General features: G+C 52.1%; 51 protein-coding genes and 1 pseudogene (2 of these 52 only partly in view). 26 read left to right on the forward strand and 26 right to left on the reverse strand.

The genetic code is table 11. The annotated features are described in order from the left end of the window. From N7268_RS21720 to N7268_RS21730, 3 genes are all read left to right on the forward strand, one after another. Window positions 1-2,498, forward strand: the final stretch of a protein-coding gene (locus N7268_RS21720; RefSeq protein WP_260864434.1) for a hypothetical protein. It extends 7,246 nt beyond the left edge of the window; 2,498 of the gene's 9,744 nt are visible here — the last part of the coding sequence; the start codon falls outside the window, past its left edge; its stop codon occupies window positions 2,496-2,498. A 28-nt stretch (window positions 2,499-2,526) separates the two neighbouring features. Continuing rightward, window positions 2,527-9,207 carry a hypothetical protein gene (locus N7268_RS21725; RefSeq protein WP_260864435.1) on the forward strand — a complete coding sequence of 2,227 codons (6,681 nt, stop codon included), beginning with the start codon at window positions 2,527-2,529 and terminating at the stop codon, window positions 9,205-9,207. A 110-nt stretch (window positions 9,208-9,317) separates the two neighbouring features. Beyond that, window positions 9,318-9,611 (forward strand): hypothetical protein, encoded by a 294-nt coding sequence (locus N7268_RS21730; RefSeq protein WP_260864436.1) that lies wholly within the window; start codon window positions 9,318-9,320, stop codon window positions 9,609-9,611. Window positions 9,612-9,877: 266 nt separating this feature from the next. On the opposite strand, the gene N7268_RS21735 is transcribed toward N7268_RS21730, so the two are convergent. Continuing rightward, window positions 9,878-10,408 (reverse strand): GNAT family N-acetyltransferase, encoded by a 531-nt coding sequence (locus N7268_RS21735; protein ID WP_260864708.1) that lies wholly within the window; start codon window positions 10,406-10,408, stop codon window positions 9,878-9,880. Between the two features lie 106 nt (window positions 10,409-10,514). Here N7268_RS21735 and tam point away from each other — a divergent pair, with 106 nt between their 5' ends. Both tam and N7268_RS21745 read left to right on the forward strand, forming a co-directional pair. Further along, the gene (gene tam, locus N7268_RS21740; protein WP_260864437.1) at window positions 10,515-11,273 is read left to right on the forward strand and encodes a trans-aconitate 2-methyltransferase; all 759 of its coding nucleotides are present in this window, start codon (window positions 10,515-10,517) and stop codon (window positions 11,271-11,273) included. Between the two features lie 138 nt (window positions 11,274-11,411). Further along, window positions 11,412-11,789: a GFA family protein gene (locus N7268_RS21745; protein WP_260864438.1), complete on the forward strand. Its 378-nt coding sequence runs from the start codon at window positions 11,412-11,414 to the stop codon at window positions 11,787-11,789. A gap of 4 nt (window positions 11,790-11,793) precedes the next feature. Here N7268_RS21745 and N7268_RS21750 read toward each other — a convergent pair whose 3' ends face one another. From N7268_RS21750 to sad, 7 genes are all read right to left on the reverse strand, one after another. After that, window positions 11,794-12,234, reverse strand: coding sequence for a GNAT family N-acetyltransferase (locus tag N7268_RS21750; RefSeq protein ID WP_260864439.1), 441 nt, complete (start codon window positions 12,232-12,234; stop codon window positions 11,794-11,796). A gap of 13 nt (window positions 12,235-12,247) precedes the next feature. Then, window positions 12,248-13,162 carry a bestrophin family protein gene (locus tag N7268_RS21755; RefSeq protein ID WP_313958443.1) on the reverse strand — a complete coding sequence of 305 codons (915 nt, stop codon included), beginning with the start codon at window positions 13,160-13,162 and terminating at the stop codon, window positions 12,248-12,250. A 205-nt stretch (window positions 13,163-13,367) separates the two neighbouring features. Beyond that, window positions 13,368-14,819 (reverse strand): tagaturonate reductase, encoded by a 1,452-nt coding sequence (locus N7268_RS21760; RefSeq protein WP_260864441.1) that lies wholly within the window; start codon window positions 14,817-14,819, stop codon window positions 13,368-13,370. 106 nt (window positions 14,820-14,925) lie between these two features. After that, a complete protein-coding gene (locus N7268_RS21765; protein ID WP_260864442.1) occupies window positions 14,926-15,453 on the reverse strand; it encodes a GNAT family N-acetyltransferase in 528 nt (175 codons plus the stop codon). 80 nt (window positions 15,454-15,533) lie between these two features. Next, window positions 15,534-15,893, reverse strand: a complete 360-nt coding sequence (locus tag N7268_RS21770) for a DUF4186 domain-containing protein (RefSeq protein WP_260864443.1) — start codon at window positions 15,891-15,893, stop codon at window positions 15,534-15,536. Continuing rightward, entirely contained in the window at window positions 15,893-16,819 is a 927-nt protein-coding gene (gene glsB, locus N7268_RS21775) for a glutaminase B (RefSeq protein WP_260864444.1), read from the reverse strand. Before glsB ends, N7268_RS21770 begins: the two co-directional genes overlap by 1 nt. A gap of 106 nt (window positions 16,820-16,925) precedes the next feature. Further along, entirely contained in the window at window positions 16,926-18,314 is a 1,389-nt protein-coding gene (gene sad, locus N7268_RS21780) for a succinate-semialdehyde dehydrogenase (protein WP_260864445.1), read from the reverse strand. Between the two features lie 104 nt (window positions 18,315-18,418). On the opposite strand from sad, the gene ptrR reads away from it, so the two are divergent. Continuing rightward, entirely contained in the window at window positions 18,419-19,294 is an 876-nt protein-coding gene (gene ptrR / locus N7268_RS21785; RefSeq protein WP_260864446.1) for a putrescine utilization regulator PtrR, read from the forward strand. A 181-nt stretch (window positions 19,295-19,475) separates the two neighbouring features. Continuing rightward, window positions 19,476-20,666 (forward strand): sugar transporter, encoded by a 1,191-nt coding sequence (locus tag N7268_RS21790; protein WP_260864447.1) that lies wholly within the window; start codon window positions 19,476-19,478, stop codon window positions 20,664-20,666. A 45-nt stretch (window positions 20,667-20,711) separates the two neighbouring features. On the opposite strand, the gene N7268_RS21795 is transcribed toward N7268_RS21790, so the two are convergent. After that, window positions 20,712-21,377, reverse strand: a complete 666-nt coding sequence (locus tag N7268_RS21795; RefSeq protein ID WP_260864448.1) for a MarC family NAAT transporter — start codon at window positions 21,375-21,377, stop codon at window positions 20,712-20,714. Between the two features lie 258 nt (window positions 21,378-21,635). Between N7268_RS21795 and marR the strand changes: the two genes are divergently transcribed. Genes marR through marB form a run of 3 tightly spaced genes read left to right on the forward strand, consistent with a single transcriptional unit; the run spans window position 21,636 to window position 22,721 of the window. Continuing rightward, complete coding sequence (marR, locus tag N7268_RS21800; RefSeq protein ID WP_042308445.1) at window positions 21,636-22,070, forward strand: multiple antibiotic resistance transcriptional regulator MarR; 435 nt, start codon at window positions 21,636-21,638, stop codon at window positions 22,068-22,070. Window positions 22,071-22,088: 18 nt separating this feature from the next. Continuing rightward, window positions 22,089-22,472 carry an MDR efflux pump AcrAB transcriptional activator MarA gene (gene marA / locus N7268_RS21805; protein ID WP_198905401.1) on the forward strand — a complete coding sequence of 128 codons (384 nt, stop codon included), beginning with the start codon at window positions 22,089-22,091 and terminating at the stop codon, window positions 22,470-22,472. A 30-nt stretch (window positions 22,473-22,502) separates the two neighbouring features. Beyond that, window positions 22,503-22,721: a multiple antibiotic resistance protein MarB gene (marB, locus tag N7268_RS21810; RefSeq protein ID WP_198904229.1), complete on the forward strand. Its 219-nt coding sequence runs from the start codon at window positions 22,503-22,505 to the stop codon at window positions 22,719-22,721. Window positions 22,722-22,752: 31 nt separating this feature from the next. Here the strand turns inward: marB and eamA are convergent, their stop codons facing one another. Beyond that, window positions 22,753-23,652 (reverse strand): O-acetylserine/cysteine exporter, encoded by a 900-nt coding sequence (gene eamA / locus N7268_RS21815; protein WP_260864449.1) that lies wholly within the window; start codon window positions 23,650-23,652, stop codon window positions 22,753-22,755. A gap of 199 nt (window positions 23,653-23,851) precedes the next feature. Here eamA and ydeE point away from each other — a divergent pair, with 199 nt between their 5' ends. After that, window positions 23,852-25,039 (forward strand): efflux MFS transporter YdeE, encoded by a 1,188-nt coding sequence (gene ydeE, locus N7268_RS21820; protein ID WP_260864450.1) that lies wholly within the window; start codon window positions 23,852-23,854, stop codon window positions 25,037-25,039. 41 nt (window positions 25,040-25,080) lie between these two features. Here the strand turns inward: ydeE and urtE are convergent, their stop codons facing one another. The 5 genes from urtE to urtA are packed head-to-tail and all read right to left on the reverse strand — an operon-like array spanning window position 25,081 to window position 30,550. Beyond that, the gene (gene urtE / locus N7268_RS21825; RefSeq protein ID WP_260864451.1) at window positions 25,081-25,779 is read right to left on the reverse strand and encodes an urea ABC transporter ATP-binding subunit UrtE; all 699 of its coding nucleotides are present in this window, start codon (window positions 25,777-25,779) and stop codon (window positions 25,081-25,083) included. A 9-nt stretch (window positions 25,780-25,788) separates the two neighbouring features. Continuing rightward, a complete protein-coding gene (gene urtD, locus N7268_RS21830; RefSeq protein ID WP_260864452.1) occupies window positions 25,789-26,586 on the reverse strand; it encodes an urea ABC transporter ATP-binding protein UrtD in 798 nt (265 codons plus the stop codon). Continuing rightward, window positions 26,586-27,659: an urea ABC transporter permease subunit UrtC gene (urtC, locus tag N7268_RS21835; RefSeq protein ID WP_260864453.1), complete on the reverse strand. Its 1,074-nt coding sequence runs from the start codon at window positions 27,657-27,659 to the stop codon at window positions 26,586-26,588. Before urtC ends, urtD begins: the two co-directional genes overlap by 1 nt. Next, window positions 27,659-29,233 (reverse strand): urea ABC transporter permease subunit UrtB, encoded by a 1,575-nt coding sequence (gene urtB, locus N7268_RS21840; RefSeq protein ID WP_260864454.1) that lies wholly within the window; start codon window positions 29,231-29,233, stop codon window positions 27,659-27,661. The genes urtC and urtB overlap by 1 nt, the downstream gene beginning before the upstream one ends. A gap of 45 nt (window positions 29,234-29,278) precedes the next feature. Next, entirely contained in the window at window positions 29,279-30,550 is a 1,272-nt protein-coding gene (gene urtA / locus N7268_RS21845) for an urea ABC transporter substrate-binding protein (protein WP_260864455.1), read from the reverse strand. 480 nt (window positions 30,551-31,030) lie between these two features. Here urtA and mgtS point away from each other — a divergent pair, with 480 nt between their 5' ends. Then, a complete protein-coding gene (gene mgtS, locus N7268_RS21850; RefSeq protein WP_003032406.1) occupies window positions 31,031-31,126 on the forward strand; it encodes a protein MgtS in 96 nt (31 codons plus the stop codon). 281 nt (window positions 31,127-31,407) lie between these two features. Here mgtS and N7268_RS21855 read toward each other — a convergent pair whose 3' ends face one another. Further along, complete coding sequence (locus tag N7268_RS21855; RefSeq protein WP_260864456.1) at window positions 31,408-32,334, reverse strand: diguanylate cyclase; 927 nt, start codon at window positions 32,332-32,334, stop codon at window positions 31,408-31,410. 371 nt (window positions 32,335-32,705) lie between these two features. Between N7268_RS21855 and N7268_RS21860 the strand changes: the two genes are divergently transcribed. Further along, entirely contained in the window at window positions 32,706-33,020 is a 315-nt protein-coding gene (locus tag N7268_RS21860; protein ID WP_260864457.1) for a PTS sugar transporter subunit IIB, read from the forward strand. Between the two features lie 96 nt (window positions 33,021-33,116). On the opposite strand, the gene dcp is transcribed toward N7268_RS21860, so the two are convergent. After that, window positions 33,117-35,159: a peptidyl-dipeptidase Dcp gene (gene dcp / locus N7268_RS21865; RefSeq protein ID WP_260864458.1), complete on the reverse strand. Its 2,043-nt coding sequence runs from the start codon at window positions 35,157-35,159 to the stop codon at window positions 33,117-33,119. Between the two features lie 137 nt (window positions 35,160-35,296). Between dcp and ydfG the strand changes: the two genes are divergently transcribed. From ydfG to ydfZ, 3 genes are all read left to right on the forward strand, one after another. Further along, the gene (ydfG, locus tag N7268_RS21870; protein ID WP_260864459.1) at window positions 35,297-36,043 is read left to right on the forward strand and encodes a bifunctional NADP-dependent 3-hydroxy acid dehydrogenase/3-hydroxypropionate dehydrogenase YdfG; all 747 of its coding nucleotides are present in this window, start codon (window positions 35,297-35,299) and stop codon (window positions 36,041-36,043) included. A gap of 86 nt (window positions 36,044-36,129) precedes the next feature. Then, entirely contained in the window at window positions 36,130-36,816 is a 687-nt protein-coding gene (locus N7268_RS21875; protein ID WP_260864460.1) for a GntR family transcriptional regulator, read from the forward strand. Between the two features lie 192 nt (window positions 36,817-37,008). Continuing rightward, on the forward strand, window positions 37,009-37,212 hold the full coding sequence (gene ydfZ, locus N7268_RS21880; RefSeq protein WP_198904241.1) for a putative selenium delivery protein YdfZ: 204 nt from the start codon (window positions 37,009-37,011) through the stop codon (window positions 37,210-37,212). Window positions 37,213-37,287: 75 nt separating this feature from the next. Here the strand turns inward: ydfZ and N7268_RS21885 are convergent, their stop codons facing one another. The 5 genes from N7268_RS21885 to N7268_RS21905 all read right to left on the reverse strand — a co-directional run bounded on the left by N7268_RS21885 (window position 37,288) and on the right by N7268_RS21905 (window position 43,584). Next, window positions 37,288-38,754, reverse strand: coding sequence for a mannitol dehydrogenase family protein (locus N7268_RS21885; protein WP_260864461.1), 1,467 nt, complete (start codon window positions 38,752-38,754; stop codon window positions 37,288-37,290). 164 nt (window positions 38,755-38,918) lie between these two features. Further along, window positions 38,919-40,463: an MFS transporter gene (locus N7268_RS21890; protein WP_260864462.1), complete on the reverse strand. Its 1,545-nt coding sequence runs from the start codon at window positions 40,461-40,463 to the stop codon at window positions 38,919-38,921. 24 nt (window positions 40,464-40,487) lie between these two features. After that, window positions 40,488-41,894 carry a glucuronate isomerase gene (uxaC, locus tag N7268_RS21895; RefSeq protein WP_260864463.1) on the reverse strand — a complete coding sequence of 469 codons (1,407 nt, stop codon included), beginning with the start codon at window positions 41,892-41,894 and terminating at the stop codon, window positions 40,488-40,490. A 41-nt stretch (window positions 41,895-41,935) separates the two neighbouring features. Beyond that, on the reverse strand, window positions 41,936-43,150 hold the full coding sequence (gene rspA / locus N7268_RS21900) for a starvation-sensing protein RspA (RefSeq protein WP_260864464.1): 1,215 nt from the start codon (window positions 43,148-43,150) through the stop codon (window positions 41,936-41,938). 107 nt (window positions 43,151-43,257) lie between these two features. After that, window positions 43,258-43,584, reverse strand: a complete 327-nt coding sequence (locus tag N7268_RS21905; protein WP_260864465.1) for a YnfA family protein — start codon at window positions 43,582-43,584, stop codon at window positions 43,258-43,260. Window positions 43,585-43,739: 155 nt separating this feature from the next. Here N7268_RS21905 and N7268_RS21910 point away from each other — a divergent pair, with 155 nt between their 5' ends. Together N7268_RS21910 and speG are read left to right on the forward strand one after the other, a co-directional pair. Beyond that, a complete protein-coding gene (locus N7268_RS21910; protein ID WP_198904247.1) occupies window positions 43,740-44,081 on the forward strand; it encodes a DUF1283 family protein in 342 nt (113 codons plus the stop codon). Between the two features lie 36 nt (window positions 44,082-44,117). Further along, window positions 44,118-44,678, forward strand: coding sequence for a spermidine N1-acetyltransferase (speG, locus tag N7268_RS21915; protein ID WP_198904248.1), 561 nt, complete (start codon window positions 44,118-44,120; stop codon window positions 44,676-44,678). 6 nt (window positions 44,679-44,684) lie between these two features. On the opposite strand, the gene N7268_RS21920 is transcribed toward speG, so the two are convergent. After that, entirely contained in the window at window positions 44,685-45,395 is a 711-nt protein-coding gene (locus N7268_RS21920) for a YnfC family lipoprotein (RefSeq protein ID WP_260864466.1), read from the reverse strand. 102 nt (window positions 45,396-45,497) lie between these two features. On the opposite strand from N7268_RS21920, the gene N7268_RS21925 reads away from it, so the two are divergent. From N7268_RS21925 to clcB, 6 genes and pseudogenes are all read left to right on the forward strand, one after another. Further along, window positions 45,498-45,806: a DUF1161 domain-containing protein gene (locus N7268_RS21925; RefSeq protein WP_260864467.1), complete on the forward strand. Its 309-nt coding sequence runs from the start codon at window positions 45,498-45,500 to the stop codon at window positions 45,804-45,806. 151 nt (window positions 45,807-45,957) lie between these two features. Then, window positions 45,958-48,395, forward strand: a pseudogene (gene ynfE / locus N7268_RS21930) (selenate/tellurate reductase subunit YnfE). Window positions 48,396-48,405: 10 nt separating this feature from the next. Continuing rightward, window positions 48,406-49,023 (forward strand): DMSO/selenate family reductase complex B subunit, encoded by a 618-nt coding sequence (locus N7268_RS21935; RefSeq protein WP_260864468.1) that lies wholly within the window; start codon window positions 48,406-48,408, stop codon window positions 49,021-49,023. 1 nt (window position 49,024) lies between these two features. Next, window positions 49,025-49,879 (forward strand): dimethyl sulfoxide reductase anchor subunit family protein, encoded by an 855-nt coding sequence (locus tag N7268_RS21940; protein ID WP_260864469.1) that lies wholly within the window; start codon window positions 49,025-49,027, stop codon window positions 49,877-49,879. Window positions 49,880-49,921: 42 nt separating this feature from the next. Then, complete coding sequence (gene dmsD / locus N7268_RS21945) at window positions 49,922-50,536, forward strand: Tat proofreading chaperone DmsD (RefSeq protein WP_260864470.1); 615 nt, start codon at window positions 49,922-49,924, stop codon at window positions 50,534-50,536. Between the two features lie 120 nt (window positions 50,537-50,656). Continuing rightward, window positions 50,657-51,946: a voltage-gated ClC-type chloride channel ClcB gene (clcB, locus tag N7268_RS21950; protein ID WP_260864471.1), complete on the forward strand. Its 1,290-nt coding sequence runs from the start codon at window positions 50,657-50,659 to the stop codon at window positions 51,944-51,946. Here clcB and bioD read toward each other — a convergent pair. The 3 genes from bioD to N7268_RS21965 form a co-directional block, all read right to left on the reverse strand. Continuing rightward, window positions 51,902-52,597: a dethiobiotin synthase gene (gene bioD, locus N7268_RS21955; RefSeq protein WP_198904255.1), complete on the reverse strand. Its 696-nt coding sequence runs from the start codon at window positions 52,595-52,597 to the stop codon at window positions 51,902-51,904. The two genes, clcB and bioD, sit on opposite strands and share 45 nt — an antisense overlap. 125 nt (window positions 52,598-52,722) lie before the next feature. Next, on the reverse strand, window positions 52,723-53,943 hold the full coding sequence (gene mlc / locus N7268_RS21960) for a sugar metabolism global transcriptional regulator Mlc (protein ID WP_260864472.1): 1,221 nt from the start codon (window positions 53,941-53,943) through the stop codon (window positions 52,723-52,725). 128 nt (window positions 53,944-54,071) lie between these two features. Beyond that, window positions 54,072-54,971, reverse strand: coding sequence for a LysR family transcriptional regulator (locus N7268_RS21965; protein ID WP_260864473.1), 900 nt, complete (start codon window positions 54,969-54,971; stop codon window positions 54,072-54,074). A gap of 106 nt (window positions 54,972-55,077) precedes the next feature. On the opposite strand from N7268_RS21965, the gene N7268_RS21970 reads away from it, so the two are divergent. Next, complete coding sequence (locus N7268_RS21970) at window positions 55,078-56,331, forward strand: MFS transporter (RefSeq protein WP_198904258.1); 1,254 nt, start codon at window positions 55,078-55,080, stop codon at window positions 56,329-56,331. 92 nt (window positions 56,332-56,423) lie between these two features. Beyond that, on the forward strand, window positions 56,424-57,671 hold the 5' portion of the coding sequence (locus tag N7268_RS21975) for a carboxypeptidase M32 (protein ID WP_260864474.1). It continues 240 nt past the right edge of the window; only the first 1,248 of its 1,488 coding nucleotides appear in the window; the start codon lies at window positions 56,424-56,426; its stop codon lies off the right edge, out of view.

Genomic DNA, 57,671 nt, shown 5'->3' on the forward strand with positions numbered 1-57,671 from the left:
ATCCCGCACTCGAATACCTGTTGACGCAGATGCGCAGGCCTGAAGGTAAGGGGGCGCTTTTCGTGCTGGACAAACGTCCGGTACCGGTAGTGAATGCCGAACAGTTGGGCACTTTCCTGAGCGTCACGGGTGATGCCGCCGATCCCTACGGCTGGGCGGCACTTGACCGGTTGGGGTTGGGCGTCACGGTGCGTTTATTTGACAGTAATGAGAACCAGTTTCTCGCTCCTGAATATCTGTACAAACAGGTCAAACAGGGGCTGGAAGCCACCAAAAAGGTGTACCCGGAGTTTGCCAGAAACCTGTGCGTCGAACGCCTGCTGCAGCCGGGGACCATGACCCAATGCGTTCCGTTCACCCTGCGGGCGGATCGTACTGGCACCTTCAGCCACGAAGGCACCGATGCTACGCTGCTGCCCCCATCGCTGGTGATAGTGCGGCTCTCTGTTCGCCCGGCAATATCGTCCTCAGTGGGCCCCTGGCAACCTGCTCAGGTACCCTGGCGTGTATTCTGGGTTGCCTTCCGTAATGCCTTCCAGTTGCCACTGGTGGACAAAAAAGAGTCGCCAGCCGACCTGCAGAAAGAGGATTTCGAGAATTACGGTGAGCAATGGGCGAAGTGGAACAACCGCTATTTCACTTATTCGATCCTCAATAACCATTCGGGCGATCTCTTCGCGCTGGGAGCCATCGAGCAAACCCAGCCTGTACGCGTGGCTGCCGATCAGTGCGGCCGGATATCCGTCACCCTCCCGGAAGCCGATGGTTGGGCACATCAGCGGGCCTATGCCGTGGTGCCGCAGTGGCGCTATGCGGAGATGTTGGGGTTGATATCCGATGAAGCCCCGTCCCTGGGCGACATTCGCAATGTTGCCATTATCGAACGCACCGCGCCGGTGATGCCGCAGACGGTATACGCCCTGGAGCGAATCGGCGACAAGCAGTGGGGCCTTAAAGATGGCGTGCTGGTGAAACGAGAAGCGGGCGATAGTCTGATCCCGGTAGGGCGCATTCCCGGCAAAGACATGGCCTTTGTGCTGCCGCTGCATCCGGAGCAAATCCTCAATGAAGATAATGTTCCCCTGAAGCACACCCTGTCGCGCACCGGGCTTCTCTGGCAACTGGGGCTGCACAACGTCGATCCAGAATGGTGTGGGGAGTACCAGCATATGTCTGCTCGCACAGACATCACGTCCAGTGAGCTGAAAGAAGGTGAGCTGCTGGCGATGCTGAACGCGAAAGTGGCAGAAGGACACACTTTTGCCCGCAGCAAAATTCGTCTCGTCACGAATCTGCCACATTGGTATCGGCACACGGTCCACGCCGCAGCCAGCGCCGGGCTTTCTGTCTCCCCAGCCAGCGCCATCTATTTACCAGAGGCCTATGCAAGCCTGGTGACGGTCGACGATGATGGTCTGGCTGTGCTGACCCCTAATCATCCGTGGGAAAAATTGCTCAGTACCATGCCGCAGATAACACCGGAAGAGGGTCCGCTAAAAATGGCGCGGTATCGCGTTAGCTGGCCACTGCTGCGCTACCATGATACCACGGATGAGATCACTGCCAACCTGTGGGATGATCCGCTGTCTGAGCTTCCCGATCCACAGGTTTGTTACGATCTTGAACTGCGGACGGCAGCGAGCGGGCTTCACCCGCAGTCGACCGTCAGGCCGCTGGCGCGAATTTTCCGGGCGCCTGATTCCCGTCCGGACAACCGCCGATTCCAGCTGCTGTTACAGAACCGGCTCTGGGAGATGAACTGCGAAATTGTTGGGAAGGACCTGGAGGTCCTGTTTTCACCGCTCTCGGAACCGATCGCTCTGACAGACAGTCTCCGGTCCGCGCTGGGCGTCAGTGACAGCCTGTACCGAGTGCCGGGCGGCTGGAGCCTGGACTGGCTGGATGAGATCGTGCAGAAATTTACCGACGACGCCTCACGGCTGGCGCTGATGGCAGACCTGTGGAAAGCGCTGGCCGACGCCAGCCGGGGCTTACCCGAAGCGCCAGAGCTGGAGTACTTCCAGAAATATGAACTTCATACCCTGACCATCACCAGGCCCGCAACCGATGCTGACCGGCTACCGCTTAAACAGCGTATGGATCAGTGGTTGAGCAGACTGGCGGCCAACAGCGGCAAACTGGACGATCAGCTCGCAGCAGCACTGCGCCAGCAACTTGTGCCTATCTTCAAGGAACAGTGGCCGTGGGGGGAAGAGTACAGCATCACCGTGCCCTGGATATCCGGTTTTCCGTTGCCAGACGAACCTGAAACGCTGCAACGCGTACCGGGGTCACCGTCGCGGCATCTGGTCCCCGAACTGATGACCCAAACTCAGTACGAGGCTGCGATGAAAACCGCAGATAGCAACGGAAAAGCACGTCTTACCGCGTTAAGGCAGGCGCAGAAAACAAGGATATGGGGTGGGGGTGAGCTCATCATACGTGCCACCCGCGGGGATGCGATCCCACTGGAACTGGCCCCGGTTAAGCCGTTGTGAGCCGCTGAATCAACACAGGAGGCAGACGATGACCAAAATCAATTCGCAAGCAAGTGGGCTGGGTACGGTCACGGTTTTCGGCCCCCGTCGTCCTGACGAGCAACACCAGGATGAAGCCCTGTGGGTGCTCACGGGTTATACCCCCAGGGTGCAGCCTGAAACGGGTAAAACGCCAGGTTCACACGGTGTCCGTGTGCTGGCCGTGAGAAACGAGCCGCGCGAAATGAAGTTCACCTTTTCGGATCACAGTAAGCCTACCGCGCAATTCGCCGATCCGATGCTGCTAGACCTGTTACTGCAGCGGCAGGGGAATAAGGAAGGAAAGTATGCGCTGGAGATTTCTGGGCTCGCCATGAAAACCCTGCTGGTGGCGGATACCCGGGTAACCGTCAGCCCGATCTGGGAACATCCGGATACCGACAGCCACATCGCAGATATCAACGCCGCCAACTATGTTCCGGCTTATTTTCTGCAGGCGGGCGCGATCCCGCTCGACAGCAGCACGTTGATGGCCACTCTTTTGCCCAGTCTCGACAAGTCTCAGCCGGTCTTATTAACGGCAGAGGGTATTATTTACTCTGCTCTTGTCCCTCCGCCGGATGGGGGGCAAGCCATTTCCACGCGTTTACGTCTGGGCTACCGCGATAAAAATCTGTGCCTGACGTTCGACGATCCGCAACCTGCCGCCGCCTGGGATGAGGTCTGGTTGCGTCTGAATGCCATAGCAGGCAGCAGCTCAGCCACGCAATGGGGACGCTTTGGCTTTAACACCACACCGCAGCTACCGCAGCTTAGCTGGCGGATAACCGTGCAGGGCAATGCCCTGAAGGTAAACTGGGCGGAGGCGATCGTCCCGAGTGAGTCAACGCTTGTCACCTTGGCGGACCAGAAGCCTGAGAACCGCAAAATGCCGCCCATGGCGGTGATGCGCCTGACGAGCGAGATTTCACTGCAATACGCCGATGAGAAACTCATCGTCAGGAGCCTCGGCTCACCGGTTCAAGATCCGCAGGCCACCTGGCAGTGGCGGAATAATAGCGAAAGGATGCAGTTCAGCAGGATCCCGCTGGTCCACGACGCGAGCAGTGTGCGCGATCGCCTTTTTAGTCAGTATGGGGACGTAGGCGCAGAGGACAAAACGGCGGTCGGCTTTCTGCTGCTGGACGATGGCTGGGCTGAGATTCCGTTTACCGCCGATAAGCACAGGTTGCCGGGGATCGTGTTCCCGGAGAACATATCTGACGTCAGCGGATCTTTCTGGCTGGGCAATCGTCGCCGCGAACGCTTTAACAGCCGTGACAAGACAACACAATGCGCCCCCTGGAGTCTCTTGCTCGATGAACCGAAGAACTACGCCTTTGAGTTTATCTTTAGCATCCTGCATGGCTCCGCCACCCTGCAAAGCGCCACGGTGACACTGAAGGGATCCGCCATGACGCTGCGCGGGGGAGTCTGGCTCGCGGCCACTGCGCCAGACGGACACGACGCGCTGCCTTGCGTCTCGGACGACCCGGAGTCGTTTTTTGATCTCCTGTTGCGTCGCTGCGAGGGCGATGCCTCTGCCCCCTTCGTACTGGAGCCATTCACCGTTGAGCCAGAGAAACAGCCAGATTTCTCCATCACGGTGAATACCGATGTGACTGCAGCGAAAGGTGCCAACTGGCGAGTCTGGCTGCGCCATCCGACGTTACCGAGTATCCAGATTCTGCCGGTAACACGCTCGGACACCCGGTCGACTCGCCCTCACGCAACCCGCTCGCTGACGCCATTTAAAACACAAGGAGGGGAGTTACAACTGGAAGATATGCTCAGCATGATGCCGAGAATATCTGCTTCGACCCGGAAACGCGTTGAAATCGAAAACCCGATCATGCCGCTCGTGGCTCTGACGCTACCAGGACTGGAACTCACCGCCACGTCAGCTGATGCATATGGCGTTATAGGATATTACACGCTGCCGCTCTGGGATGACCCTCACGCCTGCGCGGTACTGCCTTTGCCGGATAACGCGACCCAAGCAATCCCTCCTGTTATTACGGCTTTAATGCCGGAAGCGCTCAAACAAGCTACCGCAGACAACCTGCTTCGGCGAGCTAACGCCGCTACGCTGCACAGCGAGATGTTCACCGCCGCAGGTGTAATTGCGAAAAACCTTTATCCCCCCTATGACTGGAATCCGACGGTTACCTTCAGCGATAAGGTGAGCGTGACGGATGGTCGCATCACCTGGGGTGCAGTCACGATGACTGATGTTACAGTCAGGATGACCGATGTAGGCTGGATATGGCACCCGGACAGCAATGAGCTACTTCAAGGCCCGGAGGAAATGCTGGCGCTGCTCAAAGATAATCAGGTCTGCATTAACAGCAGTGGCAAGAAGAAACTGACGGGCTGGTCAGTGGCGGAAGAAGAGAGTAGCCCGGGAGTGATTCAGGATGGTCTGGGGGTTTTCTGGAGTCAGGCGCCGCAAACCGGTCACGGCCTGATTGCCCGTGAGGTACGGATTATAGATCCCACCGAAACGCTATGGTTGCTTAGCACTCAGCACCCTTTGTCCGTCAGTGGCGTGAACGGCATCCAGTGGGACTTTGCGTTTACCGACGTCCCAATTTCGGCTCAGCGCAATGATATCGCTCGCCTGGATGGTACGGTACAGAAAGAAGGGTGGACGTGGTCGCTGTCTGACCCGCGCACGCTGGGAGACGATATTGCTCTGCCCCCGCTGTCGTTAGGACCGAACCTGCGTTTTATGCCGACGGCGCTGATATCGCTGTCGAGGACCCTGTCGGGGAGCGTGGCTGCGGCGAAAATCGAAGGCACATTGCTGGCTGGAGCAAAAGCAAATCCGCTTGCCGTAGATACCTTGCATCGGGTGGAGATTACCCTTACCGAAGGTGAGGGCGACATGTTGAAAGTCTCGTCGATCAACCCCGTATCCGGTGAGACCATCACATGGGATCTGAGAGGAGGAGCCCAGTTGACAGGGCGGCTGGCGCTAAGCAACGGAAGCCTGTGGCTTGAAAAAACCAGTTTGACGTTGCCGCTTTTATCGGTCCAAAGATCGCTGCAATTTGACCCCATCGATACGACCCACGCAGAAGCGACAAGCAACATGGCCGACGACGGGCTCCAGGCCAGTATCAACCTGCAAACAGTGAGTGTGCTCTGGACCGCGTTGACGACATCATTGCGTGATGGGGTGAGGGTAACCCTGAGCTTAACTCAGACTCCCGAAGACAATTCGGCAAAAGTGAACTGGTTTGGCAACGAGATCCCTTGTAAGGCAGTCATTGATGCCGCACGACGAAGCTGCGTACTGACGCCTGACAAGGTGGAAGGCCTGGTGGTCATTGCGGGGATGGCGACCGCAAGTTTGCTGAAGGGCGCACTGGCATTAAGTTTTAGCGAAGCAAAACTCGAATTGCAGACGTATTTCCTGGAGTTGGAGCTGCAGTTGGGGACGCTACGGATGACGCACCTGCTGCACGTCGTGGGAAAAGAAGATGTCATGGACTCACTACGCCTGGATGGGAGCTGGACACAGGCCAGCCTTGTGGAGTGGCCAGCATTGGCCCCGGTTGATGACACCCAGGCTCAGGCCAGCCTGGAGGTTGATTTTGCCACCCCAGCGAAGGTCATTCACGAAGCAACGTTTGTGCTGGCTGACCACTGCCTGAGCGGCAGCCAGTTCCGCCCGGCAGCAGGAAAGGGGATTGCCCTCTCGGCAGAAGCGGTAAGCTGGCTGGTGGACACCCGACACCGTTTCACAAGACAGGGTAAAACCAGGCAGCTGCGCTGCCTTGGCGTGTTGCAGCTGCGCTCGGCAGCGGCGCTTGCGGATGAGCTGGACGCAAAATGGTCAACCAAAAACGATACGCGGGGCTTTGGCTTCACGCCGGGCTATATCGGGATGAAAACCGATGGTCATACCGCGCAGTTTCTGCGCCCCGGCGTGCGGCGTCTTAGCCATGGTTACACTGGCCTGCTCGATCCCCGGGTAGTGCAGAGGTTGCAGGAGCAAAATGCCGATGCCTGGCTATTTCTGGGTGGTATGACGGCACTGTACAACCGCAGAGATGACCTCTACGGGTTGCTTCATCTCCCGTTTATCGCCATCTCTGCCGGAGGTGATTCGCTGGCCGCCGTGCTGAAGGTGACAGGTAACGGCCCGCAGACAAAACTGAACATGGTTCGCCACGATTTCCTCAACCTGTCGCTAAAACTGGCTGGCGCCCGGCGACAGTCACCAGGCGAGCTTATCCAACAGCCATTCAGAAGGGCGTTACCCTTCACTTGTGATCTAGGCAACCCCACCCCTGTTGGGGGGAATGAACTGGCAAAAAACTGGTTTAGCGATGAGTCGGTCTCGCTGATACCGGGCTGGCATGTCGAACAAATCCAGCGACCGGGTGCCACACCGGCTAGCGAAGTCAACCCAGCGCCTTTGCCTTTTGTTTTTCCCCGGTCTGCGATAATGCTGGCGATGTTGTTTAATACCGACGAGCAGACTGATTCACTCAGTCTGCTGACCAGCACATATCGACGGCAAGCCAATATCTCCGGATCACAGCCGATGACGGTGCGGCGAGCGCTAATCCGTCTCCCGTCGTCTGTCGACAGTGTTCCGCCGCCAGCCGTGACAGAAATTCATTCAGACCTCATAGTCGGCGGACCGTCAGGGCTCGTAGCCGTACCGCTCAGCCGTACGGATATTGCCATAGACGATGCGAAGCATTTCATCGCCCTTGCGGCCGCCAGAATGGCCGAACCGACGTTTATTCTGCGTCGTGATGCACAGAGCTATTTCGCTTACGAGCTACCCGCCAGAGATGAAGATCCGTTGGAACGTCCTGTGCGTCCTTTAAGCCGATCGAGGGCTAATCCTCCTGATGGCCGTTTGAGCTGGCCGATGCTCGCGGAAGTGGACAAAATGGCCACAGAGGTGCTTGCTTCTCCCCGCAGTTCGCTCCGCTACGATCGGCCGCTGGCAATGAGCGGGATCCGCAGCGAGATCCAGACGAGCTCACCATCAGGAAAACCCTTCAAACTCAATACGTCCGTTAATAGCCAGGAGAAAATGGAAACCGTCTGGATCCAGGAGTGGGAACAGGTTGCGTTTCAAAATAGACAACCAACGGATACGGCAGTTGCCGCAGCGCGACCGACAGTACCCTCGGCCAGTGAAATTGCGCGCGCGTTACTGCAGATGGACCCCACACTTCCGGCAACCCGCCTTATCCAGACCAGACTCCCGCCAGCAGTAATGCACCTGGATTTTGCCACGCGGGCAGGGGCGTTTGTGACGATGGGGATCCGCGGTTTGTACAGCGTGAACAAAGTACACAGTCTGAACGAACCGGCTGAAACCAGTCTGTCAACAATGCGCTCGATACGAAGACCACGCCCAATGGCGCTGCCGCAAAATAGCGGAGATAGCGCTTCATGGCGACAGACCGTCGCCTGGTATGGCAATAAAAATACCACCTGCATGGCGCTAGCAGGAGCGTGGGATATCATCACCGCGCCATTAGTGGCCGATATTCCTCAGTGGGTGCTGTTGATGGGGCGGCCAGAACCGAGCGGTTTGATCCCGGATTCAGCAGGCGGGAAATTAACCTGGCGCGGCGCGGTTACGGTGAAATGCATGATGTGGGACAAGGATAATCAGCCCCTTGAGCGTCCCGCCAGACTGCTGCTGGACATGATGCATCGGACATCAAGCTTGCATTGCAGGCTACGAGTCGGGGCAGAAACGCGTGACTTCTCGGCGGTGGAACTCGTGGAGGATGACACGTTGCTGTTCACTCTCGATCGGTCTGAAGGTATTGAGGAAACGACCTGTACCTTTGAATGCCGAATCCGCCCACTGACAGACCTGGAGTACGAGGCATCTTACAACATAGAGATGCTGTTTCTGACGCGAAAATCCACCGGGAATAACACACTGGAGCCCGCGGCAATGCGTTCTCTGACGTTACCGGTGCTTGCCCCAGTCCGCGAACGCTACCCGTTACCGTTACTGCGGCGCACAATTTTTTTCGCCGATCCAGCGCTGGATCAGGTGTTATCACAAACCAATCCCATCATCGTGGACAGCGGAGCAAATGGGAATTTCAACGTCTGGCTGGACAACTCCACGATTACGCCAACCGCAACACTAGTGATTCAGGCGAGGGCGAGATCGGCAAAAGAGGGCAATTTTACGCTTCAGGCAGCGGTGATCCGTCATGATGGCGGAAAACAGGAAACACTTGCCTTTAATTTGCCTGACGAAACGAAACCGCTCGAATCCGTGCGGTTAGAAGTCAACGAGGTTTACACCCTGCCAACGTCGCTATTTAGCACTACGTTACACGCAGAAGATACGCTGATACTGACCATTGTGAGAGGTGAGGGAATCGCAAAAGTCCCTATTGTGATAAAAGCGCTCTCAGCCCAAACGCCGCCACCCGCTATGTACTCACTTATCGTTACCGATCCGAAAAACCAAAAGGCATGGTGTGCAGCACACTCGACCTGTCCGGCACCAGAAAGCCTGTGGGTGGAAATGCCCCATCAGGAAAAACTCCTGCATCGCGGCGTGTTTAAGTGGGTGGCTTATACGTCTGCCGCAACAACTTCATTAGGCTGGTCAATTCTCAAAGCCGAGAGGGCCACTGAGAGTACCTGTATTCCATTGATTCTGGAGCGTGAATTGCCTCTTAAATAAAACCCGGATTCTGAATCATGATTTTTCATGAGAATTAAACGCTGAGAGTCTAGCTATCCTGAAATGATGCGGATTTTGGCAATTAATTCACTTGTCGAGGAGATGAGGATATGGCGACCAACGCTGTCATCTTACTTCATTTTGGCAGTAAAAAATTGAGTATCACATTATCGGACCACAACCTCTGGCAGGTATCCGGTGACCCGCAACAGGTTCTTTCTATGGATGAAGGCATCTGGAAGTATTCGGTCACGGCAGGCACGGAACTGATAGCCGATGGACAAACCCAGATTGTGCTGGTCGGCTGGAAATTAACTGATGACTCGGAGAACACTGGCGTGGCTTTCTTGTTCCCGGAAACGGCAAATACAGTCGGGGATTTTTCCGTGACGGCTCGGGTGTAACACCAAGTCATGCAACAGGGCAGGAGTGACATGCGGTAAACGTATGAATTATTGGATAAGTATATCTAGGTGTCATTAAAATTGTATGTTGCGAGAGAACTCAGCTCATTTTGATGTAATAGACCCATGGAGGTTATTTAACATAATATACATTATGCGCACTAACATAAGTGCAGGCCGAATCCACCGTTTTATAGTCATCCTTGTTCTGCTCACTGATAGCTCTATTTAAGTGTGTATGATTGAAATCTTTTCAGTCGTAGCTTTTAACAGGATGAACGCATAGCCCTGTACAACACATGTTGAGCAAGCCTGTGGTCCAACGGCAATGCAGGATGCATAAACTCTCCTGTTTTTTTCATTCCGAGTCGCTGCATTAAACGTTCTGAAGGTGTATTGAGTTTCGCGGTAAACGAAACCACTTCATCCAGAGCCAACTCTTCAAAAGCAAATTCCAGACATGTTTTTGCGGCCTCCATTGCCAGTCCCTGATGCCAATATGCTTTGCCAAGACGCCAGCCAATTTCGGTACAGGGTGAAAACTCAAATTTATCCGGTTGCGGGTGCAATCCAACACAGCCTACAAACTGTTGTGTCGTTTTTAGCTCGACCGCCCAAAATCCCCAACCACGTACTTCAATTCCTTCACTAAACCTTTCGACCAGATTATCACTCTCAGTCTTTGTGAGCGTCGCGGGGAAAAAACGCATTACCTCGGGATCTGCATTCAGTGCGGCAAATGGCTTTTTATCGCGTTCTTCCCACTGTCGTAAAATAAGCCTTGGTGTCTCCAGCATATTTCTGCCCTTATCATTCATTTTCATATAATCTTCTAAAAGAGATGTCTCATCGGCAAGGATTATGCAACCCTTCCCGCCTTTCCTCTCAACTGGAGATTCAAACATGGCCGACTGGAACCCTTCGCTCTATCTGCAGTATGCCAGCGAACGTTCAAGACCCGCGGCAGAATTACTCAGTCGAGTGGCGCTGGAAAATGTTCGCTCAATCGCCGATCTTGGTTGTGGGCCGGGAAACAGCACATCATTACTGCATGCGCGTTGGCCATCAGCTCGGATTACTGGCGTCGATACTTCACCAGCCATGCTGAACGAGGCACGCAAAATACTACCTGATTGCCACTTTATGCAGGCAGATATCAGCACGTTTCAGGCGGAACAGCCTTTGGATCTGCTGTATGCAAACGCATCGTTACAGTGGGTACCTGACCATTATGAACTGTTCCCACATCTGGTCTCTCAGCTCAATCGCAACGGGGTTCTTGCCGTACAAATGCCGGATAACTGGCTTGAACCAACCCACGTACTGATGCGCGAAGTGGCATACGAACACGGTTATCCCGATCGCGGCCGCGCCCCGCTTCCCGGCGTGCACGCCTACTTTGATATTTTGACCGACGCGGGCTGTGACGTGGATATCTGGCGTACGACCTACTACCACATTATGGACTCACATCAGTCGATTATCGATTGGGTAAGCTCCACGGGTTTACGTCCCTGGCTGCAGGATCTCAGCGAAAGTGAACAGCGCAATTATCTGGCGCGGTACCATGAACTATTGCAGGAGCAATATCCGCTTCAGGAAAACGGTAAAATTCTGCTGGCGTTCCCGAGAGTGTTTATCGTGGCCAGACGTGATTTTTGAACAGATGACTGTTTTGCTGCGCTGGCCTCTCGTTTTCACTCATCTGCAATGCGCGCCTTCGCCTTTTTATCACGAGAATCTAGTGATAACGCCCGCCATCTGCTAGTGTCAGAAAACGTTTAACTGACGAGAATGGTCATGTCTAAAGTTTACGTTGGCGGTTGTTTGTGTGGTTCGATACGTTTTAAAGCGACAAACCCTAACAATTCACATAGCTGTTCCTGCGAGATATGCAGAAAGCATACGGGAGCCCCGACTGTCGTGTGGATTGAGTTTGCTGCCGAAAATGTAGAGTGGACGGGAACATCGGGTTTGCCAACAACCTGGCGTTCATCAGAAACGTCCAGCAGAGCTTTTTGCCCACGCTGTGGAAGTTCAGTTGGCGCCATTGATGATGATCCGGTCGTTGCACTGTTGGCCGGTGTTTTTGATGATCCGAATGATGACGATCTGGCACCAGAGTTTCACTCTTTTTCAGATATGCAGCCGGCATGGTGGCCAAAAGAACATCACTGATACACTACAGGAACATCCGATAGCGCACAAAATCATCCGCCAGGCAAAATTGGTCATACAACTTTCGCGCCGGATTATTGTCACGCGTCACCCAGTAGAGTGTTGACCACCCCTCGCGCTTCCCCTCCTCCTTCAGCGCATTGAGTAACGCTTTCCCTGCGCCGACACCACGTTGACTGGCATCAACATACAAGTCTTCCAGATAGCAAACGGGGGACGTTGACCAGGTGCCTGGGTGCAATATGCAGATTGCAAAACCGATTACGTTCTCGTCCATCACGGCTACCCGGCAAAAGACACCGGAATCTACCGTAAGCGCCCTTTTCCAGGTCGATGCCGTTACCGACTCATCAAGTTCACACTCATAAAAAGACAGGTAGCCATTCCATAAGGAACGCCACTTTGAGTAGTCGTCTTCGCGCAGTTCCCGAACCGTTAACGTCATAACCGCCCCTTTTTTACGTCAGTTGGTAATGCTTATCCGGTAAGTGTTTAGCAGGAACAATCGCTTCATCGTTCATCTGCAGTAAATCGATTTCAATCGCATTACAAATCGCATCCAACGGCAGATCATTATTCTCAGTGCCAAATGGATCTTCGAGCTCTTCGGCAAGCGTATCGAGAGAGATAAAAGTATAAGAAATAAGCACTGAAATAAATGGCGTCATGTAATGCAAATCGACAACTAACGCGAATGGCAGCATGATACAAAACAAATACACCGTGCGATGCAGGATTAACGTATAAGCAAAAGGAACCGGCGTATTGGCAATGCGTTCACATCCCGCAAGTACCGCAGACATATCATTTAACCTGTTGTTTAAACTGTGAAATAATATATCAGATAGGTGTCCGTTGCGCCGGCGAACGGCCAGCCATTCCCCCATGAGCAACAGAATACGGTTTGCCGGTGACTGAGAGGCAAAAACGGTTTGTAGATCAGCCTCGCTTAAATATTTAGCCAGCGGTTCTGCCTGAGGTTGCCGACGTAACGTCATACGTAAACAGTGCGCAAACGCGATTTGCAGGCGAACAAACTGCCCAAGTTCCGGATCATCGGGTAAGGTCGTTTTGACCTCTCGCAGCAGTGAGCGGGAAGCAATCATCAATTGCCCCCACAGATGTCGGGCCTCAACATAACGTGAATAACAGGCATTGTTGCGAAAGCCCAAAAATATTGCGATGGCCACACCCAGAATGCTGAATGGCGCGAGGGTAAATTTGATACCCAGCATCGTATACCAGGGCAACATAATGATGACGGCAATCGACAGCAAAAAATTCAGGAACAGGCGCGAAAAGATTTTAGATAAAACGGAGCCGTGCCAGACGAATATCAGGCGTAGCCAGTGTTGTTGAGGACGAACGATCATGATTATCTTCGAAGAATGTGAGAGCCGGGACATTAAACGTGATCGCGATCAATGTTGCAAGCGTGCAACACTAAATCCCACGTTTCTTAACTGCCAGACCTTGTTCGCACGGGAGTTTCAGATTGCGTTCTTTGCAGTAAAACTAAATGTATGTTGTAACTAAATGAGGGGTATTAAAAACCCGGCCTGAGCCGGGTTCAACCTGTTAGCACAGTGGCTTAACGGCTTCGCGCATACCTTTAGCCAGGATTGCATCCAGATCGGCAGACACCTGCGCAACCAGGCCTGGAACCTGAGTCAGGTCTTGTTCCCAGTGTTCTTCAACGGCCAGCACCGATTTCACCAAATCTGTCGTGCTAATCTGCTGGTCATTATGTTGGGTCCAAAGCTGCTGGAAACGCGTGATCCAGTGCGCATCATCCTGAACAGGATAAGACTCACCGTTGCGCTCTCCGCGGTAAAAAGCAATCAGCGCGGCCAGTGCAAAGGTCAGACGCGCCGGCAATTGACCACTGCTCTGCTGCCCTGCCAGCAACTGCGGCAAAATACGGGTGCGGAACTTGGTCATACCATTAAGCGCGATCGACAACAACTGATGCTTGATGTACGGGTTGCAGAATCGACCGGTTACGGCGCTGGCAAACGAGGCTAACTCATCGCGGGGTAAGTCCAGTACCGGAATGATCTCTTCATAAATCGCTTTTTCGACAAAGGCACAAATTTCAGCATCATTCATCGCCTCGCCTACCGTGTCCAGCCCTGCCTGGTAAGCAACAGGAACCAACGCGGTGTGCGCACCGTTCAGGATGGCAACTTTACGCTCTTTATACGGCTTAATGTCATCGACAATCAGGACATTCAGCGGGTATTTATCCAGACGCAGTTCTGTCGCTAACGATTTAGGTCCCTGAATGACAAACAAATAGAAATGTTCTGCAGTATCCAGGAACGCGTCGTGATAGCCCAGTTCGGCTTCCAGTGTTGCCACTTCATCACGCGGATAGCCTGTAACAATGCGGTCCACCAGCGTCGAGCAAAATGCGTTGGCCTGATCGAGCCATTGTACGAATGCTTCCGGCAGCGCCCATTCCTGAGCATAGCGCAACACCAGCTCGCGCAGAGCATCACCGTTGTAATCAATCAGCTCGCAAGGAATGATTATCCAGCCTTTATCGGACGCACCGTCAAAATGGGTGTAACGTTCGAAAAGCAGTCGGGTCAGTTTCGCCGGGTAACTTACTGCTGGCGCATCGTCGAACTTATCGCCGGCGTGATAGCTGATACCCGCTTCCGTCGTATTAGAAAAAACAAAACGCATTTCAGGATTGTGCGCCAGTTTCAGGAACTCATCGTATTCGCTATAGACGCTGATTTCGCGGTTAACCGAGCGAATTAAACGTGCTTCGCTGACGGCCTCACCCTTTTCATTCAAACCACGAATGATGGTGGTATAGAGACCATCCTGCGTGCTCAGTGATGGCGGGAATGTACTTTCGATAGGACGGACAATGACCACACCAGAATTCAGATCGGTATGTTCATTTAGCAGATCAACTTGCCAGTCAACAAAGGCGCGCAGGAAGTTTCCTTCACCAAACTGAATGATGCGTTCAGGATAGTGAGCACCGGGAAAATCGCGACGATTTAGTGTTTGCACAATGGGTTCCCTTTTTGATTAGTCATACAACCTGATTGAATTGGTCCAATAGGTTAGCAAACTTTAATACAATGAAACCCTGTTTTGATCAATCCCCCGTGACAATTTAGAGTGTTTTGTAGAAAAGTGTCGTGCCGGTAAGGGTTCCATCCGGCATTTGTGCATAGCCGGGTATCACTCCCACCTTCTGCCATCCGCAATTGTGGTAGAACAACTCAGCCCCGCTACCCGTCGCCGTATCGAGCACCAGCAGCGTTTTGCGTTCCTGACGCGCACAATTTTCCAGGGCATCCATGAGTTCCCGGGCAACACCGCCTCGTCGCGCTGCAGGGAGCACCAATAATTTGGCCACGTCAGCACGATGAGGCTGGTTCTCAGGTTGAGAGAGGATCAGCTGGACGGTCCCGATAAGCGCTCCCTGCGAATTTTCAGCAGCAAGCACCCTTCGTTCCCCACGAGCAACGCTTTGCGCGACGCCCGTCCAAAAAGGCAGTGCTTTATCTTGATTAAAGGGATAAACAAAACTCACAGATGCGCCGTCATTCACGCACTGTTCGAGGAGTTCGCTAAGCGAATCGATTCTCGACAGAATCTGTTCTGCACTCAGCACAACACAGGAAGTAGAGGTCGCCATTGATTCTCCTTAGATTGACCCTTCCATAGTGCGTTTAACATTTGCACTACACAAGATATCGCATCATAGGATTATGTTATCTATGGCTTGTTCATCTGGATCACCAGCCAGTGATAAATCACCGTGACAACGTAACGTTGCTGTTCTTCGCTCAACGGCTGCCCCTGAGGGATAGCATGCCATTTTGCCAGACAACCACGACAACACGTCGCCGTCGCATGTTGAGCGATGAAGACCGGATGACCGCGCATAGGCGTCTGCTTGCCGTCATTAGTCGGAAATGCAGGTGCCAGACGTTTAGCAATAAAATCCGCCGCATGTTGTTCAATCACCTGCGCGCCTTTATCTCTGCAATACTGTCTTTCTTTTTCTCCGAGGCGAAACCGCGAGCGAAAGGTCGATTTTGCCAGTCGGGAAAAAAGCGGATCGAGCGAGTTCATCAGTAAACCGAGCGTCCCAGTTGTTGAGTTAACTGTTCCAGCACCGCAATACCCGCCAGCGAATTCCCCGCGGGATCCAGCTCCGGGCTCCAGACGGCAATGGCCATTTCATGGGGCACAATCGCCACAATGCCTCCACCCACGCCGGATTTCGCTGGTAGACCAACTCGCCACGCAAATTCCCCCGCATTCTGATACATGCCGCTGGTTGCCATCAGCGCATTAATCTGTCGTGCCTGCATGGGGGTCACCACCGGTTCATTAAGATGAAAGGCATGTCCCTGATTCGCAAGAAAGACAAAGGTCCGCGCCAGTTCTACGCAACTCATCTTTAGCGCGCAATAGTGGAAATAGTTTTGCAGAACAGTCGTTACATCATGGTGAAAATTACCGAAAGACTTCATCAGCCAGGCAATTGCCGCGTTACGCGCTGAGTGTTCGAATTCAGAACGGGCAACCGTAGCATCGTAGCCAATATCCGGAACGCCGCTTAGCGCACGCACAATTTCAAGCATGCGTTGCCGAGGGGCGCTGAGGCGTCCTTGCAGCATATCGCAAACCACCAGTGCGCCAGCATTAATGAAGGGATTGCGCGGTATGCCCTGCTCCATTTCCAGCTGAACCAGCGAGTTAAACGGATGGCCTGACGGATCTTTGCCGACGCGCTGCCAGATCTCGTCTTCCTGATAATGGCGCATTGCCACCACCAGACTGAGCACCTTCGAGATTGACTGAATAGAAAAGCGCTCCTGGGCATCCCCCGCCTGATAGTGCTGACCATCGACGGTACAAATGGCAATACCCAGTTTTGAGCCCTCAACAGAGGCTAATGCGGGGATGTAATCAGCAACTTTACCTTGACCAATCAGCGGGCGAACCTGCTGCACAATAGTCTCTAAAATTGAATTGTCCATGGCCCTGGCCACAACATGCTCCTTGCTCGCAGGTCTGAAAGGCCTGCGAGTATAACAGAGCTGAATACAGCCCGCCTGTATTCAGGGTCGGGATTTATGATGAAACGGTCAGGCAAAATCAGACACGATCTTTCCAGACAGTCTGCACATTACAAAACTCATGCAGGCCAAAATGAGAAAGCTCACGACCGAAGCCGCTTTTCTTCACGCCCCCAAAGGCAACACGGGCATCACTGGCGCTGTAACCATTGATAAACACGCCGCCACATTCCAGACGCGCTGCCATTTTCTTCGCCAGCGCGTCGTCTGCGGTGAAAAGCGTTGCGGATAAGCCATAATCACTGTCATTTGCCAGCGCAAGCGCATGTTCAGCATCCTTCGCCACAGTAATCGCCGCAACCGGTCCGAACAACTCCTGACGAAAAGCCGTCATCTCAGACGTCACATCCCCCAGAACCGTCACCGCGTAATAGTTTCCCTTACCGGCAATTTTCTCACCACCCAGTAACAGTCGCGCGCCTTGCGCCAGGGAAGCTTCAACCTGCAGATGCAGTTCATCACGCAGGTCAAATCGCGCCATAGGGCCGAGATCGTTCTCTTCATTCAGCGGATCGCCCATCTTCAGCGCGCTGGCCGCGGCGACAAAGCGTTCCGTAAATTGCGCGGCAATCCCTTCTTCAACAATAAAGCGTTTAGCCGCGGCACAAACTTGTCCGGTGTTCTGATAACGTCCGGCGACAGCGGCCTTAACCGCCAGATCCAGATCGGCATCATTCAGTACGATAAACGGATCGGAACCGCCCAGCTCAAGCACGCATTTTTTGAGAGCCGCTCCCGCCTGAGCGCCAATCGCCGCCCCTGCACGCACGCTTCCCGTCACGGTGACGGCGGCAATACGTGAATCATTGATCATCTGACTGACCCCGGCGTTATCGGCATTGACCCACCCGTAAACACCCGCCGGAATACCGGCATCAGCAAAGACCTGGGCAATGATCCCGGCGCATCCCGTCACGTTAGGCGCATGCTTTAACAGATAACCGTTTCCGGCGAGGAGAATCGGAATGGCGCCGCGCATAACCTGCCAGAGTGGGAAGTTCCACGGCATCACGGCCAGAATGGTTCCCAACGGACGATATTCAATGACCGCCTGCTGATTCTCAACGAGCGTTGGCTCAGCATTCAGCATCGAGGGACCCTGCTCTGCATACCAGTCACACAACGCGGCGGATTTCGCCACTTCAGCACGCGCCTGCCTGACAGGTTTACCCATTTCACGGGAGATCGACTGAGCCATCTCTTCAGCGCGCTGGCGAAGAGCCTGTCCAACATTACGTAGCATCTGTGCGCGGTACGCCACGGTTGTCTGCTTCCATTCGTTGAATCCACTGGCGGCGAGTTCAAGCGCAGTTGCAATCTCATCGGCGCGCGCCCACGGTATTGCCGTTAGCATTTCACCGGTGGTGGGATCGACGGAAATCGCATGTGTTGCTGCTGAAATGGTCATAGGTCTCTCTCTTTATTATGCGGGTGTGTTCATATCATGAGCGTATTTACTCTTTCTGAAAAATGAATAATATTAACCATACCATTCACGAATAGAGAAAAATAATGGATCTGACGCAACTGGAAATGTTCAATGCTGTTGCCGAAACCGGCAGCATTACGCAGGCGGCGGCAAAGGTGAACCGTGTGCCATCCAACCTCACGACGCGCATTCGCCAGCTTGAAGCCGACCTGGGCGTCGATCTGTTTATTCGTGAGAATCAACGCCTGAGACTTTCCCCGTCCGGGCACAATTTTCTGCGCTACAGCCAGCGGATCCTCGCACTGGTAGAAGAAGCAAGAATGGTCGTCGCCGGCGATGAGCCGCAAGGCCTGTTCTCCCTCGGGTCGCTTGAAAGTACCGCGGCGGTTCGCATACCCGCCACACTGGCTGAATATAATCAGCGTTATCCCAAAATCCAGTTTGCGCTGGCAACCGGCCCTTCAGGCACGATGCTGGACGGCGTGCTGGACGGAACCCTGAATGCCGCGTTTGCTGATGGCCCTATTACTCATCCCGGGCTTGAAGGAATACCGGTTTACCGTGAGGAAATGATGATTGTCACTCCGCACGGGCACCCGCCTATACAGCGGGCCAGTGACGTCAATGGCTGCAGTATTTACGCGTTCCGCGCTAACTGTTCTTATCGCCGCCATTTTGAAAGCTGGTTCCATGCCGATCGCGCCATGCCGGGCACGATTCATGAAATGGAGTCTTATCACGGTATGCTTGCCTGCGTGATTGCCGGCGCGGGTATCGCACTCATCCCACGCTCGATGCTCGAGAGCATGCCGGGGCATCATCAGGTTAACGCCTGGCCGCTGAGCGAAAACTGGCGTTGGTTAAACACCTGGCTTGTCTGGCGACGCGGCGCTATGACGCGACAGCTTGAGGCATTTATTGAAGTGCTCAACCCATTATTGCCGCCTGACGCGGATTAACGGTCTGTGGCAACGCTTTACCGCGGTCAGTAACTACACTGGCCGCTTTTAATCCCCCCCCTCAGTAACCGTCACGCATCAGCAAGAAAACGAGATCTGAATCACGAAATGATTGTGTTTTCGCCAGTAAACGTTCTAAGATCCTGTCCTCACCTTTTCGCCGCCAATCCGATTAATTGATATGACGTCAAACACTGTTTCCCGCAAGGTCGCGTGGCTGCGGGTCGTTACGCTTGCCATTGCCGCTTTCATTTTTAATACCACGGAGTTTGTCCCTGTCGGTTTGCTGTCTGACATCGCGCAAAGCTTCCATATGCAGACGGCTCAGGTCGGGATCATGCTCACGATCTATGCCTGGGTTGTTGCCCTGATGTCGTTACCCTTTATGCTGCTGACCAGCCAGGTCGAGCGGCGCAAGCTGCTGATTTGCCTTTTCGTTCTGTTCATTGCCAGCCATGTCCTCTCTTTCCTGGCCTGGAACTTTACCGTGCTGGTTATCAGTCGTATCGGCATTGCTTTTGCCCATGCCATTTTCTGGTCGATTACCGCATCACTGGCGATCCGACTGGCACCTGCCGGTAAGCGTGCGCAAGCGCTGAGCCTGCTCGCTACCGGAACCGCACTGGCGATGGTATTAGGGCTGCCGATTGGGCGTATCGTGGGTCAGTACTTTGGCTGGCGAACCACCTTTTTCGCCATCGGTATGGGGGCGCTCCTTACCCTGTTCTGCCTGATTAAACTGTTGCCGAAACTGCCAAGCGAACACTCCGGTTCATTAAAGAGCCTGCCGCTATTGTTCCGTCGTCCCGCATTGATGAGCCTCTATCTGTTGACGGTTATTGTGGTCACCGCACACTACACTGCCTACAGCTACATCGAGCCATTTGTTCAGACGGTCGCAGGGTTAAGTGCCAATTTTGCCACCGTGCTCCTGCTGGTCCTTGGCGGAGCGGGAATTATCGGCAGCCTCATTTTTGGCAAGCTGGGAAATCAGCATGCCTCTGCGCTGATCGGTTGCGCCATTGCCGTGTTGACGGCGTGTCTGATGCTGCTTCTTTCCGCTGCTGACAGTGAAATGCACCTTGCCGTACTCAGCATTTTCTGGGGTATTGCCATCATGGTGATCGGACTGGGGATGCAGGTGAAAGTGCTGGCATTAGCGCCGGATGCCACTGACGTCGCGATGGCGCTGTTCTCGGGTATCTTTAATATTGGGATCGGTGCGGGTGCGCTGGTGGGAAATCAGGTGAGTTTGCACTGGTCAATGTCTGCGATTGGTTATGTCGGCGCGCTACCGGCCGTTGTTGCGCTGATATGGTCGGTCATTATCTTTCGCAAATGGCCTGTCACGCTGGAAGAACAACCTCAGTAACCGTGAAAAATACGCCCGGCGACATAAACCGGGCGCATTTGTCGTTTAATTGTAGGTCTGAATGATTTCAAGCACGCCGTTAATAATAAACTGCACGCCCATACACACCAGCAAGAACCCCATCAGGCGGGAAATCGCTTCAATACCGCCTTTACCGACCAGGCGCATGATCCCGCCAGAACTGCGCAGACATCCCCACAAAATAACCCCGACGAGCGCAAAAATGATCGGCGGTGCGACCATGATAACCCAGTCAGGAAATTCAGAGCCATGACGTACAGCGGAGGCCGAACTGATGATCATAGCAATCGTACCCGGGCCGGCAGTGCTTGGCATCGCCAGCGGGACAAACGCTATATTGGCCGTCGGTTCATCTTCCAGCTCTTCTGATTTACTTCTCGCTTCCGGTGACTCATGCGCTTTTTGCTGCGGAAACAGCATTCTGAAACCAATAAACGCAACGATCAATCCGCCCGCAATACGCAATCCGGGAATCGAAATCCCGAAGGTATTCATTACCAACTGCCCGGCATAGTACGCCACCATCATAATGGCAAACACGTAAACAGACGCCATCAGTGACTGATGATTGCGCTCTGCACTGTTCATATTGCCAGCCAGGCCAAGGAACAACGCCACGGTGGTTAACGGGTTTGCCAACGGTAACAGGACCACCAGCCCCAGTCCTATTGCTTTAAACAAGTCCATCATAATTTCATCTTTCCTGTGCGTTATTCGTCAACGGCAAGTATAAGGTGAAACGTATGAGATAAGCCATTTTGCCGATGTAAGGATTCATTTTTCGCCTTTACGCATAAGCCATAATTATCAAATTGTTGCGAACGAACCCATAAACATCCGGTGTCTGCAGTTTTAGCAAAACGTGGCATTCCTCCACTCATTCATTTGACTTATATTTGCCTGAGCAATAATATCAGCCGTGACTAACTACTTGCCAGGGCAACCATTGTGAAAAGTACCAGTGATCTGTTCAATGAAATCATCCCACTGGGGCGGCTGATCTACATGGTTAATCAGAAAAAAGATCGTTTATTAAACGACTATCTGTCACCGCTGGATATCACGGCATCGCAGTTTAAGGTGCTCTGCTCCATCCGTTGCGCGGTGTGTATCACCCCTGTCGAATTGAAAAAAGTGCTGTCTGTTGATCTCGGCGCGCTGACGCGAATGCTTGACCGACTGGCCTGCAAAGGCTGGATCGAAAGGCTTCCGAATCCACATGATAAGCGTGGCGTGCTGGTGAAACTCACCGAGCATGGCGCGGCAATTTGCGAGCAGTGTCATCAATTAGTAGGGCAAGACCTGCACCAGGAACTAACAAAAAACTTAACGGCGGATGAAGTAGCCACACTTGAGCATTTGCTTAAGAGAATCCTGCCGTAAACAGAAAGAGGTATGACGATGTCCAGACGCAATACTGACACAATCACTATTCATAGCATTTTGGACTGGATCGAAAATAACCTTGAATCGCCGCTCTCACTGGAAAAAGTGTCTGAGCGTTCAGGTTACTCCAAATGGCACCTGCAACGGATGTTTAAAAAAGAGACTGGTCATTCATTAGGTCAATACATTCGCAGCCGCAAAATGACCGAAATAGCGCAAAAATTAAAAGAAAGTAACGAACCGATTCTCTACCTGGCGGAGCGTTACGGGTTTGAGTCTCAGCAAACGCTGACCCGGACATTCAAGAACTATTTTGATGTGCCGCCGCATAAGTACCGTATGACAAATATGCACGGAGAATCCCGTTATTTGCATCCACTAAATCAATGTCATTGCTAATCGCCTGTAAACGACGTAACCGAGGAAATCATGAAACTTCTGTCATCTGCAATGCTGGCCCTGCTGCTTATTGTTTCGGGTCAGAGCATGGCGGAACAAACCACTCAGCCCACACGACAAAATAGTCGTGATGCGATGATGATGCCTCCAGCACAGGAACAATCCCCGTTTGATTTCAATCATATGGGGGCTGGAAGCGATAAGTCCGACGAGTTGGGCGTGCCTTATTACAATATGCGCAGCCTGTAATTCGTTTTGCCCCGCCACCGCGGGGCTTTTTTTAGCCTCTCATCTGCACAATCTTACGCAAACGAAAGCCAAACACATTGATATACAGACCGGCCATAATCAACAACGCGCCGATAAGCTGTAACCCACTCAGTGTTTCATCAAGCAACACGGCCGCACTCGCCACCCCTACCACCGGAACCAACAATGATAACGGTGCGACGCGCCAGGTCTCATAGCGCCCCAGCAGAGAGCCCCAAATGCCGTAACCCACAATCGTTGCCACAAATGCCAGATAGAACAGCGACAAGATGGTCGTCATATCGATGGTGACAAGGCTCTGCCCGATTCGCGTTGGACCATCCAGAATCAACGACGCCAGAAAGAACGGGATAATGGGGATTAATGCGCTCCACACGACCAGCGACATCACCGCCGGGCGTGACGTGTGTTGCATGATTTTCTTGTTGAAGATATTACCGCAGGCCCAGCTTAACGCAGCCGCCAGCGTCAGCATAAAACCGAGCATTCCCACATGCTGTCCGTTCAAACTGGCTTCAATCAGCACCAGAACGCCAAATACCGCCAGCGCGATCCCGACCAGTTGCTTACCCTGCAGACGTTCCCCGAAAGCAAATGCGCCCAACACGATAGTGAAAAACGCCTGCGCCTGTAATACCAGCGACGCCAGCCCGGCAGGCATCCCAACGTTGATGGCGCTGAACAAAAACGCAAACTGACCAAAGCTAATCGTCAGACCATAACCGAGCAGCAATGAGAGAGGAATTTTCGGGCGGGCAACAAAGAAAATCGCCGGAAACGCCACCAGCAGAAAGCGTAACCCCGCTAACATCAACGGCGGCATATTGTGCAAGCCGACTTTGATCACGACGAAATTCAATCCCCATACCACGACGACCAGTAACGCCAACAACCCGTCTTTACGCGACATTCTCCCGCCCCTGCAATTATTAAATTTTTGTAAACAAGTTAAGGTAACGGAAATCGTTGTACCGTAACAGATCATTATTTCAGGTAGGTCTGACAGGGCATTTTCCGACAACTGATTGAGTGTACATCACACTTTTGCCATGCTATTTCTGTTTGATATCTAAAAAAATCATAACAACATCGCACTGTCGGGCAGGAAAATGAATACCACCTTGAGAAGGTCTACCCTCGCTTTACTCGCCTCATCTTTGTTATTAACCATTGGACGCGGCGCCACCCTGCCGTTTATGACCATCTATCTCAATCGTCAGTATGGTCTGAGCGTCGATCTGATCGGTTATGCCATGACAGTCGCACTGACCATTGGTGTCGTCTTCAGCCTTGGGTTTGGTATTCTGGCCGACAAGTTTGATAAAAAACGTTACATGCTGCTGGCCATCTGCGGATTTGCATCCGGTTTTATTGCCATACCACTGGTGCATAACGTGATGGTGGTGGTGTTGCTTTTCGCGCTGATCAACTGCGCCTACTCGGTCTTTGCGACGGTACTGAAAGCCTGGTTTGCTGATAATCTCTCCGCCACCAATAAAACGAAAATCTTCTCGCTTAACTACACGGTACTGAACATTGGCTGGACCGTCGGGCCACCGCTTGGCACGCTGCTGGTGATGCAAAGCATCAACCTGCCATTCTGGCTGGCAGCTGTTTGCTCGGCTTTTCCGTTGGTCTTTATCCAGACCTGGGTTAGACGTTCTGTGGTTCCGGCAGAAGGTCTGAACGCCACGGTGTGGTCGCCCTCGATTCTGTTACGGGATAAGGCATTGTGCTGGTTTACGCTGTCGGCTTTTCTTGCCTCGTTTGTCGGCGGCGCATTTGCCTCCTGCATTTCACAGTACGTCATGGTGGTTGCCGACAGTCGTTTTGCCGAGCAAGTGGTTGCTGTTGTCCTGCCCGTTAACGCGGCGATGGTCGTTACGCTGCAGTATGTGATTGGACGCCGACTCACAACCGCCAATATTCGTCCTCTGATGGCAGGCGGGACACTCTTTTTTGTTCTCGGGCTGGTCGGATTTATCTTCTCTGGCAACAGTTTATTACTGTGGGGTATTTCGGCGGCTTTCTTCACGGTGGGCGAAATCATTTACGCGCCGGGCGAATATATGCTCATCGATAACATTGCACCGGCAGGAATGAAAGCGAGCTATTTCTCCGCACAATCACTGGGTTGGCTGGGTGCGGCGGTCAATCCACTGGCCAGCGGTATTATTTTGACGACACTGCCTTCCTGGTCGCTGTTTGTGGTGCTTATTGTCGCCATCATCCTCGCCTGGGCAATGATGCTAAAAGGTATGCGCGTCAAACCCTGGGATCAGCCTGCCGTCTGCTGATTCCCTTCTGCTACAGAGCCAACACGGCTCTGTAGCAATACTCAGATAGCCACCAGCCCGCGCACGCCCTCCGCTTGCATGTTTTCCCCTAACCCACGTTGAATAATGCTTCCCCGCGACATCAGTAAGTACCGGTCGGCAAGTTGTTCGGCAAAATCATAAAATTGCTCCACCAGCAAAATCGCCATGTCGCCGCGCTGCGCCAGTTGCGAGATAACCACGCCAATCTCTTTAATGACTGAAGGCTGGATCCCCTCGGTAGGTTCATCAAGGATCAACAACTGTGGACGACTCGCCAGCGCCCGCCCAATTGCGAGTTGTTGCTGTTGCCCGCCGGACAAATCGCCGCCCCGCCGGTACTTCATCTCTTTTAACACCGGAAATAGCGTATAGATCTCCTCGGGTACACTCGACGCCTGATGCGCAGGAAAGCGAGACAACCCGAGCAACAGGTTTTCTTCTACTGTCAGACGCGGAAAGATCTCACGCCCCTGCGGCACATAGGCAACGCCCGCCTGTACGCGCTGATGTGGCTTGCGTTGCGTGATATTCTTGCCCTGCCAGATAACACTTCCGGTGCGGGTTGGAATCAGTCCCATCAGGCACTTCAGCAGTGTCGTTTTACCGACACCATTACGCCCGAGCAGGCATGTCACCTCGCCGATACGCGCTTCAAAACTCACACCGCGCAGAATATGGCTTCCACCATAGTATTGATTCAGATCGTTCACCGATAACATCGCCGCTCCTTAACGCCCCAGATAGACATCGATAACCAGCTCATTGGCCTGCACGTCTCGCAGACTGCCCTCGGCCAGAACGCGTCCCTGGTGTAACACGGTGACGTGGTCCGCGATGGTCTCCACAAATCCCATATCGTGTTCAACCACCATCAGAGAGTGTTTCCCGGTCAGGGTCAGAAACAGTTCCGCGGTGTATTCGGTTTCCGCATCCGTCATCCCCGCCGCAGGCTCATCCAGCAGTAACAAATGCGGCTCCTGGACCAACAGCATGCCGATCTCAAGAAACTGTTTTTGTCCGTGGGAAAGCAATCCGGCACACCGATGGCGTTCGCTCCCCAGCCGTAACAGCATCAACATCTCATCGATACGATCCCGCTGCTCGCCCGTAAGACGTGACCGTAATGTCCCCCACACGGACTTATCGTTTTTCATGGCGAGCTCAAGGTTTTCGAACACCGTAAGCGCTTCAAATACGGTGGGTTTCTGGAATTTGCGTCCAATCCCCTGGCGGGCAATTGCGATGGAGTCGAGTGACGTTAAATCGGTACGCTGATCATAAATCGCCCGTCCGCTCTGCGGCTTCGTTTTACCCGTAATGACATCCATTAATGTCGTTTTTCCGGCGCCATTTGGCCCAATAATGCAACGCAATTCCCCGACACCAATATTGAGCGTCAAATCGGTTAACGCCTGGAAACCGTCAAAACTAACGTTAATGTTTTCCAGTTGTAATACCGGGTCAGTTTGGTGACGAAAGCGGTCGCCGGGCATCTGGCGGGTGAACAGCCCTTCATCTGGCAGCATTACTTCTCTCCCTTACGAAACAACCCCATTACGCCACGGGGTAAAAACAGCGTGACGCCAATAAATATCAGGCCAAGAAACAGCTGCCAGTACTCCGGCATAATGACGGTGAACCAACTTTTAGCACCGTTAACCAGTAGCGCGCCAAATACCGGTCCGATTAGCGTGCCGCGCCCACCCAGCGCGACCCAAATCGCCGCTTCAATCGAGTTGGTCGGTGACATTTCACTGGGATTAATAATGCCCACCTGCGGAACATACAACGCGCCTGCCAGCCCACACAGCACAGCGGACAACGTCCACACCAGCAGTTTGAAACCTTTCGGGTCATAACCACAAAACGCCAGCCGGTTTTCAGCGTCACGCACAGCAGTCAAAATGCGACCAAATTTACTGCGAGCCAGCGCAAATCCCAGCCACAGCGCCACAACAAGAAGCATGACTGTCGCCAAAAACAGCCCAATGCGTGTCGATGTTGCACTCACGGGAAACCCGAGAAGGGTCGTAAATCCGGTAAAACCGTTGTTACCACCAAAACCCGTTTCATTGCGGAAAAACAGCAGCATCGCGGCGAAGGTCAGTGCCTGCGTCATGATGGAAAAGTAGACCCCTTTGATTTTTGAGCGAAAGGCAAAATAACCAAAGGCCAGCGCCAGCAGCCCAGGAACGAGGACCACCAGCAACATCGCCCAGAGAAAATGTTGCGTTCCCCACCAGAACCACGGCAGCTCGCTCCAGGAGAGAAAAGACATAAAAGCAGGCAACCCGTCGCCTGCCGCCTGACGCATCAGGTACATCCCCATCGCATAACCGCCCAGCGCGAAGAAAATGCCATGTCCCAGCGAAAGCATGCCGGCGTATCCCCACACCAGATCCAGCGCAACCGCGACAATGGCATAGCAGAGAATTTTGCCGATCAACGTCAGCATCCAGACGGAGACAGCCAGCGGATGGTCTGCCGGTAACAGCGCGAGAAATGGCAGAATTATCAGCGCCAGCAATAAACTGAGCCCCAGCCACCGCGTCACATGCGGCGCTTTACGCGCCAGCGTTAATGTCATTGGCATCGTCATCAGTCAATAACCCTCCCTTTCAGCGCGAACACACCCTGGGGGCGTTTCTGAATAAACAGAATGATTAACACCAGGATCAGGATTTTGCCGAGCACAGCCCCCACCTGGGGTTCAAGGATTTTATTGAAGATCCCAAGACCGAACGCAGCCACCACGCTGCCTGCCAGTTGCCCCACGCCACCCAGCACCACGACCAGAAACGAATCAATAATGTAGCTTTGCCCCAGCTCTGGCCCCACATTGCCCAATTGCGACAACGCCACACCACCAAGACCGGCAATTCCCGAGCCCAGGCCGAACGCCAGCATATCCACCCGTCCGGTGGGAACACCACAACAGGCCGCCATACTGCGGTTTTGTGTCACTGCGCGAACATGCATCCCCAGACGCGTTTTATTCAGCAACAGCCAGGTGAAGAACAACACCAGAATGGCAAAACCAAGTACCACCAGTCGGTTCCACGGCAGGATCAGGTTGGCATAGACCTGAATACCACCGGATAGCCACGCAGGATTTGCTACCTCCAGGTTTTGCGCCCCAAAGGCCATGCGGACCAGTTGGATCAGCATCAGACTGATCCCCCATGTCGCCAGCAGGGTTTCAAGGGGACGCCCGTACAAGTGACGGATGACACCGCGCTCAAGGAGCATTCCTGTGGCTGCGGTAAACATAAACGCGACCGGCAGGGCAACAACCGGATAAAAGGCCAGCCACTGCGGTAAAAACTGACTCATCAGCTGTTGCACCATCCAGGTACAGTAGGCGCCAAGCATCAACATTTCGCCGTGCGCCATATTGATGACGCCAAGTAACCCGTAGGTAATGGCCAGCCCCAACGCCGCCAGCAGCAAAATTGAGCCCAGTGACAGCCCCATAAACGCCTGTCCCAGAAGATCACCGACCTTCATGCGCTGCGCGATGGTATTCAGACTTTCGCTTGCGGCGGCACGTACACGACTATCCGGCTCATGTTCGGTCTGGGTAAAAGGCTGAAGTCGCGCCAGCGTTTCTGGATCGTTTGAATCCGCCAGTCGTTCGACCGCCTGGCGTCTGATCTGTGGCTGCGCACTGTTCAGTTGCAGGTTTGCCAGCACAAGGGCAAGCTGGGACTTCACCTGCGCATCCGGCTCCTGCTCCAGCCTTTGCAGCAGAAACGGCAACATGGCAGGCTGTGCTTCACGCTGTAAAATGTGTACGGCGGCAGTCCTTTCCGTGACGCTGTCACTTAACAGTTGATGTACCGCCAGCGTCCCGGCAACCAGATTACGCAGACGGTTGGTGAAGCGGACTTTTTTTAACTCGCCAGAAGGATGGCTCGCCGCGCCCAGCGGTTGCACTGCAGCCCCGTTCATCGTGAAGGCGTTTTTTGCCGCGTCGGTGAGCACATTTTCGCGCCCCAACGCATTCAATAACGGTAAACGTTGAAGCTCAGGGTTAACGGCCCAGCGCTCCAGTAAAGCGGCCTGTTGCGTACGGCTGGCCGCAGTAAACGTATCGGCATCGGTTGCCTGCGCTATCCACGGCAAAAGCCACGTCAGCAACAACACGCCACGAATAAAGCACATGGCTTTCATGATAGCGTTCTCCAGAACAGCGCCCTCCCGGCGGAGGGCGAGAGATTAATTACTGGCGGTTTTGACAGGCTGCTCAGATTTCTTATCATTCCCGGCGATATACGGACTCCAGGGTTGCGCACGGACAGGCGCATCGGTCTGCCACACGACGTTAAACTGGCCATTCCCCTCTATCTCGCCAATCATTACGGGCTTATGCAGGTGGTGGTTGGTGGCGTCCATGGTCAGCGTAAAGCCGGACGGTGCGACGAAAGATTGCCCTGCCATTGCCGCACGGACTTTATCCACATCGGTGGTTCCCGCTTTTTCTACCGCCTGCGCCCACATATGCAGGCCAACATAAGTTGCCTCCATAGGATCGTTTGTCACGACCGAGTCGGCATTCGGCAGTTTGTGCGCTTTGGCATACGCCCGGTAATCGGCAACAAACTTCTGGTTGGTCGCATTATCAACCGACTCGAAGTAGTTCCAGGCCGCCAGGTTACCCACCAGCGGTTTGGTATCAATTCCGCGCAACTCCTCTTCACCGACAGAAAACGCCACGACAGGCACATCCGTTGCTTTCAGCCCCTGGTTGGCCAGTTCTTTGTAAAACGGAACGTTAGAATCACCATTAATGGTCGAGACCACCGCCGTTTTTCCGCCTGCAGAGAATTTTTTAATACTGGCGACAATCGTCTGGTAATCGCTGTGTCCGAACGGGGTATAAACTTCTTCGATGTCTTTGTCTGCGACTCCCTTAGAATGCAAAAAGGCACGCAAGATTTTGTTGGTTGTGCGGGGATAAACATAATCGGTGCCAAGCAGGAAGAAACGTTTGGCGCTGCCGCCGTCCTCGCTCATCAGATACTCAACGGCCGGGATCGCCTGCTGGTTTGGTGCCGCCCCGGTATAAAAGACATTCGGTGACATCTCTTCACCCTCGTATTGCACGGGGTAGAACAGTAATCCGTTTAACTCTTCAAACACCGGCAGGACTGATTTACGCGAGACCGATGTCCAACAGCCAAAGACCACCGCCACCTTATCCTGACTCAGCAACTGCCGTGCTTTTTCAGCGAACAACGGCCAGTTCGAAGCCGGATCAACAACAACGGGCTCCAGTTTCTTCCCCAGGACACCACCTTTCGCGTTAATTTCATCGATGGTCATTAACGCCACATCTTTAAGAGGGGTTTCAGAAATAGCCATCGTCCCGGATAGCGAATGCATAATCCCAACCTTAATCGTGTCGGCTGCCTGAACGTTAAAACTCAGCCCCATTGCCACAACGGAGGCAGAAAGTGCAAAAGCTTTGAGTAATGTACGACGCTGCATAGTTTCACTCCTGAAATAGACTTGCCGAAAGCTCCGGTCAGCAGGGCTGACAAAAACGGTGCAAATTAAGGTGTTCAGAAGTGATTAGGCAAAAAGGATGCCAGATATTAAAAGGCTATATAAAATCAACCGATTAGAAATCGGACCGCGATATTCAGGACAAAGCAAGGCGCAAAAACAGTGTTACAAGAAAAATTGACCCACAATGAATCATGAATTGCATTATAAACGTGCAACATCCGCTGCCCCGCTTAATCATTCCGGTGCTTTATCACAGGATAAAATCACGTTTTTGCATTTCGATCGAGGTGATTTTCGTCACTATTACGCATTATTCTCGACGCAAAAATGCAAAGCCTTACCTTTCAGACAAAATAATCACACAGTTCAGTCTTTGTTTAAGTTTGAATTGCTACTATAGTGCTTAACGAGGTGAAATTTAATCAAGAGAGGAAACTCACAGAGAAAGGAGCATTTACTATGTTAGGTAACATGAATATTTTTATGGCAGTTCTGGGAATTATTTTGTTTTCCGGTTTTCTGGCCGCCTACTTTAGCCACCGATGGGATGATTGATGAACGACGATAGTCCTGCACCGAACCGGCCCCTTGCTGCATAACCGCACAAGGGGCCATTTTTTTACCCGTCCACTTTCGCTGCTCATTTCCCGAATTACAGGTAAAAAAAACCGCCGGATGAACCAGCGGTAAATGCTTGCATGGATAGATTTGTGTTTTGCTTTATACGTCACCAGGCAATTCCCTGCGAGATAACGGATAGTTAACTACCTTACCATCAACAACCCCAACGAAAGTTAAACGAAACGACACCAGGCCTTAACCGACGACTTCGGCGCTCATGCTCTGACGCGCAGCGTCATTTGATCGTTGGTCTCAATCAGCGTAATTTTCTGCTGCTCATCCATAAACATACAGCGATTTCGACCTGTCTGTTTCCCTTCATACATTGCTCTGTCAGCCCGGCCGATCACCACATCCAACGTTTCTCCCGGCTGCGCACGCGTGATACCCGCAGTTACCGTAATGTTCAGTTCGCCATCCGGGTACGGAATTTTTTTTCGACCAATCAGATGGCAAAGACGCAATCCCGCCCGGCATGCCTGATCATCCGTCTTTGTTCGGATAAGGATAATAAACTCTTCACCACCGTAGCGGTACGCCACCTCATCATGGCGTGTCCATGCTAATAAATTCGATGCCAGATTTCGCAAAACAACATCACCGACCAGATGGCCGTAAGTGTCATTCACATATTTAAAACGATCGATATCCAGCAATAAAATATATAAATTTAGCGGTTCGGCTTCACGCAACTGCTGATCAAAGGATTCATCCAGCATTCTTCTGCCAGGTAACCCCGTTAATATATCGATGTTACTGCGTATATTCAGCAAATAGAGTTTGTAATCCATTACAGATGAGGTGAATTCCAGTAATGCGTCCTGGAAACTATCGAAGTGCCATGCCTGACTGCGATTATCAACGATTGCCGCCAGCAGTTCTTTTCCTAATACATGCATTTTTTCATGTGCTGTATTTATCTTACTCAGGTAGCTCGCATCCTCGTTGCCTTCTACCGGTTGGTGATTGAGCCATTGCCCAAACTGACAGACAAAGTGCGCGTTATCACCCATAATATCCGGCTGAGTAACATCTGACGACACAACGCAGCGGAACATTTTCACTAACCATTTGTAATGGGCATCAACCGACTTATTCAACTCTAACAACACTGCATCTATTTCAGTGGTTTTTCTGATCATCACGATTCCCTTCTCTGTGTGAACATTTCAACGTAGGCTATTTTAACGACAAAAAAGAAAACTTATGTAAATTTATTAATAGTAGTTAATAAGTTAAGAATTATCCCATTGAAGGAGTGATGACATCTTTCGCTTCTGAGAAACCGAATTATAAATATCACATCTCTCCTTTAAGGTAATGGATGACACAAGGTACGATCATCAGGAATATATCGCGTCAGGTATATCCCTGTTTGCCGTTAGTCAGGTCGTTGAACAGATAACAAGACTTTCTTCCGCACTTGCATTTTTATTGTACGAATATGAACCAACGCGCATTTTCCTCTCCTGGCCAGGCATAGTGTATGTACGCTTCCCTGGAGGACATGATCATGAAAAAACTATTAATATGTTGTCTGTTTGGAAACACAGCGAACGCTCTGGCTAAAAAAATGCAGAAAATAGCGAATTCGCAGCAACAGCAAATGATTTTCAGCGCCGTAGGGCTGGATAATTTTGCCAGTGTTGCTCCTGCATTCGACTGTTTTCTGGTGGCGCCACATATCCAGTATAAACTCGATGAGCTTAAGGCCATTGTCGGCGAATCACGCCCCATCGCTGTCATAGAAAGCCTGCCCTATGCATCATTGGATGGAGAAAGCGTATTGAATTTTGTTCTTGCGCATATGCCAGAGATGGTCGAGTAAATTAAGGCTTACCCCACTACCGCAAATCCGCTCAGCTCACGAGCAGGTAAAAAAGCCGGGCATGACACCCGGCTTTGTTTTCTGGCTGAAAAAGACTTACGCGCTTAACCCGCGATGCGCCAGCATCGGTTCCATGCGCGGATCGCGCCCACTCCATTGGCGAAACAGTTCCGCTAAATCAGTGCCATTTCCTCGGGATAGAATAGCCTCGCGGAATTTTTGCCCGTTTTCGCGACTCAATCCCCCTTGCTCGACGAACCATTGATAGCCATCGTCTGCCAGCATTTGTGTCCATAAATAAGCGTAATATCCCGCCGCGTAGCCACCGCCAAAAATATGCGCAAAATAACTGCTACGATAACGCGGTGGAACAGCCTGAAGGTGGAGCCCTTCCGCTGACAGCGCCTGTAGTTCAAACGCATCAACAGACAAAGAGGATTCACTCTGCAAACTGTGCCAACGCATATCCAGTAACGCAGCGCTCAGTAACTCAGTCATGTCATAGCCTTTGTTAAACAGACTGGCTCGTTGCATCTTTTCACGCAGCGCCTGAGGCATGGGTTCACCAGTTTCCACATGCCGCGCGAAACGCGCAAAGACGTGCGGATGACTCGCCCAGTGTTCATTAATCTGCGACGGGAACTCAACGAAATCGCGCGGGGTATTTGTCCCTGACAATGTCGCATACCGTTGTGTGGCAAACAGGCCGTGTAATGTGTGCCCAAACTCATGGAATAAGGTGATGACATCATCCCACAGGAGTAAGGCAGGTTGACCCTTCGCAGGTTTTTGATAGTTACACACGTTGTAAATAACAGGCAGGGTCTCATTAAGCAGCGATTGCTCAACAAAGTTCCCCATCCAGGCCCCGCCGCTTTTTGATTCCCGGGCAAAGAAATCACCGTAGAAAAGCGCCAGTCCTACGCCGTCATGATCGAATATTTCCCATACCCGCACATCCGGGTGATACACAGGAATGTCGAAACGCTCAATAAATTTGATGCCAAACAACTGGTTTGCCGTCCAGAAAACACCGTCATTCAGTACCGTATCCAACGCAAAATAGGGTTTGAGTTGCGCCTCATCAAGGGCATATTTATCGCGACGTACCTGCTCAGCATAAAAAGCCCAATCCCAGGCCTGAGCGGTAAATCCCCCCTGTTCTTCATCAATGACGTGCTGTATTTCAGCCTGTTCATCCAGGACCCGCTGGCGTGCGGCCGGCACGATAGCCCGCATAAAAGTGAGCGCCGCTTCCGGCGTTTTAGCCATCTGGTCGGCAATTTTCCAGGCGGCGTAATCGCTAAATCCCAGTAACGTTGCCTGCTGGGTGCGAATGTTTACCAGTCGATGAATAATGGCGCGGGTATCATTCGCATCGTCTTTTTCAGCCCGTGTCCATGCGCAGGTAAACAGTTTTTCACGGGTTTGACGATCGCGTAATACGGCAAGTGCAGGTTGTTGGGTTGTGTTCAATAGCGGGATAACCCAATGTGCTTGAAGCCCTTTCTCCCTCGCGACATCCGCAGCAACGGCAATCTCCTCTGCGCTGAGTCCTTCCAGCTGTCTGACATCATCCACCACCAACGCACCTGATTTGTTCGCGGCCAACAGCCGTTGATTAAACTGACTGGTCAGGGTCGCGGACTCAGTGTTGAGCGCTTTCAGGCGCGCTTTATCCGCCTCATTAAGGCGTGCGCCTGAAAGGACAAAACGCTGGTGGATAACCTCCAACAGACGTAATGATTCGCCATCCAGACCCAGCGCGTTACGTCGTTGCCAGACGTCATCAACACGCGCAAAAAGCGCACTGTTGAGATAGATATCATTCGATAAGGCCGCCAGTTCAGCGGAGAACGCCTCATCCAGTTGCTGTAAGACATCATTGGTATGCGCCGCCGTCATCGCAAAAAATACGCTGGTGACGCGCGTTAACATTGCCCCACTTTGTTCCAGGGCCAACAAGGTATTGGCAAAATCAGGGGCTTGCGGATTTTGCACAATCGCGTCTATTTCGGCGCGTTTTTGCCGCACAGCCTCATCAAATGCGGGACGGTAATGCTCCTCTTTAATTTGATCAAATGGCGGAGCCTGATAAGGCAACGTGCTGTGGCGCCAGAAAGGATTCGTTAATGACATCTTTCACTCCTGAAAACGATTTGTTTCTTAGAGTAGGCCTCCCGGAAATCGACCGCAATCTCATTAAGCAGGATTACCCCTGAACAGGCATGACGTGCTATGGTAGTACGACGTAAAAAGCGTTGAGGAACAGTGAGATGATCGTTTTAGTGACCGGAGCAACCGCAGGTTTTGGTGAATGCATTACGCGTCGTTTTATTGAGAATGGGCATAAAGTTATTGCCACCGGACGCCGTCAGGAGCGCCTGCAGGAACTGAAAGATGAGTTGGGCGACCGTGTTTATACCGCGCAACTTGACGTACGTAACCGCGCGTCTATTGAAGAGATGCTCGCGGCTTTACCCGCTGAATGGCGAAATATTGATGTTCTTGTCAATAACGCCGGTCTGGCGCTGGGAATGGAACCCGCTCATAAGGCCAACGTTGACGACTGGGAAACCATGATCGATACCAACAACAAAGGTCTGATTTATATGACCCGTGCCGTACTGCCTGGCATGGTGGAACGTAATCGCGGTCATATAATCAATATCGGATCTACTGCCGGTAGCTGGCCATACGCTGGGGGCAACGTTTACGGCGCAACCAAAGCATTTGTTCGCCAGTTTAGCCTGAACTTACGTACGGATTTACACGGAACAGCGGTACGCGTTACCGATATTGAACCGGGACTGGTTGGCGGCACAGAGTTTTCTAATGTGCGTTTCAAAGGCGATGATGATAAAGCTGGCAAAACCTACGAAAACACCACTGCGCTGACACCAGAAGATGTCACTGAAGCGGTTTGGTGGGTGGCTTCACTGCCTGAGCATGTCAACATTAACACCCTCGAAATGATGCCTGTCACACAGTCTTTTGCAGGCCTTAGCGTCCACCGGCGTTAATTTGTATACCCGGCCTCGTGCCGGGTATAGCTCGCAGAAAATAAGTGATAAAATGGTCGGGTTAACTCTCTAAAAAGTAAGAATGAATGACCGCAGAAACGCAGCTCAATCCAACACAGCCAGTAAATCAGCAGATTTACCGCATTCTTCGACGCGACATCGTGCAGTGCCTGATTGCGCCCGGTACGCCGCTTTCGGAGAAAGAGGTTTCCGTTCGCTTTGATGTGTCGCGCCAGCCGGTGCGGGAAGCATTCATCAAACTGGCCGAGAACGGTCTGATTCAGATCCGTCCGCAGCGTGGCAGCTATGTGAATAAGATTTCGCTGTCACAGGTTAAAAATGGCTGTTTTGTTCGACAAGCGATTGAGTGCGCCGTTGCCCGCCGCGCGGCAGCGATGATCACAGACAAACAGTGTTATCAGCTCGAACAAAATCTGCATCAGCAACGCATCGCTATTGATCGCAAGCAGCTCAACGACTTCTTCCTGCTCGATGATGAGTTTCACCAGAAACTGGCCGTCATCGCAGAATGCCAGCTCGCATGGGATACCGTCGAAAATATTAAAGCGACGATAGACCGCGTCCGGTATATGAGCCTGGATCATGTATCCCCTCCTGAAATGCTCCTTCGCCAGCATCACGATATTTTTACAGCGCTGGAGAAACATGATGGTGACGCCGTCGAACGCGCCATGATGCTGCATCTGCAGGAAATTAGTGAGTCTGTTCAGCTTATTCGTCAGGAAAATAGCGACTGGTTCAGCGAAGAATAATCCCTCTGTCTCACCTCGCGCAGAGGTGAGTTTCTCCTTACTGCATCCCTCTCCTACACATCCATTTAAAAAAAGCTGTGATTTTGATCGAAAACAAAAAAAATCATTAACGATAAGCGTATTTATATTGCGCCCGTTACGTGGGACTCAAGCCCACGGGCTTTGACGGTAAGTTGGAAAGGAGAAATCACCATGAAAACATACGATCGTAACCGTAACGCAATCACCACTGGCAGCCGCGTCATGATTAGTGACACTGGGATCACTGGCCGTATCAAAGCCATTGACACCGATGGTCTGACCGCTGAGCAAATTCGCCGCGGTAAAACGGTGGAAGTCGAAGGTTGTGAAGGCAAATATGCCCCCCTCGAATTGATTCGTTTGGGTATGAATTAATTGGTGTGAATGCCAGAAAATAATGCGCCATCTGGCTGCAGTACAGGCCGGATGGCGACATCAGAATTTTATTTGTTACTTCAATTTCGCCGCATATTTCGCTACGGTCATTTTTGCCCCGTCAGCCAGCAATGCAAGATACGCGTTTGTGACCTGGGTTCTGAACAACTCCACCTGCGGCAGTTCGCGACCAAAAATAGCATCAATGGCCAGCAGAGCCTGAACACGCTCTTCACCGTCTTTACTGTTTTGCACCGCATTCTGGATAACCGGCAACAGCGGATCGCTTATCTCAATCACCTGCCCTTGCTCATCCACACCGCCGACGTAGCGCATCCAACCCGCCACGCCCAACGCAAGCAGGCCAAAATGGCTACCGTGAGCAAGATGCCAGCGAACGGAATCCAGCATACGCTGAGGCAATTTTTGACTGCCGTCCATGGCAATCTGCCAGGTACGGTGACGTAATGCCGGGTTACTGTAACGTTCAATCAATCGATCGGCATATTGCTGTAAATCAACGCCTTTCACTTTCAGCGTCGGAGCCTGTTCCTGCAACATCAGTGCGCGCGCAGCGAAACGATAATGCTCATCACCCATGCAGTCATTAATGTGCTGATAACCCGCCAGATAGCCCAAATACGCAAGGAAAGAGTGGCTGCCATTGAGCATACGCAACTTCATCTCTTCGAACGGGATCACGTCGGCCACCAGCTCAGCGCCCGCTTTTTCCCATTCAGGACGACCGGCAACAAAGTTATCTTCAATAACCCACTGACGGAACGGTTCACAGGCCACGCCCGCCGGATCGCGCACACCGGTAAGCTGTTCAATTTTATCCAGCGTATCAGGCGTCACCGCAGGGACGATACGGTCAACCATGGTTGACGGGAATGTTACATGTTGTTCGATCCACCCCGCCAGTTCCGCATCCACAGCACGTGCATAGGCGGTGACAACATTGCGCATCACATGACCATTTTCTGGCATATTATCGCAGGACATCACGGTAAATGCGTTCAATCCCGCAGCCTTACGACGAGCAAGCGCTTCAACGATCACGCCGGGTGCCGTTTTCGGTTGTTTAGGGTTTTGCAGATCGGCGGCGATCATCGGATTGTCTAACATCAGTTGACCAGTCGCCGGAGAATGGCAATACCCTTTCTCGGTAATCGTCAGGGAAACAATCGCGACCTGCGGTTCACACAGGGCTGCCAGTACAGTTTCCAGGCCATCAACCTGCGCGTGTAAGGCATTTTTCACCACGCCGACCACTCTTGCGGTCCAGGCATCTGCCGACATTTCCGCAACGGTATACAGATTATCTTGTTGTTTCAGGTCGGCAATCTGCTGCTCACCGCCGATCAGGTTAACTTCGCAATAACCCCAGTCGCTACGATGTTCCGCGGCCAGGATATCCGCGTAAACGCCCTGGTGAGCGCGATGAAACGCGCCAAAACCCAGGTGAACAATACGCGGGATCAGTGTGGTACGATCGTAACCAGGAAGTGCAGCCTTCGCCGCTAAGAGCTTGTTTTGCATTGTATGACCTACTTATGAATTAAATCAGGACTGACTCAGAGTAACGCCTGTATGGTTGTATGTTTTGATTTGAATTAATCTTTCTATGATTGGTATGACATCATTCAAACTTATCTGACAGCCTGATGTAATCTCTTTCTGCTACACCAGACTGTCAACATTGCTTAGCTCATCAGGGAGGCTGATTTACCTTTGGTGGCCGTCTTTTTTTCTGCCTCGCACCAGAGTGCATCGTAGGAATAGCCGGTTAAATCTTCGACAATCCGACGTGTCTCAGGCTCGACATCCTGCTTCGCGCCATTTGCTTTCAGACGCTCCACTTCATCAACAAAAATTTTATGGGTCCGCTTATTCAGATGGAAGGTTAACGCCTGCCACAGTGCCAGAATCAACAGACCAGCAGTACCTGCGAACAGCAATGTCGCGATAGTGTTGATGGCTTGTTCCGGCTGTACCTGGCTTCCTTTCACAAAGCCGCCATTTTGCAGCATCAAACCGACGATAAAAGTGGCAATCGCAACCGTTGTTTTACGGGAGAAAGTCATGACTGCAGCGAATAGCCCTTCACGACGCTGACGGGTAATCATCTCGTCAATGTCTGGAATGAACGGAAATACGTTCCACGGGGTAAACTCCAGTACGCAACGCCCGACCTGATACAGCGCAGCCAGAATAACCAGCAGCGTGACTTTGTTATCTGTCGGGAACTGGTAAACCATAAACAGCCCTGCCAGACACAGCATCATCAACGTGTAGGCAAAAACATACAGTCGCGACGGGCCATATTTAATGATGGCGAATCCGGCTAATAACGTGACCGGCAGCCCCACGATACTCATCGACAACAGCGTACCGGCAAGAGAAGACGACACATTCAGACAGTAAACACAGAAGAAAACAAAAACAGTGTTGTAAACATCTTTGGCCGTGAAAGAGAGCAAATAGATAGCCAGATGTTTTCTGAACGCGCGAACTTTCAGCGTAGAGCCGTACTCTTTGAACAGACGCCCTACCATCGCTACTTTTTCTGTGAATGTCGTCGGCTGACTACTGCGCTCAAGCTCTTCAAGCATTTCCGGGGTCAAATCGCGTTCCCAGGTGACTTTCCACGAGATGAAGACGCAAATCATAAACAACACGGCAAAGACGACACCATTAATAAAATAGGCGTTCGGATCGTGCTCGCCAAAATGACCAATCAGTAATCCAGGGATAAAGGTGGCTAAAAATGTACCGGACGCAGAAAGGAACATACGGCAGGTTGACAGTTTCGTGCGCGCATTAAAATCCTTGGTCATTTCTGATGGCAGCGTTTCCCATGGAATTAATACCATGGCGGCGATAATTTCAAATGCCAGATAAACCGCAAGGTAGAACCAGAAATTCATTCCGGTCATCCATAGCAAGGTATACACCAGCATCAATGGTGCGCCAATCAACAAAAAGAAACGTCTTCTGCCGAATCGCTTACCTAACGCATTTTTATAGAAATGGTCGGTAAACGATCCCATAAACAGACTGACAATAGCATCGACAATCCTTGCTATGGCCACAATGGATGCTGCTTCAACCGGAGATAATCCGACAAATGTCGTGTAGAAAAAAAGAAGCCATGCGCCAATAACGGTAAATGCACCGCCACCCATAATATCTGTCATGCCATATCCGATACTTATCGGAATGGTTATTTTTCTAGTAGTACGAGACATGTTCTATCCTCACAGGAAAGAGTATTAGAATTTAAAATAATTATTAGCGTTATCGTGACAAATATTCCTGATCATTCGTGTCAGAATTTCTTTATTATCTGGGATCTCTCCTTTTGTTACCCAACCACCAATGAGATTGCAGAGGATCCTGCGAAAATAATCATGGCGAGGATAAGAGACAAAACTACGTGAATCGGTTAGCATTCCGACAAAATGCATCAACAGTCCCTGGTCGGCCAGGCTATTTAACTGACTTTCCATCCCGCGCCGCGTATCGTTAAACCACCAGCCGGAGCCGAATTGGATAGGTGATTTGACACCCAACTCTGCGTTCTGGAAATTCGCAATTGTGGTGGCAACAACATCGTTATAAATAGCGTTCAGGTTATAAAGAATTGTTTTCGGCAAGGCGTTAGCCTGAGCCATCGCATCCAACAGTTGATTAAGCGACGATGCCAGCATTGATTGATCGTTGATGGAATCGAAACCGGTATTGATGCCAAGACGCTGCCGCATCAGGCTGTTATTGTTGCGAATCGCACCAAAATGGATCTGCATCGCCCAGTTTCTGGCCTTGTAGTGCCCCGCCAGCATGACAAAAATGGCGCTGTTTATTTCAGTCTCTTCTGTGCTCGTCAGGGATTCACCTGCCGCTTTACGTACAAAGAGTTGATTGATTCGTGCGGGGTCTGCTGCCTGGTATTCAATCTTAACCGGGCCATGATCAGAAATACGGCACCCTGTTTCATGAAACCAGTCTATCCGACTTTCCAGAGCCGCCGAAAAATGCGCGAAGGATTCGATAGCAATATCTGTCATTTGCCCAAGACGGGCGACAAACTGAGAAAACTCGGTCGAATTTTCATTAAATACATCATCCGGGCGAAACGTCGGCAATACTTTAATCGCAAATGTTTCATCCTGCTGCAGTAAACGATGATATTTCAGTGAGTCCAGTGGCGCATCGGTTGTACAAATAACTTCAACTCCCGAACGTTCCATTAACCGGCGGGGTTTAAAATCGCTTTGTTTAATCAGACGATTACAATGCGCCATGACTTCACGCCAGTTATGGCTATCAAGGTTAATATTGCAATCAAAATACTTACTGAGTTCTAAATGCGTCCAGTGATAAAGCGGATTGCCAAAAGCGGTTTCGACTGTTTCAGCCCACGCCTGAAATTTTTCTTCTGCACTGGCCTCACCGGTAATAGCGTACTCATTAATACCATTAGCCCGCATAGCGCGCCATTTATAATGGTCGCCTGCCAGCCAAAGCTGAGTAATATCCGTAAACGCGTTATTTTCGTAAATCTCTTTTGCATCAAGATGGCAATGATAATCGATGATCGGCAGGTCTTTAGCAACTTCCTGATATAACCGAACACCGACTTCATTGTCGATCATGAAACGATCGTTAATGAAGTCCATGTTTTTCTCCAGCACTCTCTGTTAAACGATATTGACCGTATTTACCAGTTCCACAACGTGCCATCTTCCAGGCGGGCGACAGGCAGATAGGCCGGGTCGTACGGATATTTCGCTGCCAGTTTTTCGTCAAACTCGATACCCAGGCCAGGCTTATTACCCGGGTGCATATAGCCGTTATCGAAGGTCCAGTTATGCGGGAAGACTTCCAGCATCTGCTCGGAGTAACCCATATATTCCTGTACACCGAAGTTCGGTACCCACAGATCAAAGTGCAGTGCCGCAGCCATGCAGACCGGTGACAGGTCGGACGGTCCGTGAGAGCCTGTGCGAACCTGATAGAGAGAAGCAAAGTCGGCAATGCGGCGCATGCCTGTGATACCGCCCGCATGGGTAATGGTGGTGCGGATGTAGTCGATCAACTGCTCTTCAATAAGCTGTTTGCAGTCCCAGATACTGTTAAAGACTTCCCCAACCGCAATCGGCGTAACCGTATGCTGGCGAATCAGACGGAAACATTCCTGATTTTCAGCAGGTGTTGGATCTTCCATCCAGAACAGGCGGTAATCCTCAATGCTTTTGCCAAAACGCGCCGCTTCAATCGGCGTCAAACGGTGGTGCATGTCATGGAGAAGGTGTTCATTAAAGCCAAACTTGTCACGTACGGCTTCAAACAGCGTGGGGGTGAAATCGAGGTATTTTTCCGTTGACCACAGTTGCTCTTCCGGCCACTGCCCTTTGGTCGCCGGCTCGTAGGCCAGACCCTTGCCTTTAGACATACCGTAAGTGGTTTTCATGCCCGGTACACCGCACTGAACACGAATCGCTTTAAACCCCATCTCTTTGTGACGCGCATAGTCTTCCAGTACGTCATCGACGGTATGACCCGTGGTGTGACAGTAGACCATAACACCTTCACGCGATGCGCCACCCAGTAACTGGTAGAGCGGCATATTCGCGGCCTTCGCTTTGATATCCCACAGCGCCATATCCACAGCAGAGATCGCTGACATGGTCACCGGACCGCGACGCCAGTACGCGCCTTTGTAGAAAAACTGCCAGATATCTTCAATCCGGTGTGCATCACGGCCGATAAGCTGCGGACACACGTGATCTTTCAGGTAGGACGCGACAGACAGCTCGCGACCATTCAGTGTGGCATCCCCTAACCCGGTAATCCCGTCCTCTGTCGTGATCTTCAGCGTGACAAAATTACGTCCCGGACAGGTGACAAAAACGTCGGCCCCTACAATTTTCATGCTTTGTTCCTTACATCTCTTCTTGTGATGCAAGAAATTTACCCAACCGGACTACTACCATACAAGTATGATGATCAAAAAAACGCTTACCGATCACAAAAAAGGCGCTATGCGCGCCCCCACCCGGCGACAATGATCAACATGCCGCAAAGGGCAATCAACGCCCCGGACCAGTCGTAAAGACTGAGCTTCACACCCTCGACAATACGTAGCCATAACAGCGCGGTAATGACATACACGCCACCATAGGCAGCATACACTCGCCCGCTTGCGGCCGGATGTAACGTCAATAACCAGACAAATAAAGCCAGCGACACTCCGGCCGGTATCAACAACCAGGCCGTCGCGCCACGCTTAAGCCAAAGCCAGGGTAAAAAGCAGCCTACAATCTCGCAGAGCGCGGTGATGAAAAAAAGGAGTGTTGTCTTAAGCATTTAAGTGATGTCGTGATATTCGGTTTAACCATAATACGACAGAATGTGGTTAGCGTATCCATATCCGCTGAGTGGGTATGCTCCAGAGCAGGAAATAGTGTAGAATTTAGCCCTGTTTTCGCGTTTTTTTCCCTTTCTCATTAAAGGAATTCACCATGAACAATACACTGACCAAACGCCTGTGCCTGACGGGAATGCTTACGCTGGCGGCGGCTGTGTACACCACTTCCGTATTTGCTGAAACCAGTAAACTGGTCATTGAGTCCGGGGACAGTGCGCAAAGTCGTCAACAGGCCGCCATGGAAAAAGAACAATGGAACGATACGCGTCAGTTGCGCCATAAGGTCAACACCCGTACAGAGAAAGAGTGGGACAAAGCCGACGCCGCGTTTGATAGCCGTGATAAATGCGAACAGAGCGCCAATATCAACGCTTACTGGGAACCGAACACCCTTCGTTGCCTTGATCGCCGCACGGGTCGCACTGTAGCTCCATAATCCTGGTACTCACAAACGATATTGAAAGGATACGATATGACGAGCGCCCACAGTGTTAAGTTGCGCCCGCTGGAGCGTGAAGATTTACGGTTTGTTCATCAGCTTGATAATAATGCCAGTGTCATGCGTTACTGGTTCGAAGAGCCATATGAAGCCTTCGTAGAGTTGTCAGATCTTTACGACAAGCACATACACGACCAAAGCGAACGCCGCTTTGTGGTGGAGTGCGACGGTGAAAAAGCCGGTCTGGTGGAGCTGGTTGAAATTAACCATGTGCATCGCCGGGCAGAATTTCAGATCATTATCTCGCCGGATTTCCAGGGTAAAGGCCTGGCCACCCGTGCCGCAAAACTGGCGATGGATTATGGTTTTACCGTTCTTAACTTATATAAGCTGTATCTGATCGTCGATAAAGAAAACGAAAAGGCGATTCACATCTACCGCAAACTTGGTTTTATGGTGGAAGGTGAATTAATTCATGAGTTCTTTATTAATGGCCAGTACCGCAACACCATCCGCATGTGTATCTTCCAACAGCAGTATCTGGCAGAACACAAAGCCTCCGGCCCTAACCTGCTGCAACCTACCGCGCAGTAACGGCTGTTAGTAGTAATCGATGGTATTTTTAATTTCGTAATGATGTTCAACTGCCGGCTTCACACTCTCGTCAATGATAACAAGCTGGCAGTTGACCGGATTTGCATAGTCATCGTAATCGCACGTTTGCGTGACGTTGCTCAAAGGGTGATCGTTCAGCAAACTCACCGCCGTATAATCCAGCTTTTTCTGCGGATCGGCTGACGGTTTAGCATTTACCTGTAACCGGTCTTCTTTGTTGGTTGTTGTTTTTCCCAGCGGGTAACCTTCGGCATCATATCGGTACTGCACCTTCATCTCTTTCCCCGTGGCGGAAACAACAAAACCATTATCGTCGGTGTCCCACACCACGCCTGCAGAAGGCAATTCAGCCAACTGGCATTTCCCCTGTAACAGGATCTTTTTTTCCAGCGTTTCGGCGTCAAGGTAATAATTGGCATCCAGCACCAGCGCCATGCCGGTATTGTTTTCCACATCGTGCAGTTCAAGCGTGTCAAAACACCCTTCCTGCGAGAGCGTACCGCTGACGCGTTTGGCGACTTCGCCTTTGTCATTCAGCAGCGTCTGACTGAAATCCTTCACCGGACCACGTAGCGGATCAAAATCGAACTCATTGGAAAAACTGGCCATTTCCGGCGTAAAGGAAACCAGTCCTTTGGCGTTATCGCAGCCAACCAATGCCACACACAGGATACCTAACAGGGTCTGTTTCTTCACATATTCACCGGGATAAGGAGATAATTCTCAATCATATTAGCAAATACAGTTGTTTACACCAGAAATGCTACTCTTAGTCTATGTCTGTCATGAAAGGAGTTGATGATGAAACTTACCACAGGAATTGCCGCATGTTTGCTGATAATCGCCTCCCCGCAGGTTCTGGCTGCGCCAGCCTCTTGTGAAAGAGTGAAAAGCGATATCGAGCAGCGCATCATGAATAACGGTGTTGCCGAGTCAAGCTTTACGCTAAGTATCGTCCCCAACGATCAGGCCGATCAACCTGACGCCCTGGTCGTGGGTCACTGTGCAAACGATACGCATAAGATCCTTTATATTCGCACCAATAGTGGCAACGCCCCGGCGAATAGTAGCCCTGCCCAGGATGGTCACACTGCCGAACCGCAATAACATTTATAACCCTCCTTTATGGAGGGTTATCCTCAACTTGATATAAATTAATAATCCCTCCCCACAACCCGGTAAACTCGAGACATCATTAGACTGCTATTAATTTCGTTGTAAAAACAAATGTATAGCGATAATAATAATGGAGCGAGTTATGTCTGATCTTGAGCAATGTGGAGGTATTAGCCGCAGGACGTTAGTTAAATCCTCAGCTATCGGATCTCTGGCGCTTGCCGCTGGAGGTATTTCTCTACCGTTTGGTATGCGTACGGCGGCGGCGGCAGTACACAGGCGATACAACCCGCTGAAGAAAAAGTGGTTTGGGGAGCATGTTCTGTCAACTGCGGCAGCCGCTGCGCCCTGCAACTTCACGTCAAAGATGATGAAGTCGTCTGGGTTGAATCCGACAATACCGGGAACGATGAATATGGTCAGCACCAGGTTCGCGCCTGCCTGCGTGGCCGCTCTATTCGCCGCCGCATCAACCATCCAGACCGACTTAATTATCCCATGAAGCGCGTAGGTCAGCGTGGTGAGGGAAAATTTGAGCGTATTAGCTGGCAGGAAGCCCTGGATACCATCAGTACCCGTTTGAAAGATACCGTGCAGAAATACGGCAACGAAGCGGTGTATATCAACTACACCTCGGGCATTGTGGGCGGCAACATTACACGCTCTTCCCCTTACGCCTCGCTGGTCGCACGTCTGATGAACTGTTATGGCGGTTTCCTGAGCCATTACGGCACCTACAGTACCGCACAAATTGCGGCGGCAATGCCCTACACCTACGGCTCAAACGACGGCAACAGCACATCTGATATCGAAAACACCAAACTGGTGGTGATGTTCGGTAATAACCCCGCCGAAACACGAATGAGCGGCGGTGGAATAACGTACTTCCTGGAACAAGCCCGGGAGCGATCTAACGCCCGCATGATTGTTATTGATCCACGCTATACCGATACCGCTGCGGGACGTGAAGATGAATGGATCCCAATCCGTCCCGGTACCGATGCCGCCTTAGTGGCAGGCCTTGCCTGGGTGCTGATTCACGAAGATCTTGTCGATCAGCCCTTCCTCGACAAATACTGCATCGGTTATGACGAGAAAACGCTGCCTGCCGACGCGCCAGCCAACGGCCATTATAAAGCGTATATTTTGGGCGAAGGTGATGACGGCGTGGCAAAAACGCCCCAGTGGGCATCGCACATTACCGGTATTCCGACCGATCGTATTATTAAGCTGGCACGCGAAATTGGCAGCACCAAACCCACCTGCATTTGTCAGGGTTGGGGTCCGCAACGCCAGGCTAACGGCGAACTGACTTCTCGCGCAATCGCTATGCTGCCTATCCTGACGGGTAATGTCGGTATCAACGGCGGCAACAGCGGCGCACGAGAGTCAACCTACACCATCACGATTGAGCGCATGCCGGTGCCAGAAAATCCTGTCAAAACGCAGATCTCCTGTTTTAGCTGGACGGATGCCATCGCCCGGGGTACAGAGATGACGGCTACCCGGGACGGCGTACGCGGAAAAGATAAGCTGGATGTGCCGATTAAATTTATCTGGAACTATGCGGGTAACACCATCACCAATCAGCATTCAGATATCAATAAAACGCATGCGATCTTACAGGATGAGTCAAAGTGCGAAATGATTGTGGTCATCGAAAACTTCATGACATCTTCGGCTAAATACGCCGATATTCTGCTGCCTGATTTAATGACCGTCGAACAGGAAGATATTATTCCTAACGATTATGCCGGGAATATGGGATACCTCATATTTATTCAACCTGCGACCTCCGCCAAATTCGAGCGCAAGCCGATCTACTGGATCATGAGCGAAGTCGCGAAACGGCTGGGCGACGACGTCTATCAACGGTTTACTGAAGGACGCACCCAAGCGCAATGGTTACAATTCCTGTATGCCAAAATGCTCGCCAAAGACCCTGCGCTTCCGTCTTATGATGAACTGAAAAAAATGGGGATCTATAAACGAAAAGATCCTAACGGACACGTTGTCGCCTACAAAAAATTCCGCGAAGACCCTCAAGCCAATCCGCTGAAAACCCCCTCCGGCAAGATAGAAATCTATTCCAGCCGACTGGCCAAAATTGCCAGCACCTGGGAGTTGCAAAAAGATGAAGTGATTAGCCCACTGCCTGTTTACGCCTCAACGTTTGAAGGCTGGGATGACCCCAAACGCAGCACCTTCCCGTTGCAGTTGTTTGGTTTCCATTACAAATCCCGTACGCATTCAAGCTACGGCAACATTGACGTTCTCCAGGCCTCCTGTCGTCAGGAAGTCTGGATAAACCCGGTTGATGCTCAGAAACGCGGCATTGCAAATGGCGATATGGTGCGGGTCTTTAACGATCGCGGTGAAGTGCGTATTCCGGCAAAAGTGACGCCACGCATCCTCCCCGGTGTCAGCGCAATGGGCCAGGGAGCCTGGCACGACGCCGATATGTCCGGCGACAAAATTGATCATGGCGCCTGTGTGAATACGCTGACAACCCAGCGTCCTTCCCCTCTGGCTAAAGGCAACCCACAGCACACAAACCTTGTCGAGATTGAGAAGGTTTAAGGATTAGCTCATGAATGCGCAATACGGATTTTTTATCGACTCCGCCCGTTGCACAGGCTGTAAAACCTGCGAACTGGCGTGTAAAGACTATAAAGACTTAACCCCGGATGTGAGCTTTCGCCGTATTTACGAATACGCTGGCGGCAACTGGCAGGAAGATAACGGCGTCTGGCATCAAAATGTCTTCGCGTATTATCTCTCTATTGCCTGCAACCATTGCGACGACCCTGCCTGTACGAAAGTTTGCCCGAGCGGCGCCATGCATAAACGTGAAGACGGATTTGTCGTGGTGGATGAAGACGTCTGCATCGGCTGCCGTTACTGCCATATGGCCTGCCCGTACGGCGCGCCGCAATATAATGCTGCCAAAGGGCATATGACCAAATGCGACGGCTGCCACGACCGCGTCGCTGACGGGAAAAAACCGATCTGCGTCGAGTCCTGCCCGTTACGTGCCCTGGATTTTGGCCCCATTGATGAACTACGCAAAAAGCACGGTACGCTGGCTGCCGTTGCGCCGCTACCCGGCGCGTACTTCACCAAACCGAATATTGTGATCAAACCTAACGCCAATAGCCGTCCAACCGGGGACTCCACCGGTTATCTGGCAAACCCGAGGGAGGTGTAAAATGGGAAATGGATGGCATGAATGGCCCCTGGTTCTGTTTACCGTGCTGGGTCAATGCGTCGCTGGCGCATTGATCGTTAGCGGAGCGGGCTGGTTGACGGCCAAAGAGACTGCGACAAAGCAACGTATCGTTCGCGGGATGTTCTTTCTGTGGGTAGTGATGGGGATCGGTTTTCTCGCCTCGGTCATGCACCTGGGTTCTCCCCTTCGTGCGCTTAATTCACTTAACAGAGTGGGTGAATCGGCACTGAGTAACGAAATCGCCTGCGGATCACTGTTTTTTGCCGTAGGGGGTTTCTGGTGGCTGGTGGCTTTTATCGGTAAAATGCCAGCCGCATTAGGCAAAATCTGGTTACTGGTGAGCATGATCCTCGGCGTGGTATTTGTCTGGGCAATGACAAACGTTTACCAGATAGATACGGTGCCAACCTGGTATAATGGCTATACAACGGTGGCCTTTTTTATGACGATGCTGCTGGCAGGGCCGCTATTTGCCGCTCTCCTGCTGCGCGCCGCGGGTGTTTCCTTTAACGCAACACCATTCGCCAGTCTCAGCGTACTGGCGCTGTTGATCAGTGCGGCTGTTATTGCCCTGCAAGGTTTGTCGCTCGGCCTCATTCATAGCTCGGTGCAACAGGCAAACGCACTGGTTCCCGACTATGGTAGCTTGCAGGTTTGGCGCATCGTGTTGCTGGCTGCTGGGCTGGGGTGCTGGATTTGCCCGCTGATCCGCCGCAAAGACCCGCATATTGCGGGACTCGCGCTGGGATTAGTATTGGTACTTGTCGGTGAATTTATCGGCCGTGGCTTGTTTTATGGTCTGCATATGACAGTCGGGATGGCTGTTGCAGGTTAACTTTCGAGTGCGGGGAAACCCGCACGTTTCAGGATTGTTTGCATGACCCATTTTTCTCAACGTGACAATTTTTCCACCGCGGCTCGGGTGCTGGGCGCGCTGTTTTACTCTGCACCAGACAGCGCCGAAGCCGCTCCGTTAGTCTCCGCACTCACTGCCGATGGCTGGCAGACACAGTGGCCGCTGCCAGAGGATGCGCTGTCCCCGCTGGTGACAAAATTTCAGGCTGACGCCGATGAAACACTTCCGCACGCCTGGCAGCGTTTGTTTATCGGTCCTTATGCGCTCCCCGCGCCACCCTGGGGATCTGTCTGGTTGGATCGTGAAAATGTCTTATTTGGTGACTCCACGCTGGCATTACGGCAGTGGATGCGGGACAACGGTATCCAGTTTGCCACGCACCAGAATGAACCAGAAGATCACATTGGTGCGCTGTTGTTGTTGGTAGCCTGGCTTGCGGAAAACGAACGTGACACCGAGTGTGAGCAGCTGCTGGCCTGGCATTTGTTACCGTGGTCGGCACGTTTTCTGGAGATCTTCGTCGAGAAAGCTGAACATCCATTCTACCAGGCACTGGGAGAACTGACCCGTCAGACCCTCGCGCACTGGCAGGCTCAGTTGTTGATCCCCGTCGCGAGGAAACCGTTATTTCGCTGATGCCTTCGACAGGCAGGGCGTGCCCTGCCTTTCTCCCTTTATGTGTCGCACGCGGTGCCTTTGCTTCTGACAGTAAATCCCCGCAAAATAGGCCGTCTGAATTTTCTTGTCTGGCAATCCATGCATCATTTACATGTTTACCCTGACCTGCGCGCGATGTTTCGCCGTCTGCTGTTTGCCGCGCTGATTGGTATCCTCGCTGCGCTGGCTGTCGCAGGGTTTCGCCACGCCATGTTACTCCTGGAGTGGTTTTTCCTGAGTAACACCACTGGCAGTCTGGTCAATGCAGCCGCGAACCTGTCACCGTTCAGACGCATGCTGACGCCAGCATTGGGGGGCCTTGCGGCAGGATTACTGCTGTGGGGTTGGCAAAAATTCAACCAGTTACGTCCGCAAGCCCCTACTGATTACATGGAAGCCCTGCAAACTGACGGGCAGTTCGACGTCAGCGCAAGTCTGGTGAAATCACTGGCATCGTTGCTGGTCGTCGCCAGCGGAAGCGCGATTGGTCGCGAAGGCGCAATGATATTGCTCGCCGCGCTGGCAGCCTCCTGTTTTGCACAACGCTTTACACCGCGCACAGAATGGAAACTCTGGATTGCCTGCGGAGCCGCTGCGGGGATGGCTGCCGCGTATCATGCTCCTCTGGCGGGCAGCCTGTTCATCGCCGAAGTGCTGTTTGGCACCTTGATTCTGGCGTCACTGGGCCCTGTGGTTGTCTCCGCGGTTGTCGCACTGTTAACCACAAACGTACTCAGCGACAGCAACGCGCTGCTTTATACCGTGCATTTAACGCGGGAGCTTCACGCGCTGGAGTACGTGATGATTGTCAGCACCGGTCTGGCAGCTGGTGTCTGTGGACCGTTGTTTATGTGGCTGATGACCACCAGCCATAACGGTTTTTTACGCTTAAAACTCTCCCCACCCTGGCAGTTAGCGGCGGGCGGACTCATCGTCGGACTGCTCTCGTTACTGACACCAACCGTCTGGGGGAATGGCTACAGCGTGGTGCAGTCGTTTTTGCTCTCACCCCCGCTGCTGACCGCCATCTCCGGGATCTTCATTTGCAAGTTATTGGCTGTGCTCGCCAGCAGTGGTTCAGGCGCTCCAGGGGGCGTGTTTACCCCGACCCTGTTTGTTGGTCTGTCGATTGGTATGCTGTTTGGTCGTATGTGGGGATTCTGGCTGCCGGGAACGGATGAGATTGCCATACTGCTTGGATTAACGGGGATGGCCACGCTGCTGGCAGCGACTACGCATGCGCCTATCATGTCAACGCTGATGGTTTGTGAAATGACCGGGGAGTATCGTCTGCTCCCCGGACTATTGATAGCCTGTGTCGTGGCGTCTGTCGTATCGCGGACGTTACGCCAGGACTCGATCTACCGACAGCACACTACCGAGCATTGAAAGGCGAATATACTGGGAAAGCTCACGCTGCTCAGCGCGCGGCAAATACGGCAGTTCACCGATCAGCGGTGCCGGTAATTTTTTGCTCAGCACATCAATGATTTCCGCATAATGCGCCAGGCCCGGGTTGATTCGGTTTGCGACCCAACCAATCAGCGGCAGTCCATCGCTGGCAATCGCCTGCGCCGTCAGGATGGCATGATTAATACACCCTTCCTGAATACCCACTACCATCAGTACGGGCAACTGTTCTTGTACCACCCACTCCGATAACGGACGCAGATCGTTCATCAGGCTGCGCCAGCCTCCGGTGCCTTCAACGACAACGTGATCAACCTTTTCGCTCAGGCTCGCGAGTCCGTTAGACAGCAAGGTGTAGTTAACGGGGCCGCTATGCGCCACGCTACTTTCGTCTTCGCTCAGTGCGATAGGGTTGATCGCCTCGTAAGGCAGTTCAATGGAAGAGACACTTTGCAGCACCAGCGCATCTTTGTTGCGCAGGCCTTCCGGGGTCTCTTTACTACCTTTAGCCACGGGTTTGTAGCCCGCAACACGTTTACCCCCTGACGCTAACGCTTGTAGTAATGCGCGGGAAACCACTGTCTTCCCAACAGAAGTGTCTGTACCTGTAATAAAGAAACGCTTCAGCATCACTAACTCCACCGTTATGCTTCGAAAATATAAGCCAGGAAAATAAAACAGTGGGGAAAGTCTAAGGTATGAGGACCCGATCCAGCTTGAGATAGCGCAAATTTTTGTACAACAGTTAAAAAATGTTAACCCTGTAATAGACGAATCAACAAAGAACCGTTATACATCGCGTCCTTAACAAGAGCAGCTCCAGCCATCGTCCCCTGGTTGGTAAACTGTGTACTTTCGACAACAATATGCTGACTGTAGGCGGGAAGCGCTTGCTGACGAATGCTGTCAGCAATGGTCGGGAACAAAATGTCGGCTGCCTTACTGAGCGGAGAACCGATCAGAATCTTTTGCGGGTTGAATAAATTCACCATGATGGCAAGGATCCGGCCCACATGAGTTCCGACGCCGCTAATAATATCTTTCGCCAATAAATCGCCCTGCATGGCCGCCTGGCACAGTGAATCCACCGTCAGTGGCTGCCCATGTAATGAGGAACTCATCGACTGCTTTAGCCGTACCTGCGCCAGCTCAAGCACACTGTCTACGCTGGCGATTGTCTCCAGACAACCGTGGTTGCCGCAATAGCAGCGTTTGCCGTAAGGATCGACCTGCGTATGGCCGATTTCCACCAGGCTGCTACTGCCCGCATGCAGCAAATGACCATCGGTAATCACGCCAGCCCCTACGTTGTGGTCAATCACCACCTGAATCACATCGCGGGCCCCGCGCGACGCGCCAAAAAGCGCTTCGGCCATGGTCCATGCGCTGATATCGTGCTGAATGTAGACCGGCACACCGGTATGCTGCTCAAGCGCTTCACCCAGCGGCATTTCTTTCACATCATCATAAAACGGCATGCGATGAACGACGCCGTTTTCAGTATCGATAATGCCGGGCAAGGTGATGGCGATAGAGGTTAACCGCTCGAGCTTTTGCTGGTGACGGATAAAAAACTGATCGACCTGCGCGATAATACGTTCAAGCAATGGGGTCTCTGAGACCAGCGCCATTTCAAGACAGTCTTCAACCACCAGCTTGCTGCTGAGATCGCGTAACGCGAGAAAAATTTCGCCGCGACTAATACGAATGGATAAGTAGTGCCACGCTTCCGTTTCAACCACCAGGCCAACTGCCGGACGCCCACGACTCCCCGCTTCTTTTATTTCCAGCTCTTGCACCAAATGCGCTTCGAGCATTTCTCGCACAATTTTTGTGATACTGGCTGGCGCCAATTGTGCCAGGCGAGAGAGATCAATACGCGATACCGGTCCAAGCTGATCAATCAGGCGATACACCGCGCCCGCATTGGTCTGCTTAATTTGATCGATATGCCCAGGCTGACTATCAGCAACCACCACTTACTCCCTTTATTTTCGCGCTCCGAAATAATCTGTGGACTATGGTGAAGCACTTCAATGGTTTCCGTCAACTTTTTACTTAGCCTTGTGATTTACTGCACATTTTTGCCCATTTTTAAACTTAATTAAGTGCCCTGAACAGCCGCTATAAGCTGCTGACGAAAGCGTTGGGCAGCATGACTTTGTTCACGATGTTTGGGCCAAACCAACCACATTTCAGACACAGCATCTTCTTCCGCGATGGGAAGCCAGCACATTTCATCCAGTTGTACCCGTTTAAATGACGCGGGCAGAATGGAGACGCCTAATCCAGCCGCCACCAGACCGATGATGGTCATGGCTTCCCCCACCTCCTGAGTGATCGTCGGCGTCAGGCCGTAGCGGCGCATCAGACCAAGAATATCGTCATACAACCCGGTGCCCACATGGGGGTCAAAAAAGACAAAAGGCTCACTGGCCAGTTCCGCCAGCGTAACTACCGGTTTTTGCGCCAGGGGATGTACACGGGGGATCATCGCCATTAACGGTTCATGGAGGATGACCTCCCAGTTCAGGGTGTCCGGGAGTTGCGTATTGCGCAGCAACCCCATATCCAGCGTGCCTTCGTTGAGCGGCGCAATTTGTTCACGCGTATTCATTTCACGGGTTTGCATATGCACAGCCGGATAACACTGGCGAAAATGGGATAACGTATCGGACACGGCCTTAATAAATGGCGCGGAGGAGGTAAAGCCAATGCGCAGTTCCCCGGCCTCACCGAGATGCAGGCGCTCAGCTCTTGCTGCGGCCTCGTTCACCAGTCCGAGAATCTGTCTGCTGTCCGCCAAAAACTGTTTACCTGCGGCGGTCAATGCTACGCTCCGATTCGTCCGCGCCAGTAACCGGGCACCCACCTGCTGCTCGAGGATCTGGATCTGCTGACTCAACGGGGGTTGCGAGATATTCAGCCGTGCTGCCGCACGACCAAAATGTAGCTCTTCGGCCACGGCCACAAAGTAACGCAGATGACGCAGTTCGATATTCATATTTTTAAAATATTATTTGAGATTATTAATATATTAGACAGAATATTGTGATTTTCCTACTCTAAAGGCCAGTCCTGTCGTCGTCATTATTAAGCAAGGATTTCAAGTGAGTCGTACAACTATCGTCGATACCGCGCCGGCAAGCGGTATTGATGAAAACATTATTGCCCCGCCGGATGGTTATATAAAACGCGGTACATCCTCTTTTATGCGCGTCACGCTCGCGCTTTTTTCTGCCGGACTGGCGACATTCGCCCTTCTCTATTGTGTGCAACCGATATTGCCCGTGCTCTCGCATGAATTCGGCGTATCGCCCGCCAGCAGCAGTATTTCACTTTCGATCTCAACCGCGATGCTAGCGATTGGTTTACTGTTTACCGGCCCACTTTCCGATGCCATTGGTCGCAAACCTGTGATGGTCACTGCGCTGCTGCTGGCCTCGTGCTGCACGCTTCTTTCCACAATGATGACCAGCTGGCATGGGATATTAATCATGCGCGCGCTGATTGGCCTGTCGCTAAGCGGCGTGGCTGCCGTCGGCATGACTTATCTCAGTGAGGAAATTCATCCCAGTTTCGTTGCCTTCTCAATGGGCTTATATATCAGTGGGAACTCGATTGGCGGCATGAGTGGTCGCTTGATCAGCGGTGTATTTACCGACTTTTTTAGCTGGCGTATTGCCCTGGCGGCCATCGGCTGTTTTGCGCTGGCGTCCGCGCTGATGTTCTGGAAAATCTTACCGGCATCCCGACACTTCAGGCCAACTTCGCTACGTCCCAAAACGCTGTTTATCAACTTCCGTTTGCACTGGCGTGACAAAGGTTTGCCGCTGCTGTTTGCCGAAGGTTTTCTGCTGATGGGCGCATTCGTTACGCTGTTTAACTACATCGGCTATCGTTTGATGCTGTCACCCTGGGAACTCAGCCAGGCCATTGTCGGCCTGCTCTCGGTGGCGTACCTGACCGGTACCTGGAGTTCGCCAAAAGCGGGCTCGATGACCACCCGTTATGGTCGCGGCCCGGTCATGTTGTTCTCAACGGGTGTCATGCTGTTCGGGCTGCTGATGACACTGTTCACGTCGCTGTGGCTGATTTTTGCCGGAATGCTGCTTTTTTCCGCCGGTTTCTTTGCCGCACACTCCGTCGCAAGCAGCTGGATTGGTCCGCGCGCTAAGCGCGCCAAAGGCCAGGCGTCATCACTGTATCTGTTCAGTTATTATCTGGGATCAAGTATTGCCGGTACGCTGGGCGGCGTGTTCTGGCACAACTACGGCTGGAACGGCGTAGGCGGATTTATTGCACTGATGCTCGTAATGGCGTTACTGGTTGGCGCTCGATTGCATCACCGCCTGCACGCATAAATAACGATGCCCGGAAAGGGTAAAACATTACCGGGCATCAAGAAATCGCGATAGACTCTGAAATCAGGTCCAGCAGAACGAGAACTGAAATAATGAGTAACAGCGCGAATTACCAACAACTTACCCGCACCTTCCAGCGCCTCTCTCGCTTCTCCCATCTCTCGGCAATCACCAGTTGGGACATGTTTACCATGATGCCTTCCGGCGGTAGTAAAGCCCGAAGCGAAGCGTTGGCAGAACTGAGCGTACTTGAACATCAGATCTTAACCGACCCAAACGTAGCAACGTGGATCGCCGCAGCCGGGCAGGACGATCTGAGTGATATTGAACGGGCCAATCTGCGCGAAATGTCACGACTTCATCATCAGGCTTCGCTATTGCCGGAGTCTCTGGTGGAAGCGAAGTCCCTGGCAGGCAGTCGCTGTGAACATGCCTGGCGCAGCCAGCGCCCGGCTAACGACTGGGAAGGTTTTGCCGAAAACCTGAGAGACGTCGTTAAGTACAGTCGCGAAGAAGCCAAACTGCGCGCCGAAGCCAAAGGCTGTACACCTTACGATGCACTCCTCGATGTCTTTGAGCCAGACATGACCAGTGCCCGGCTGGACGTATTATTTGCAGATCTGAAAAGCTGGCTTCCGGACCTGTTAAATAAGGTCGTGGAAAAACAGTCTCAGCAATCCCTCATCGCCCCTGTGGGTCCTTTCCCGACCGCGATTCAGCGCGAGTTAGGTCTTGAGACCATGGCACAGCTTGGGTTTGACTTTACCGCAGGAAGACTGGATATCAGCGCGCATCCATTCTGCGGCGGCGTGCCGGAAGATGTTCGCATTACCACGCGCTATGATGAAAACGAGTTACTCAGCGCGTTGTTTGGCGTTATCCATGAAACCGGCCACGCCCGCTATGAGCAAAACCTGCCACGCAAATGGTCAGGACAACCTATTGCGCTTGCGCGTTCAACCGCGATCCATGAATCCCAGAGCCTGTTCTTTGAAATGCAACTGGCTCGCAGCGATGCATTCCTGAGGCGGTTGATTCCGGCGGTTAAGCAACATTTCGGCGATCAGCCTGCCTTTGAGGAACGTAACTTCATCGCCTGGAACCAGCAGGTGAAACCTGGGTTTATCCGTGTTGATGCAGATGAGGTCAGCTACCCTGCCCACGTTATCCTGCGCTACGAAATTGAGCGGGCATTGATTAATGGCGACATTGAGGTCGATGATATCCCGGCGCTCTGGAACGAGAAAATGCAAGCGTGGCTCGGATTATCAACGATCGGTAACTATCGCAATGGTTGTATGCAGGATATTCACTGGACCGATGGCGGGTTTGGTTACTTC

Source organism: Citrobacter sp. Marseille-Q6884, from assembly GCF_945906775.1.
Classification (GTDB): Bacteria; Pseudomonadota; Gammaproteobacteria; order Enterobacterales; family Enterobacteriaceae; genus Citrobacter.

What these genes read in the sequence shown, in the direction of transcription:
- N7268_RS21875 (WP_260864460.1), top strand. Translation starts at nt 36,130, where the DNA reads ATGACCGCAGAAACGCAGCTCAATCCAACACAGCCAGTAAATCAGCAG.
- N7268_RS21790 (WP_260864447.1), top strand. Translation starts at nt 19,476, where the DNA reads ATGACGTCAAACACTGTTTCCCGCAAGGTCGCGTGGCTGCGGGTCGTT.
- sad (WP_260864445.1), bottom strand. Translation starts at nt 18,314, where the DNA reads ATGACCATTTCAGCAGCAACACATGCGATTTCCGTCGATCCCACCACC.
- N7268_RS21750 (WP_260864439.1), bottom strand. Translation starts at nt 12,234, where the DNA reads ATGACGTTAACGGTTCGGGAACTGCGCGAAGACGACTACTCAAAGTGG.
- rspA (WP_260864464.1), bottom strand. Translation starts at nt 43,150, where the DNA reads ATGAAAATTGTAGGGGCCGACGTTTTTGTCACCTGTCCGGGACGTAAT.
- speG (WP_198904248.1), top strand. Translation starts at nt 44,118, where the DNA reads ATGACGAGCGCCCACAGTGTTAAGTTGCGCCCGCTGGAGCGTGAAGAT.
- urtE (WP_260864451.1), bottom strand. Translation starts at nt 25,779, where the DNA reads ATGTTATCGGTGAACGATCTGAATCAATACTATGGTGGAAGCCATATT.
- urtD (WP_260864452.1), bottom strand. Translation starts at nt 26,586, where the DNA reads ATGCTGCCAGATGAAGGGCTGTTCACCCGCCAGATGCCCGGCGACCGC.
- N7268_RS21735 (WP_260864708.1), bottom strand. Translation starts at nt 10,408, where the DNA reads ATGCTGGAGACACCAAGGCTTATTTTACGACAGTGGGAAGAACGCGAT.
- N7268_RS21940 (WP_260864469.1), top strand. Translation starts at nt 49,025, where the DNA reads ATGGGAAATGGATGGCATGAATGGCCCCTGGTTCTGTTTACCGTGCTG.
- N7268_RS21885 (WP_260864461.1), bottom strand. Translation starts at nt 38,754, where the DNA reads ATGCAAAACAAGCTCTTAGCGGCGAAGGCTGCACTTCCTGGTTACGAT.
- marA (WP_198905401.1), top strand. Translation starts at nt 22,089, where the DNA reads ATGTCCAGACGCAATACTGACACAATCACTATTCATAGCATTTTGGAC.
- bioD (WP_198904255.1), bottom strand. Translation starts at nt 52,597, where the DNA reads ATGCTGAAGCGTTTCTTTATTACAGGTACAGACACTTCTGTTGGGAAG.
- urtB (WP_260864454.1), bottom strand. Translation starts at nt 29,233, where the DNA reads ATGAAAGCCATGTGCTTTATTCGTGGCGTGTTGTTGCTGACGTGGCTT.
- urtC (WP_260864453.1), bottom strand. Translation starts at nt 27,659, where the DNA reads ATGACGATGCCAATGACATTAACGCTGGCGCGTAAAGCGCCGCATGTG.
- N7268_RS21860 (WP_260864457.1), top strand. Translation starts at nt 32,706, where the DNA reads ATGAAAAAACTATTAATATGTTGTCTGTTTGGAAACACAGCGAACGCT.
- marB (WP_198904229.1), top strand. Translation starts at nt 22,503, where the DNA reads ATGAAACTTCTGTCATCTGCAATGCTGGCCCTGCTGCTTATTGTTTCG.
- dcp (WP_260864458.1), bottom strand. Translation starts at nt 35,159, where the DNA reads ATGTCATTAACGAATCCTTTCTGGCGCCACAGCACGTTGCCTTATCAG.
- eamA (WP_260864449.1), bottom strand. Translation starts at nt 23,652, where the DNA reads ATGTCGCGTAAAGACGGGTTGTTGGCGTTACTGGTCGTCGTGGTATGG.
- ptrR (WP_260864446.1), top strand. Translation starts at nt 18,419, where the DNA reads ATGGATCTGACGCAACTGGAAATGTTCAATGCTGTTGCCGAAACCGGC.
- N7268_RS21795 (WP_260864448.1), bottom strand. Translation starts at nt 21,377, where the DNA reads ATGATGGACTTGTTTAAAGCAATAGGACTGGGGCTGGTGGTCCTGTTA.
- N7268_RS21855 (WP_260864456.1), bottom strand. Translation starts at nt 32,334, where the DNA reads ATGATCAGAAAAACCACTGAAATAGATGCAGTGTTGTTAGAGTTGAAT.
- N7268_RS21770 (WP_260864443.1), bottom strand. Translation starts at nt 15,893, where the DNA reads ATGAACTCGCTCGATCCGCTTTTTTCCCGACTGGCAAAATCGACCTTT.
- uxaC (WP_260864463.1), bottom strand. Translation starts at nt 41,894, where the DNA reads ATGGACTTCATTAACGATCGTTTCATGATCGACAATGAAGTCGGTGTT.
- N7268_RS21925 (WP_260864467.1), top strand. Translation starts at nt 45,498, where the DNA reads ATGATGAAACTTACCACAGGAATTGCCGCATGTTTGCTGATAATCGCC.
- ydfG (WP_260864459.1), top strand. Translation starts at nt 35,297, where the DNA reads ATGATCGTTTTAGTGACCGGAGCAACCGCAGGTTTTGGTGAATGCATT.
- N7268_RS21905 (WP_260864465.1), bottom strand. Translation starts at nt 43,584, where the DNA reads ATGCTTAAGACAACACTCCTTTTTTTCATCACCGCGCTCTGCGAGATT.
- N7268_RS21890 (WP_260864462.1), bottom strand. Translation starts at nt 40,463, where the DNA reads ATGTCTCGTACTACTAGAAAAATAACCATTCCGATAAGTATCGGATAT.
- ydfZ (WP_198904241.1), top strand. Translation starts at nt 37,009, where the DNA reads ATGAAAACATACGATCGTAACCGTAACGCAATCACCACTGGCAGCCGC.
- N7268_RS21755 (WP_313958443.1), bottom strand. Translation starts at nt 13,162, where the DNA reads ATGATCGTTCGTCCTCAACAACACTGGCTACGCCTGATATTCGTCTGG.
- mgtS (WP_003032406.1), top strand. Translation starts at nt 31,031, where the DNA reads ATGTTAGGTAACATGAATATTTTTATGGCAGTTCTGGGAATTATTTTG.
- N7268_RS21765 (WP_260864442.1), bottom strand. Translation starts at nt 15,453, where the DNA reads ATGGCGACCTCTACTTCCTGTGTTGTGCTGAGTGCAGAACAGATTCTG.
- clcB (WP_260864471.1), top strand. Translation starts at nt 50,657, where the DNA reads ATGCATCATTTACATGTTTACCCTGACCTGCGCGCGATGTTTCGCCGT.
- N7268_RS21910 (WP_198904247.1), top strand. Translation starts at nt 43,740, where the DNA reads ATGAACAATACACTGACCAAACGCCTGTGCCTGACGGGAATGCTTACG.
- N7268_RS21730 (WP_260864436.1), top strand. Translation starts at nt 9,318, where the DNA reads ATGGCGACCAACGCTGTCATCTTACTTCATTTTGGCAGTAAAAAATTG.
- N7268_RS21725 (WP_260864435.1), top strand. Translation starts at nt 2,527, where the DNA reads ATGACCAAAATCAATTCGCAAGCAAGTGGGCTGGGTACGGTCACGGTT.
- urtA (WP_260864455.1), bottom strand. Translation starts at nt 30,550, where the DNA reads ATGCAGCGTCGTACATTACTCAAAGCTTTTGCACTTTCTGCCTCCGTT.
- ydeE (WP_260864450.1), top strand. Translation starts at nt 23,852, where the DNA reads ATGAATACCACCTTGAGAAGGTCTACCCTCGCTTTACTCGCCTCATCT.
- N7268_RS21745 (WP_260864438.1), top strand. Translation starts at nt 11,412, where the DNA reads ATGTCTAAAGTTTACGTTGGCGGTTGTTTGTGTGGTTCGATACGTTTT.
- dmsD (WP_260864470.1), top strand. Translation starts at nt 49,922, where the DNA reads ATGACCCATTTTTCTCAACGTGACAATTTTTCCACCGCGGCTCGGGTG.
- N7268_RS21935 (WP_260864468.1), top strand. Translation starts at nt 48,406, where the DNA reads ATGAATGCGCAATACGGATTTTTTATCGACTCCGCCCGTTGCACAGGC.
- tam (WP_260864437.1), top strand. Translation starts at nt 10,515, where the DNA reads ATGGCCGACTGGAACCCTTCGCTCTATCTGCAGTATGCCAGCGAACGT.
- N7268_RS21965 (WP_260864473.1), bottom strand. Translation starts at nt 54,971, where the DNA reads ATGAATATCGAACTGCGTCATCTGCGTTACTTTGTGGCCGTGGCCGAA.